This window comes from Streptococcus sp. E17BB (assembly GCF_041807725.1).
In the GTDB taxonomy this organism is placed as follows: domain Bacteria; phylum Bacillota; class Bacilli; order Lactobacillales; family Streptococcaceae; genus Streptococcus; species Streptococcus entericus.
Map to the genome: position 1 here is coordinate 1 of NZ_JBGTZC010000003.1, position 56,646 is coordinate 56,646.

Here is a 56,646-nt window from a genome sequence, read left to right on the forward strand (position 1 = left end):
GTCCACTGGTGGAACCATCATCGCATTCACGGTAGTCTCGATTACCAAACACCTATGGTTAAGCGAGTTATCGCTTAACAAAAACACTTTATAAAAATTGTACAGAAAAGGGGTGCCTTTTCATTTCCCATTAAAAAGCTGATGAGATACCCAATCACTAAATAGACCAGACCATAAAAACCAAGGTAACAAATAGGATGCAACTAAGCGTGCGATAACAGCATACCGAGCAAAACGACAGGGTGCTGTCACCTCCACGATCACTCTTCAAAGCTAGCGATTCCCATTAGCAGAATCGCGAGCAAATGAAACGGGAACAGGCGTGTGAGGATAAACCAGATAAAATTCAACTTCTTTCAGCTCCTCCTCAAAAAAGAGTGCCATGCACTCTCTATTATACTATAATACTGAAGATTTGTCTTTCTCAACTTGACGCAAGACGCCATCAAGCATCTCATAAACCTTATCGCAATAGGTCGTCATGCGATGATCGTGGGTTACCATGATAACCGCTTTTTGACGTTCCTTGCACTCTTTAGCCAGTAGTTCAACAACCTCAACGGCTCGGTCAGTATCGAGGCTGGCTGTCGGTTCGTCTGCTAATAGCAGAGCTGGGTCATTGTAGAGCGCGCGTGCAATGGCAACTCGCTGCCGCTGGCCGCCTGAGAGCTCTTTGGGAAACTTTTTAACCAAGTGCTCAATCCCTAGCTCCTCAAGTAACTCAAGCTGTCTCTTTTTGTCAGCTCTGCCATTTATCCGATCAACCAAATCCAACTGCTTCTCCACTGATAGAAAAGGAATGAGGTTGGACGATTGAAGGACAAAGCCGATATCTTGAAAACGTAAGCGAGCCCGCTCCTTTTCAGGAAGCTGGGAGTAATCTGTTCCGTTGATTAAGATTTGACCAGCTGTTGGTGTTTGCAACCCTCCAGCTAAGGTTAATAGAGTACTTTTGCCAGAGCCAGACGGACCAATAATAGCGATAAACTCTCCTGCAGCTATGTCAAAGTCTGTTGGTTTTAGTGCCTCAATGGTGCTATCACCATCCTGAAAACCTTTACTAACGGCTGTTAATCTTAAAATAGTCATGTCAACCTCCTACCCAATATGCTCCAGCGGATCCACCTTAACGATAGCACCGACCGAGAAGAGTGCCCCTAGCAGAGCAAAGAGAATCAAGCCCCCTGAAATGCCGCTGTAAAAGAGCCAGTTATGCTCAAAAGGAACCGCTGAGGGTAAAACTAAGGAAGACAGAAGAGTTAATCCAAGTCCAATACCTGTTCCTAAACCAGCCAAGATCAAGGTTTGCCCTAGTACAGAGCTTGCGATATAAGGCGTTGACAAGCCTTGAATCTTCATCAGTCCAAAAATCGCTGCCTTTTGCGTTGTCAAGACAAAGATAAAAATGCCGATAACGACTGCTGCAATAACCACCAAAAACCCAATCATAAAGGCAAAGGTCAAGTTCTGTGCCGTGTATCCTGGGAGCTTATCAATAAACGCTGGTATGTCAAGCTGTTCAAGACTATCCTCAGGATAGCTGGTCACTTCTCCCCTGACCACAATCGCACTGGCTAGGTTCATCGGTTGCCCCTTCTGGTAAATATTTTTAAACGTTTCTTGAGAGAGATAGAGCACAGGCGCCACACTGTAGGTAGCGCGATTTGTCGTTCCCACGACGGTCAACTCTTTTTCGCTCTCGCCCAAGGCTAACTGATCACCAATCGACAAGCCCAGCTCCTCTAGCAATTCCAGGGCAACGACTGCCTCATTTTCCTTTTCAAATCCCCGCCCCTCAATAATAGAAGGCATCAAAAAAGTTGATGCATCGACACCAAAAACGGCTACCCGCTCCTTATCTTCATTGCTGACTTGATTGTTTTCTGCCCAGGCAACACCCGACCGGAAAAAGAGTGAGGCCTTCTCTTCGGCTTTAACTTGGTCCACTAATGCCTCATCAATTATTGATGGTGCCAGTAATTTATTCGCCTCTGTTGACAGAAAAATCGTGTCCGCCTGCCATTTGTCAACGGCTGCTCGGTTCTGCTGCATCAGACCGTAAGCCAATCCTGTCAGGAAAAAGACCAGATAGGCTACCAAAACCAAGAGCCCCAATATCAAGCCATAGCGTAGCTTATTTTGCTTCATTTCTTCGATTGCTAAAAACATCTTTCCTCCATCCGTTTCTATTCCTTGATATCTTATCTGAAAAAGCAAATTATTTTACCATTATACCACAAAAAGAGAGTGGGACAAAAATCCTAACCTTTCAAGTGATTTTTAATTTTCAAGCAAGGCGCAGTGATTGAGTGGGCTCTAATTCGCTTATTTCATCAGCTTTTTCAGACCTACTCAACTGTGCGGAGGTGGGCTAACAAACTCATCGAATTCTGACGAATTACCGATTTTTGTCCCACTCTCACTATTTCCCGCCACGCCTTGAAGCACTCAAAAGCAAATGGAGAGGCAAGGACTTTTGTACCCACCTCTCTTCCTTTACTTATAATAAGTGCCCTTCACGATTGTAAAACATCTCTTTGGCTAGTCGTACCAATTCTTCAATCAAATCTGGGTACTTTAGCCCCATGTTGTCCCACAAGAGCGGGAACATGGAGAATTGGGTAAAGCCTGGCATGGTGTTGAGCTCATTGAGGTAGATGGCGCCATCTTCTGTCAGGAAGAAATCACAACGTGATAGCCCACAACCGCCGATGGCACGAAAAGCTTGGGCAGCGTAGTCGCGCATGGTCGCCATGACATCTGCTGGAATGTCCGCTGGAATCGCCATGGTAATTCTGTTGTCAATGTACTTGGCCTCGTAATCGTAGAAGGCCACATCCTTCACCACTTCACCTGCTTCGGTTGTTTTCACATCCGCATTACCCAAGAGACCGACCTCAATTTCCCGTGCCACAACGCCTTGCTCAACCAGCACACGGCTGTCGTACTGGAAAGCCAGTTCCAAAGCTTTACGCAGACCAGCTTGGTCATCTGCCTTTGAAATCCCGACGGATGAGCCCATATTGGCAGGCTTAACAAAGACAGGATAGGTCAGGTTCGCCTCAATTTCAGCAATCTTGGCCTCCAGCTCCTGCCCCTCAATGACCGCCACAAAGGCCACCTGTGGAATACCTGCTGTGGCCAGCACATGCTTGGTCGTGATCTTGTCCATAGCGACACTAGACGACAAGATATTGGTTCCCACATAAGGCAGGCGCAAAACTTCAAGGAAGCCTTGAATAGAACCGTCCTCACCCATCGGGCCGTGCAGAGCAGGAAAGACCACCGCCCCCTCCTCGTAGATACTGCTTGGAGCAATAGCAGAGCTGTCGCCCATGGTCGCATTGGTCATCAGCTTCTCTTCAGCAGATGGCGTCGTCGTAAACTCCTGCGTCTTGATAAAATCACCTGCTTGACTGATAAAATACGTCTTCACCACAAATTTGTCATAGTTGACCGCCCGCATGATACTCTCTGCCGACAGGACAGACACCTCACGCTCCGCTGACCGCCCACCGTACAGTAAAATTAGCACTTGTTTTGACATATGATTTCCTCATTTCTTTTTTTTCGGTATAGCTATTGGAAGACAGCTCCTTACACTTCTGTCCGATTTTCAATGGCTTTGAGCAAAGTCAGCTCGTCGGCGTACTCAATGTCACTACCAACAGCAAGTCCTCTTGCCAGACGAGTGACTTTGAGACCTGCTGGTTTCAAGATACGGGACAAGTACATGGCTGTCGCTTCGCCATCTGCCGTCGCATTGGTCGCAATAATGATTTCTTCTACCTGACTGTCCATCAGGCGACTGATAAGGGACTTGAGATTGATGTCATCAGGACCAATCCCATTCATGGGGGAAATTAACCCATGCAGGACATGGTAAAGTCCACGGTATTCTTGGATTTTTTCCATAGCAGACACATCCTTACTCTCCTCAACAACGAGGATAAGCGATGAATCTCTAGTCTCGTCCTGACAGATGGCACAGGGGTCGTCATCTGTCAGATTGCCACAAACAGAGCAATAAGCCAGTTCCCGTTTAGCAGATAGGAGATTTTTAGCAAATTCGTTGACATCCTCATCCGACATGGACAAGGTGTAAAAAGCTAAACGGGTCGCTGTTTTGATGCCAATCCCCGGCAACTTTGAAAAACTGTCAATCAACTTGGCTATTGGCGTAGGATATAACACAGGTACTCCTTTACTTCATGCTTTCATAGAGATTGATAATCTCTTTTGCAGCCCTTAGGCTGACTAGAGAATTTGTCTCTGTACTGTGGGGGTAGACAACTGCCACAGCAAACTCTGGCTCACTGCTTGGGGTGTAGGCAATGACATTAAAATTATAGGTGTTAATCGTCTGACCGTTTTTGGTGACAAAGGTTTCAGCTGTACCAGTCTTAGCCGCAATATCTGCTGATGTCCCGCGACTTAGTTCACCACCTGTTGTAAAAGCGGCATTGCCGTGAACCACTTGATAGAAGCCCGACTGGATAATGCCTAGTTCCTCATCGCTAATCGCAATGGTATTTAAGACCTGAGGTTCAATAGCTTGTACTAAGTCACCTAACTGTGTAGGGTCTTGACTGCTATATAAGCCTTCAACGAGGTGAGGTGCGATGCGGCGCCCACCGTTGGCAACCGTCGAGACATACTGAGCTAGCTGCAAAGGGGTGTAGTTATCAAACTGCCCAAAACTTTCTGTCAATACATTAGCAGGGTCATAATCTTCTGGGACATAGCCTGTTGATTCACCAACCAAATCAACACCTGTCGCTGTCCCCATGCCAAATTGCGCAAAAGTCTCACGAAGTTTAGCCATAGCGACCTCGTAGGTTTGGGGCAATAGCATAGCTGGCACATAATCTTGACCCATCAATTTGAGTGCGATCTGTACCATATAGGTGTTTGACGAGTATTCTAGAGCCTGAATCGCAGAAAGAGGCATACTGCCGACACTGCTCGTAAACCAAGAGGTAATTGGTTTTGATGCAGCTAGCTGAATAGGCTGGTCTGTCAGAACTTGATTACCTGCAATCACGCCATTTTGCCAGCCCGCAGCAAGCACCGATCCTTTGACAACCGAACCTGGTGTAAAGACTTTCGTAATGGTGCCTAGGGCATCTTTTGTGACCTGACCTGTTTCGGTATCGTGTTCAATACCGGCCATAGCAAGAATAGCACCCGTTTGCGGGTTCAGTGCAACAGCATACATCCCTTCTGAATGGATTGCCGTCCCTGATGTGAGTTGCGCTTGAAAGGATTGCTCAAGGATTTTTTCAACCCCTTCTTGAAAGGCTAAGTCAACCGTTAGCTTGAGGTTTTTTCCTGGCTCCCCAACTTGAGTGAGTTCATCTGATACAATAGTGTTGTCTTTGTCCAGCTTAATTGTTCTGTTGGTTTTGGTTCCCTGAAGTTCAGGCTCATAGTATTTTTCCAAATAGCTGGTGCCGACACGATCATTGAGTGAGTAGCCTTTTTCCAGATAGCTTTTGGCTTCTTCCGCAGGCAAACCAGTCTGTCGACTAGAGACCTGCCCCAATAGTGGAGTCAAACTATTTGAAGTGGGTTGCCTATCCCAGTCAGCTCGAATAGACAATCCATCCAACGACTTGTCAGCTGAAATCTGCGCAATCTGCTCCGCAGACAGGTCGCCTGTTCGGAGAGAAACCGTGTCAAAGGCAGGTGTCGCATTCATTTGGCTGAAAAGCGATACGATAGTTAATTCGTCTGCTGAAAAATCAATCTGCTCATCTGTCACTGCGTCAACAGCATACTGGTAGACGGTCGCTTCTTTTAAGCGATTGCCGTACTTGTCATAGCGCTGGTCTTCTGGTAAACCTTCTACCACCTGACGGTAGTTGTCCTGGGTCGCAAAATAATAATCAACTTTGTCCCTGCGCGTTACAGTTGTGTCTGTCACCGTCACCAACTGTGCGAGTTGCGTTGCTAACGCCTTAAGTTCAGCTGCCGTTTGACTATTAGTACGGGTAAAGGCAACAACTTCTTTGATATTATTTTGCACCAGAGGACGGCCTTTAGCATCAAAAATCTGACCGCGTGGATGAGATGTTTTTACCGTATAAACCTGGGTTCGGTCTAACTTTTCAAGGTAAAAAGCTTTGTTGATTAACTGCATATCCACCAGTCTGGCCAAGAGCACTGTCATCAAGAAAACCACCAAAAAAAAGAGGCTGTTCAAGCGGTTGGCAATAATCAGCCCAAGGGGTTTCGTTTTGCGATGGTGTCTCTGTTTGTTCATATCATCCTCTTCTTTTTACACTATCACTATTCTACCATAAATCAAGATGGTTTGGCATAGAAAACTGTGATTTTCTGAAAGTTATTTTCGTTTATCAACTGACAGAACAAGAGGTTGGAAAAACATGCCAACCTCTTGTTCATTTATTAAATATTTCATCAAAACATGAGTGTTAATCAGGTTAAGAGAAGCCATTACTCAAAAGAATTCAGTAAGTCATCGACATGTTACACCTTAGCTCATCAGACCAGTTGTCAAAGTAGCACTTTTTTAGGTTTATAGATGCCATGCCGTCGTTCAAGTATGGCCAGAACCTGGTTATCGTGAAAGGCCGCTAATAGGTCTTCTGTCCGTTCTAACTGGACAAAACGACCGTGGGAGAGTTCTGCCGCCTCTTCGTCAGTGACGTCATGACGTGGTAAATCTAAAACCCCGTACTCGATTGGTAACAAAAATGACCAATCTCCTCGCTCAACCAGCTCTGCTATTTCTCCAAGAGACTGAGCGGACGATAGGTCAAGACCTGCAGAAGCTGTGCGGCAAAGGGCGGACATGTGGCTCGCCAAACCTAGTTTTGCGCCTAGGTCAACTGCTAGTGTGCGGACATAGGTTCCCTTGCTACAGGCGACACGAAAATTAAACCTTAGGCAGTCACCGTCACTGAGCAAGGGGCTAGTTCGCTTAAAGTCAGTAATGGTCACCTGGCGCTTGGGACGCTCAACAGCTTCACCTGCCCTAGCGTACTCATAGAGCTTGCGTCCATTGACCTTGACTGCCGAATACATAGGTGGTATCTGGGTGATTTGTCCGATGAAACTCGCCATGGCTTGGTCGATGACGACTTCAGTCACATCTATTGGAACAGGGGTTCGTTCAAGGATGCTACCACTCGCATCCTCTGTCGTGGTTGAGTAGCCCAGAGTAATCTCACCCTCGTAAACCTTACCAGAATCCGTCATGTACTCGATAACACGGGTCGCCTTACCAACTGCGATTGGAAGCACTCCGACCACATCTGGGTCAAGCGTTCCACCGTGACCGATTTTCTTTTCATGCAGAATCTTGCGGAGCTTAAAGACCGCGTCATGGCTGGTCATCCCAGCCTCTTTTTTTAAGTTAATAATTCCTGACAGCATAGGTTTAGTATAGCACAAGTTGACTGAAAAACCAAGATGAGGCACATCAGCCTATCAACTGAGCAAAAAACTGCCTCTAACCATCACAGTTGCAAGCAGTTTTTTATCACTATTTGTTTTTAATCTCGGAAATTTACATAAATTAAATTATGTATAAAATTATTTCCAAAATCTTAGGATTTACTAATTGTCACAACGGTTCCCTCGCCGACTTGGCTGGTAATCGTCAGCTCAAGCTCCAGCTGGGTCAGGATGGTCTTGGTCATGTAAAGTCCGAAGCCTGTCGCCTTTTGGTACTCATGACCATTGTAGCCTGTGAAGCCCTCCTGCCCTAGGCGTGGTAGGTCTTCTGGCAGAATTCCCAAGCCCGTATCGCTGATAACCAGCCCTTTTTCTGACAGGCTGATAGTAACAGCACCGCCTGGTTTGTTGTACTTGAGGGCGTTGCTGAGGAGCTGTTCAATGGCAAAGCTGAACCATTTTTTATCCGTGTCGAGCTGCCAGTCTCCCTCGATGGCCACGCAAATCTCCTGACTAAGGAACTGAACCCGATAGGCCTTAACCAAATCAACTATCACTTGTCTCACATCGACACGAGCAAAACGAAAATCTAGTTGTTGCTTGCTTAGCTTGAGGTAGTTAAGCAAGTTAGCCAGATAGGTGTCCAAGTGGTGGAGATGAAGTTGGACATCTTGTGGGTTAAGCTGGTCAGTCTGTACCATGAGAGACAGAGCTGACAGGGGGATTTTCATCTGATGGGACCACATCTTGATGATGGCTTGTCGCTGGGTATCCCTTTGGGTCAGCTGACTCTGCTCCTCCTCATAGGTTTGAGCCTGCTCTGCTAAGAGGGTGAGAAAGGCGCGCTCACTAGGCTCTGATAAATCCTGCAAGATCTCTCGATCATAGTGCGCCAGCGCCAGCATTTTCCGCCGAAAAGACAGGAAAAGAAAGGTGCTAAGACCAGCCAAAATGAGCAGCACCAACCAGAGGCTAAAGAGAAAATAGCTCATGGGCAGGCCGTAAAGGGAGAACTGACCGAGAAAGAGAGCAATGGTGAGGCCGACGGTCAGGTAGAGCCAGCGGTATTCACGAAAAAAGTCTCTCAGCATAGGCGGTAGCCCTCCCCACGGATGGTGACGATACGGTCAAAGTCCACGTCACGCAACTTCTTGCGCAAGCGGGTCATGTTGACACTAAGCGTATTCTGGTCGATAAAGTCGCCGCCCTCCCACAGTTTGTCTAGCAGGGCCTCTTTGGTCACGGTTTGGTGGGCTTTTTCAAATAGCAGATCTAGGATCTTGGTCTCGGTCGGACTGAGCTGGATCTGCCCTGTGGGACTGGTGAGGAGCCCGTCGAGGCTGAGCGTGAAGCCCTCAAACTGCCGATGACCGCTGTCAAATTGCTGAACACGGCGCAGGACAGCGGCCAACTTGGCCTCCAAAACCGCTAGCGAAAAGGGCTTGCTGATAAAATCATCCGCCCCAGTCGTCATGGCGGTTACCGCACTGACCTCATCGTCCTTACTGGAGATAAAAATGATCGGTACAGTCATGGTCTGTCGAATCCGCTCCGTCCAGTAGAACCCATTAAAATAAGGCAGACCGATATCCATCAAAATCAAATCAGGCGAAAAAGCTGTCAACTCCGTCAGAACATCTCGGAAATCTTGCACCTCCTGCACCTGATAAGATTGGCTAAAATGCTTTTTTAGCAGACCAACAATGGTCGCATCGTCTTCGATAATGTAAAGTTTAGATTGTGTCATAAGTTTATTATAGCTGAAAAAGTGGCTAGAAGCCACTTTTTACTGTCCTTACTCCTTTTCTCCTTGTAGCCAAGTAATAGCTTTTTCTTGCGCCTGCTCGGTCAGGACATCAGGCTGGATAGGGGTGTTGTCATAGGTTTGCCCTTTGCGGTTGACCAATTTACTGGTCGTGATAACCAGACTGGCCCCATCATAGAGATAGACGGGTAAATTGCCTGTGGTATAGCCAGCTGTGGCTTGACCGAAAAAGCGTGCCCTGTCCAGACCCTGAAAACTCATGGCTGTAATCTCACCAGAACTGCCTGTCCTTTCGTTTATCAGAACTGCAATGGGCACATCAAGCTTCTTGACCTGACCGAAGTCAAAGGCCTGTCCGTTGCTGAGACGATTGCCCGCTAAGTTGATGGACTGACGTTGCCCATCCCGGTCTTCAAAGCTAAAGAGCTGACCATCTGGCAAAACTGGCGACAGCCCCAACAACATAGGGCTCATGTCACCACCACCATTGTCCCGCAAATCAAGAATCAGTCCCTGATAGTCTTGTGCCGCTAAGGCATCACGCACGGTTTTAGCGTACTCTTGAGAACTTATGGGATCAAGGCTGACCCATTCTGGTAATTTGAGATAGAGAATATCCCCTGACAAGACTTGACTGCTGGGCATAACAGAGCTCGACTGACTGACCTTTTCCTATTTCAGAATAAAGCTGTGCTTACCTCCTGCGATAGCAAGGGCAGGCTGGAGCAGAGCTAAACTCTCCTCGTAGGAGGTACTGGTTTTTAGCTGGTCCGCAGTCTCTGCTTTTATCGCCTGCCACTCCTTACCTCTAGCATAAAGCCCTAGGCGATCGATCTGCTCCAAACCTGCTAAACCATAGCTTGTTGGACTCGGTGGTAGTAGATAGATGTTGTAACGAGGTCCGAAGCGAAGTAGGCTAACATGCCCAACCCCACCGTAGCAAGGATAACAAGTGTTCCAAGGATTCCCAAAAAAACTTTTCTCACGATTTACCTCTCAATCATGCCATAGTAGACCCTGCTGGTCAGCTTATAGATGGCAAAGTAAATCACTAGAATCACAAGAATGGCTAGACCGCTAATCTGATAAACGATCACCGTATCGGTTACTCCAAAGAGCAAGAGCATCTGTTTAATCATGGTTAAGGCGACCAAGAAATGGATAATCGCCATCACAATCGGCATGAAAAAGACGGCTAAAACCTGCGAATTGATGGTCTTTTTGACGGCAGCCTTACTCATGCCAACCTCTTGTAGGATTTTATAGGATTTCTTGTCCTCGACACCCTCGCTGTACTGTTTGTAGTAGATGATCAAGGCAGCGCCTGCTAAGAAGGCCGTGCCAAGGAGGAAGCCTGTGAAGACAAAGCCTCCCATTTCAGCCAGCAGCATGGACAAATGCTCCTCTTTACTCTGTAAATCAAGTTCTGAGTTTGCAGCTAGGGTTGCTACTTCTTCCGCATTCAAGTCCAGATGAACAGGGTAGGTTACTAGCCACTCGCCACCACCGACTTGGAAACCACCGCCGCTGTTAAAGGCATTCAGGGCATCCATCATCTCCTCATCACTGCTAAAGACCCAGACAGCAGCACTATAGAGGTTAACCGTCACAGGAACCGTCACGTCTTTGAAATTCTTAACATTGCGGTAGGAACGCCCAAAAAAGTCAATGGTTTCAATCTGGCTTTCTTCCCTCTGAAGCCAAAAGGCGGTTTCTCCACTCTTGAGCTGAGGCAGGTCATTGCCCAGAGCCCGAAAGTCATCCTGGTTCATCAGCACCACAAAGGACAACTGGGCAACGTTAACATTCTTGTTTTGAACGGTTTCGGTATCCACCTGCCAGTGTTTATCTGCCCCTACGTTAACACCGATGAGGCTGGTCATATAAGGGGTAGCGTTTTTGGGGGCATGGCCGAGCTGGTCAACAACCTGCGTCTGATAGGCGGTTTCGACCTCTGCTCTGCTATTTCCCGATAGAGTCACCGTCGCACTGCGTGGAAAGAGGCGGTTAACCTGACCAGTCGCTGACCCGTAGAGAGAACTGGTCGTTGCGATTGCCACAAAGGACATGACCGCTAAAAGGGTAATATTAGCTAGCCCAACCGCATGTTGTTTAATCCGAAAGAGCATCTGGCTAGTGCTGACAAAATGCTCAGGCTGGTAGAAATAAGCCTTGTTAGCACGGCGGCGCTTGAGGAACCAGGCCACAAAGGCCATGTAAAAGAGATAGGTTCCGATGATGACCAAGATCACCGCCACAAAGAAACGAAAGAGAACCGCTAGAGCCGCAACCTTACTAGAGGTCAAAGACAGGGCGTAACCACCTCCCAGAGCGAGAACACTCAAGAGAGCCAGCAGGATATTGCCACGAGGTTCACGCTCCCCAGCCTCGCTGGAGCGAAAGAGCACCAGAGGAGAGGTTTTGCCAACCTTGATCCAAGACAGAATCATCAAGAGTCCAAAAATCCCAAGGAATAAGAGGGCATTGATAACCAGCCCTGCCCAGCCCGGTTGGAACTGCAACTGGTTATAGTGGGTGATGTTGGCAAATAAGAGGTAAAAAAGATTTGAAAACCCAAGGCTGACCAGAGAACCGAGGCCAACCAAGGCAAGGGCGGTAAGAATCAGCTCCAAGCTAGCAATCAGGGCAACTTGCCCCTTTCGCATGCCTAGCATATTGTAGAGCCCGAACTCCCGCGTCCGTTGCTTGATGAGAAAGTTGAAGCTGTAAATGGACATGATGATGGAGAACAGCATCAAGATAGTGATAGCTAGGCTCATTGCCGTTGTCCCATGCTTCATTTGCCTCACTACAGGACTAAACTGGACGAGGAGCGTTGACCCAGTCAGGGTATAGAGCACTAAACTCGCCAGTAAAAAGGGGGCGTAGATAGTGAGAGAATTTTTGATATTGTTGACTGCTAATTTTAAGTAAAACACCTTAATCACCTCCTAAGAGCAAATAAGCATCGACAGTCCCGTAAACGGTCGTGATAAGAAATGGTCATAACAGTTACCTTTCAATCATACGGTAATAGGTTCTACTGGTCAGTTTATAAATGGCAAAGTAGAACACGATAACACCTAAGATAACGAGCCCACTGACGGTATAAATTAACACGGACGAATGAACAGCGAAAAGTGCCAACATCTGTTTCAGCATGGTCAGAGCTAGTAAGAAATGAAGCACAGCAATGACCAAGGGCATAAAGAAGACCGTCAGAACTTGAGAGTTGATGGTGCCTTTGACGTCTTGACGAGACATCCCAACTTCCTGTAAAATCCGATAAGAACGCTTATCTTCGTGCCCTTCGCTATACTGTTTGTAGTAAATAATCAGGGCAGCTCCAAGCAGAAAGGCGATGCCTAAGAGAAAACCGACAAAGAGGAAACCACCCGTAAATCCGATTGCCACCTCGTCAAAATCTTTCCTCGTCAAGACAGTTGCGATGAGTTCGCCATCAGGGGAAAGCAGCTCAGCATTGCTCGTCTTCAGCTCTTGCAACTCTTCTTCTGTCAGGGTCATAAAGACCTGATAACGCGAATCAAAGGGAATTGGTGGATTCTTCAAACTCGTATGGGCTTGATAAAGAGCATCACGTACCTGAGCATTTTCCACTACAAGCAGAACCGATGAGACGGTGTTAAGCAGGTCAGAATAGCGAGCTGTTTTAAGGTTATCCTTAATCGTCAGATAATACCCCAGAAACTCAAAACTATCCAGCTGATTGGCGCCGTTTGGCAGGTAAAAATAGGCTTGACCAGGTGCCAAGTCGGCGACCTCATTACCAAACTTGCGAAAATCTTCTAAGCTAACCACATAGAGATAGGATAAACCCAAGCCATCTCCGTTTGACCTCGCATCCGCTGTCGCCACAAACTGCCGCCCCTGCCCTAGCTGAACAGGAAACATGGTCACTTGATAGTCAATGTAGGGCTTGTGCTCTGGCAGTTTATCCAGCACATACTTTTGAAAATCAGCTCGCCCTTGTCCCTCCTCTTCAGCGACGAAACGTATTTGAGTATTGGTGTCATCGATGTAGAGACGATCCAGATTGCTTATCATGCCTGTGTGGAGGGCTACTGTGGTGGCAATGGTCACAAAGGACATGATGGCCAGCATGGTAATATTGGCTAACCCTGTCGCATGTTGTTTCATGCGGAAAATCATCTGACTAGTCGTGATGAAGTGCTCGGGCTGGTAGAAATAAGTCTTATTAGCTCGGCGATGTTTCAAAAACCAAGCGATAAAAGACATGTAAAAGAGGTAGGTACCGATGATGACTAAGATCACAGCGATAAAAAAGCGACCAAGCAGCAAGAGCCCTTCCGCTTGATGAGAAGTTAAAGACAAGGTATACCCACCACCTAGGGCTAGCAGACTGAGCAAGGCTAAAAAAGCATTGCCCTTGGGCTCACGTTCACCACTTTCTGCTGTCTGAAAAAGCACTAAGGGTGAGGAGGACCTGACCCTACTCCACCCGATCAGCATCAATAGGGCAAAAATCCCTGAAAAAATCATGCTGTTGGCCAGAAAACCCAGCGGTGAAAGGCTGAAATCAAGATGGTTTCCTCTGACCAGGTGGATAAAGATGAGGTAAAACACATGGGCAAAACCACTGCTCAACAGGCTCCCAAGGCCTAGGACAATGAGCAGGATGGCAACCAGCTCCAAACTAGCGACAAGACCAATCTGTCTCTTGTTCATGCCCAACATGTTATAGAGTCCGAACTCACGACTACGTTGCTTGAGGAGAACATTAAAACTATAAATGGCAACAATGACGGAAAAAAAGCTAAGAACAATTGTTGCTAAAGCCAATGTGATGGTGCCTTGACGCATGGTCTTCACTATCGGACTAAATAGCACCAGTAACGTTGACCCATTAAGCAAGTAGAGGACTAGACTAGCTAGGATAAATGGACCAAAGGCTTCTTTAGCATTTTTGATGTTATTGAGCGCTAATTTTAGATAAAACATCTCAGTCACCTCCTAAGAGGGCTGACATGGAGAGGGAGATGTCCTTGGCAAAGTCATCATTGCTGCGTTGCCCTCGGTAAATCTGATGGAAGATCCTGCCGTCCTTGATAAAGAGTACCCGCTTGGCGTGGCTGGCAGCCTTGGCGGAGTGGGTCACCATGAGGATGGTTTGCCCATCACGGTTGATGGCTTCAAAGAGATTGAGCAGGTCTTCCGAATTGCGGTAGTCCAACGCCGCAGTCGGCTCGTCCGCTAAAATCAGCTGTGGACGGGTAATCAAACTTCTTGCAATCGCCACCCGCTGCTTCTGCCCACCGGACAGTTCAAAAGGACGCTTGTCCAGAAGGTCTGCGATGCGGAGCTTAGGAGCAAGGGGAGAGAGTCGACTCTCCATCTCCTTGACCGCTGTCCGACTAAGCACCAGCGGCAGATAAATGTTGTCCCGCACCGACAGGGTGTCCAGGAGGTTAAAATCTTGGAAGACAAAGCCCAGATTGTTCAAGCGAAACTCGGAGAGCTTGCTGTCCTTAATCTGCGTGATGTCTTGACCATTCAGCACCACCTGCCCCTTGCTTGGCTTGTCCAAGGTCGCTAGAATATTGAGCAAGGTCGTCTTCCCAGACCCGCTCTCCCCCATGATGGAGATAAACTCACCCTCCTCAACCGCAAAATCCACATCTTGCAGGGCACGAACTTCCGTTTTTGAAAATCGGGTCTTAAAAACCTTCTCCAAATGATTAACTTGTAGTAGCATAATGACACCCCTTTGTTTCTTGATACTATTATTATACCCCACTCTCTTAGCCCGTGCGCTTACAGGATTGTAAGGTTTATTTTTGGGAAAATGGAAGAGCTTTACACAGGATTTTCAACTCATTGAAACCGCTCTATTTTTTTGCGAAAGCTACTAAAACATGCTATAATAAAACGACAACTAAGCAAAGGAGATGATTATGGCTATAATAAATCCAAAAGTAATTAAAGGAGCTATAAAGGTTGGAAAATTTGCTCTAGGTGCTGCACAGGCTCTTGAATTTGCTCAACCCCATGTCGAAAAAGCCCTCGACCGCCATCATGAACACAATAAAGAACTCATCACCGTTCCTCAGTTTATCGGAACAGACCTCGACCAAGCTAAAAATGCCCTTGAGAAATTAGGCTTTAACGTGGTGATTACCCTAGCCAAACCAGACAAACGTTGGGTAGATAAACGCCCCAATGAAGTTGTTGATATGCAACCAAAAGCCGGTCGTCTTCACCCCAACACTATTATCAACCTCTATTACGTTGACGCTGATATTATTGATCAAAGCGATGGAGAGGTTGACCTCCCTGTCCTTGCTGGTATGATGCTGGATGATGCGCTCGAGTTACTGGAGAAAAAAGGCTTTACCGCTTCCAAAGTCATCGCGGAGCCTCGTAAAGAATGGGCTAATAAAACAGTTGGTCTCGTTGTCGACAACGACCCTAAGCCGAACCTTTTGACCAAGGTGGCACAACAAGGAACTGTGATCCGTGTCTTTTACCTAACTGAGGAGGTTATCGCCCAGAGCCAAGTCCTCCTCGACAAGGACAAAGCTCAACAAGAACAGCTTCAAAAAGCCATCGCAGACGGTCTAGGACAAGCTGGTAAACTGGTCGGTGACAACATCAATCAGTTAGGTAAGGTCGCAGATGATGCTGGTAGAGTGATTGGTGATGTCGGCAAAAACCTCCAAAACTTCTTTAATCAGAAAAAATAGAAATCATAAAATTCCCTCGATGTCTTGCCACTTCGAGGGAATTTGTTTCTTCTTTTAAGATGATGTATTGTGATATGCCGTCAAAATTGCCAGACAATCACCATTTGAACCCAGACAAGCGTGTTAGAGAAGACCAAAACCAGTAGTGGCCTTGTTTCTTGTTGACAAAATTTGATAAATCAACCAATTCTTTAGGGGCAGTTTGTCCCAACTGGTAGTAACGGATTTCAGCAGTTACCAACCTAGCCAACCGCACCGCTGCTAGATCAAGATTGCCACCTTTTTGAATGGTTTTAGCGGTCTCAAGCAGACCTTGCTTTAGATCATCTGTTATCTGGTGATTCAAATGATTGTAGGCAGTAGTGACGAGCTGAAAAAAGCGATCTTTATCAAGTGTTCTCGGCATTATTTACCTCTTCTAATCTTCATAAACTTTGTAAGAGCCGAAGGTCGTTCCGATTGCTTGTTCTAAGAAGCGATGAAACTGCGGGAGAGTTTCTTTTGGAACATGCTTTTTCAAGATGCCCTCGTCCTGACCTTCTTCACTATCTAGGTCAAAATCATAAGCATAAGAAATCATGCTATCATGGTAATGTAGTTGTCCAAAGGGAATGCTTTTCCACGAAAGAAAGTTTATGTTCTCCAAATCCCGACGGAGCTGGTCAATCTTGCGATGACGCAGGAGCAAAAAGTCAGTTTTATCTGTCACACGTTGATTTTTACCGATGAATTGCAAATGATAGTAACGTTGTTCTAAATCAATCACCAAATCCACGCTGCGACCGTCACTATAGTGAGTTAAGAGATGAAATAGAGTGAATCGTAAGTTTTAGCCATAATTTACTTCTTATCAGTTATTTTACACTGGTATTAGGATATTTTACATAAAAACTTAGTCTAAAAGACCTTCAGCGATGAAACAGTTCACCACTCGAGCTTCTCGTTCAAACATCGTCCTATCATAAGGTGTCTCTCCTACCGAAAAATTCTTGTCAAGAACATCCTGAGCTGTCACAAAGACCAGACTATAGCCTTCTTCAGCTTCGTAACAATCCAGTTCTTGTGCTAATATTTGGTCTTCAGCCTCACAGAGGTAATAAAAATTATCCTGCACAAAACAAACAGACGGATCTTGATGACTTTTCAAACGGCGGTGCACATAGCCATAGGGGGTGATACTGTCTGGTTTGATGATAAGTCCTGCTTCTTCCCTAGTCTCTCTCACCAGGGCATCAACTGCCGTTTCGCCAGGCTCAATACCGCCACCAGGAAATTTATAATAATCATAGCGCAGGCTGTGTAGCATGGCTAGTTTTTTATCGCGGATAATAATGCTACGAGCAGAATTTCTGACAAAAGTGCTGGTACAGTCCGCCCAGTCTCCTTTGTCCATGGTAAATAGCAGTCGCATAGTCTTCTCCTAAACGGTCAAAAAATGGTCCAAATCATTCAGTGCTCGCTCCGCAATTTTTTCATAGCGGGCTTTTTTATCACGAATACGCTCCCCCTCAAGCTCCTTGATAATGCCAAAGTTGACATTCATGGGTTGAAAATGTTTGCTGTCGGCATGGGTCACATAGTAAGGCAAACTACCAATAGCCGTCGTCTCTGGGAAGATTACGGCTTCTTCACCCTTGAACAAGCGAGCAGCGTTAATTCCTGCGACCAAGCCTGAAGCAGCTGACTCGACATAGCCCTCAACGCCTGTCATTTGCCCAGCGAAAAAGACATTTGGACGGAGCTTGGAGCGGAAGGTCTGTTCCAAAAGATTTGGCGAATCCATGTAAGAATTGCGGTGCATGACCCCGTAGCGGACAATTTCGGCATTTTCCAGCCCTGGAATCATCTGGAAGACCCGCTTCTGCTCCCCCCACTTGAGATGGGTTTGGAAACCGACGATATTGTATAGGCTGCCAGCTGCATTGTCCTGACGGAGCTGGACAACGGCATAAGGGGTCTTGAAGTCACCATCTCGAGGTCCCTCGTAGTCATCAGGATACTCCAAGCCCACCGGTTTCATCGGTCCATAGAGCATGGTCTTGATGCCCCGCTTGGCCATGACTTCAATCGGCATGCAGCCCTCGAAGTACTTCTCTTTTTCAAAACTGTTCAAAGGTGCCTCTTCAGCATTGACCAAAGCCTCGTGGAAGGCCAGGAACTCCTCTTTGGTCATGGGGCAGTTGAGGTAGGCCGCCTCGCCCTTGTCGTAGCGGGACTTGAGGTAGACCTTGCTCATGTCGATGGAGTTTTTATCGATAATAGGGGCTGCCGCGTCATAGAAGTAAAAGCCAGAGCCACCGTTCAGGGCGTGAATCTTTTCCGCCAGGCTGTCGCTGGTCAATGGACCAGTCGCAATCACCGTGATGGCATCTGTCGGAATCTCCGTAATCTCCTCGCGAATGACCTCAATGAGAGGGTGGTTGGTCACTTCTGCCGTTACAAGAGCTGAAAAGCCCTCGCGGTCAACGGCTAGAGCTCCACCGGCAGGCACACGGGTCGCTTCTGCTACTCGCAGGATAACCGAGTCCAAACGGCGCATTTCTTCCTTGAGGAGACCAACCGCATTGGTCAGGCTGTCCCCCCGCAGAGAGTTGGAGCAGACCAGCTCGGCAAAATTGTCTGTCTTGTGCTGGGGCGTTGCCTTGACCCCACGCATTTCATAGAGCTTGACAGGAATGCCCCGCTTGGCAATCTGGTAGGCCGCTTCAGACCCCGCCAAGCCTGCTCCGATAACGTTGATGTAGGTTGCTGTCATGATAGTTTCCATTTCTAATGTTTGTCTTTATTGTTTAATTTATATAAAACAGCTGACGTTGCAAGGGTTAAAAGGCTACCTACGATAAATTTTCTTGATCTCCTGAATCCTTTTTCGTGTTCACCGCAAAAATAAGCACCTGTTTGATGAACCTCTTTTTCACAGGTCAATTCTAAACACTTCTTAATGATTACTTCACTCATAACTTTCTATCCTCCAATGATAATTGTGTAGCTGTTTCAATAACTTTCTCAATATTTGTCGTCACATCCGAAAATGAGTTTCTAAAATACGAACTATTTCCCTTGCTAAAATTATCCAGTTGCCAAGCTAAACAACGACCGTCATTTGTGTAAGGAGTAAAGAAGATGTCTTTGACGAAGGTTTTATAATTGGTTAAACACGCTATAATAGCATCCATTTCTTCCAAAGCCGTATAAGTGATTACTGTCAACTGAACAAGGGCATTTAAGTAATTAATTGTTTGAGGAATCCGATATTCTAGAATAGTACTATCACGATTAGATAAGTTAGGATTCGTGTAACTGGTCACATCAAGGTGTAGAGCCAACATTAATCTAGACCGTGTTTCATTTGTCTGTTCAATGGCTGAAATGAGCAATTTTTGCTTAACGGCGTCATTTCTAGAAACTAGAGCTTCAATGACAAGTTGACGAGCTGTGAAAAAGCCTGCGTAACGATCGGTATATTGTCCTTGTTCCACACGAGCAAGAACACTCGCAATATCTTCTAACTGTCTAACAATCTGGCTCAACTGAGCTTGAATAGCTGATAAACCTGTCAAAGGTGCCAATTGCTCAATCTCACTCGGAACTAAGTCAACTTGATGAACAATTTTCCCAGTATGAGCATTTTTTAGGACACCATAAAGAGTACCTGTTTCTTTACGCGTGCCAATAACCCACTCTCCTTTGGCCAACTTGTCCTTGGCATAATCAGTCAAACTTGCGACATACTCTACATCACCTTTCTTATCAGAATTTGTTAAACGTTCTAAAAGTCCATTTTCTTGTACCACTTGAAACATTTTTTCCGATAATCTATTTGCTGTAACACGTTGTAGAGGGGCTAGAGACAAATAACGCAAATCATAACGATAGAGACTAAGCTCATTAGGATTCAAGACAAGCTCTTCTTTTGGGGGAAGATATAAATCAAAACTAGTCATTAATTATTCTCCAAATAAAACTCAAACCGATCGCCAACGTACTGACTACGGACATACTCGAAAGGCTGACCATCAGTGAAATAGGACACTTGAGTCAGTGCCAAAATCGCATGTCCTTTGGTCACATCCAGATAGCTAGCTACCCGTTCGCTAGCCGTTTTGGCATAGATAGTCTGCTGGCTCTTGCCAATGGCATAGCCGTTTGCGGTTAAGGTTTGGAAAAAATGTTCCGTGATGTCCTTGCGGTCAACCCCCTTAATCAGCTTTTCAGTAATGCTTGCAACTTCATAAACCAAAGGTAGATTATCCGCATAGCGTACCCGCTCCATACGAATGACTTGCTCACCAGCTGATAAGCCCAACTGCTGACACTCCGTCTCACTAGCAACCTTTCGTTGATAGGAAATTAAGCGACTGGATGGTAAACGCCCTTGTGAGGTCACGATTTCAGTGAAAGAAGTCGTCCCCCTCATCTTCTCCTGTACACGTCGGCTAGCAACATAAGTCCCAGATCCGACACGGCGCTCTAAAACACCTTCATCAACGAGTAGAGTGACCGCCTGACGCAAGGTCATCCGACTCACCCCAAATGCTTCTGCCAAATCACGTTCGCTAGGCAAACGATCACCAACAGACCACTTTCTCTCATCTACCTGTTTTTTCAACTCATCTCTGATGATCATATAAGCTGGTAACATGCTATCTCCTTACTTGCTAATTGGTATAGCTAGACACCTTTCATTATAACATAAATATTCCTAGAACAAACGTTCCAACTGATTTTATATATTTTACTACAAAAAAAGTGCTGTCTATGGTAAAATAGAGAGGATAATTGCTTTTTGATAGAAAGGAAGCCCATGACCACTACTTCTACCCCAGATGTGCAAAAAATTATTGTTCTCGACTACGGTAGCCAGTACAACCAGCTGATCACTCGCCGTATCCGTGAGTTCGGTGTCTTTTCGGAATTGCTTAGCCACAAAATTTCTGCCGATGAGGTGCGTGCTATCAAGCCTATCGGTATCATCCTATCTGGTGGTCCAAACTCCGTTTACGAGGATGGCAGTTTTACCATCGACCCTGAGATTTTCGAGTTAGGCATTCCCATTCTCGGTATCTGCTACGGCATGCAGTTGATTACCCAAACCTTTGGGGGGAAGGTCGTGCCTGCTGGGCAGGCTGGTCACCGTGAGTACGGACAAGCGCCACTCCAGCACGACAAGACGTCCGCTCTCTTTGGCAATACGCCTGAGGAGCAACTGGTACTTATGAGCCACGGTGATGCGGTAACGGAAATCCCAGACGGGTTCGTTCGCACAGCCGTTTCTGCCGACTGTCCCTATGCCGCTATTGAAAATGACGATATCAAGGTTTACGGTATTCAATTCCATCCAGAGGTGCGCCATTCTGTCTACGGAAATGACATCCTGAAAAACTTTGCAGTTACCATCTGTGGAGCCCGTCAGGACTGGTCTATGGACAACTTCATTGACATGGCTATTGAGAACATCCGTGCCACTGTCGGCAACAAAAAAGTCCTACTGGGACTGTCTGGTGGCGTTGACTCCTCTGTCGTTGGGGTCCTCTTGCAACGCGCCATCGGTGACCAACTGACCTGTATATTTGTCGATCATGGTCTGCTCCGAAAAGGTGAAGCTGACCAAGTCATGGACATGCTGGGTGGCAAGTTTGGACTGAAGATTATTAAAGCTGACGCTGCCAAACGCTTCCTCGATAAGTTGGCTGGTATTTCTGACCCAGAACAAAAACGTAAGATTATCGGCAACGAATTTGTCTATGTCTTTGATGATGAAGCTAGCAAGCTCAAGGATGTCAAGTTCCTCGCCCAAGGAACACTCTACACGGACATCATCGAGTCTGGAACTGAAACGGCTCAGACCATCAAGAGCCACCACAACGTTGGCGGTCTACCCGAAGGCATGCAGTTTGAGCTGATTGAACCCCTCAACACCCTCTTCAAAGATGAAGTCCGTGCCTTGGGAACCGCTCTTGGTATGCCTGATGAGATTGTCTGGCGGCAACCATTCCCAGGACCAGGTCTTGCCATCCGTGTCATGGGGGAAATTACCGAGGAAAAACTTGAGACCGTCCGTGAATCCGACGCTATCCTGCGTGAGGAGATTTCCAAGGCAGGACTTGATCGTGACATTTGGCAGTACTTCACTGTCAATACCGGTGTCCGCTCTGTTGGCGTCATGGGAGATGGTCGGACTTATGACTACACCATCGCTATCCGTGCCATCACCTCCATCGACGGCATGACCGCTGACTTTGCTAAAATTCCGTGGGATGTCCTGCAAAAAATCTCTGTCCGCATCGTCAACGAAGTCGACCATGTTAACCGCATCGTCTACGACATCACCAGCAAACCACCTGCAACAGTTGAGTGGGAATAATATAGAAAGTAAAAATAAAAGTTTTACGCTGATTTTATAAGGGTTTTCGAAATTTGAATGGTATAAATTCTATCTTTTTAGATATGGTACCCCGCCAATTTCCCCGCCAAAATATGGCAAATGTATTATAAAAACTCTCTTAGTTTTCCACTAGGAGAGTTTTTATAACTTACCTTATAGTTCAATATTAAATTTTTTAAGTAAAGTAATAAATTCATCAATATATTTCGAATCAAGGATTTTACTATCATTATTTATACTATAATCAATCGCATTTATATCAGGGAGGTTTTCGTATTTATTATCAATATATTCTTGATTTTTTAGTGTAGCAGAAAGAAGGACTTGTTTATTTAATGTTTTAAAATGTTTAATCATTAACTCTTCTTTTCCAGTAGAGATTTCACCTTCTCTGAAAGAATCATTGATAATTGGATATGAATGTTTTAATAAGTTATTTAGAGAAATTAATCTGCAAAAATAATATACTTGACCGTCACTTCCAGAATAAGTAGCATCTTTTTTGGTAAATAAATCATCAAAAATCAATTTCCCACTAGGGTCAATTTTTTTATAAAGAGTATTCATTTTTGTAACGATATCCTCTTTAATTAATTTTATCGCTTCCTTATTGTTTAAACCTCTTTGTTCTAAAATTGATTTATCAAATTGTAAACTGTGTAATTTTTTATTTAGCTCTAACAACTTATCATCATAATCTATATCTGTATTGATAATCTCAGAATACAATAAACTTTTTTTAAAATCCTTTGGAGTATCTTTTAAAAGTGTTTTAAATTCATCTTGAACTTCATTGAGTTCTTCGGTCAACTCAGTAATTTCATTTTTACTCATTAAAATTTGAAAATCAATCGAATTTAAAACTTGTTTTCTTACTTCTACGTTACTTAAATCAAAATTAACATCACGATTTTTAAAGCTGATGTTAGAACTGCCACAATCTGTACAATAGACATTCCCACTTTTTATTTCTCTGTTAAGCGAGTTTAGCTCCTTTAATAGTTGATTTAATTTATCCTGTCTAACTTGTTCTCTATTTCGTTCTCGTTGTATTTCGCTAATTTTGTCATTTAGTTTCTTTGAGCGGCTTTGAAATTTTTCAAATTCTTCATTACTAGTAAATTTATCTAAATATCTAGAAACATTTTTGTCTGTTTTGAGTAATTTTAGATATTCTTTATTGGCTTTGATTTCGTTCTGAACCGCCTTAACTTCTTCTTTTATTTCATCTAATTCTTTGCTATGACTAATATTAGAATATCCTTTCAATGCGATTATCATACTGAAAAAATCACTTTTATTATAATATCCTTTATTAACAATATTTGAAGGATTTCTACTATCTTGTCCAACGAAAAACAACTCATAAAAAAGTTCTAAATCGGCTACTTTTTCCCTACCGTTTTTTTCAATCACTGGAATATCGAAAATATTTTGTTGCTTCAAAAAATACTTCAACTCAGAAAGAGTTTCAAAGATATGAAATTCTTGAAGATATCTAACTAAAAATGTATTTTTCTTTCGTAAGAATTCATAATCGACTCCTGCACAATTAATCATTGAATAAAAATAATAATCATCTTTTTTAAAATTTCCAGGGAAAATAGGTGTATTTCCAATTGAATACATAAATGCTTGAAATAGTAATGTTTTTCCTTTATTATTTTCATCACTATAAATTATATTAACCCCATCTGTTAATCGTTCTTCAATAAAGGCTTCTTCTAAGTTACCAAATGCAATTTTTTTAATCAACATTTTCTTCAATCCCTTCTTTAACCATTGATATTAAGTACAATAAAGTAAAATCTTCATCTATCATTTTAGGAATTCTATTTTGCTTGATTATGTCCAAAATTTCGTAAATATCTTCTTTTTCTTCTACTAAAATTAATATACGCTCAAGAAGCTCCCAAAACAATCGTTTATTACTATTTTTGTTAAAAAGTAATCGAGATAAATTAGTATTACAATTTTGTACTATATCTTTTCTTTCTGATTTTGGTTCGTCCTTTATAACATCAATAAAATCATTGGGAATACGTCGTTTGAACAATTCAACTCCAATTATTCTGTTAACGACTAAAGTTTCTAATTGTTTCCTAGTAAGATGTTTTTTTAGATTCAAAGCGTCTGCAACATTATTAATAGAAATATTATGTATGGAAATATTTTTTAATTCCGTTTGTTTACTTCTAACTTCATCAAAAATAGATTCAAAGAAAGTATCATCTCTGATATTACTTTTAAACTGAATTATGTTTTTAATGTAAATAGCTTTCGAACTATCTCCTGTAACAAAATATATCTGATTTAAAAATTCAGAAATTTGTGAGGAGTATTTTGAATCTAGCGATTCCAAATTTTTCCTACGTTTAAATTCTGCTACTAGCCCTTCTCTTATTTTAACTATATCTTTAAAATTATCAATTTTAAATTCAGTTAACGTAATATCATTTAGATAATTTTCTTTTAACTTCGGGATAAATAAAATATATTCATAAAACTCAAGTGGTGATATAAAATTTTGAAATAATGTTATCAAATGTCTCCCAATAGTTCTTGGTGTCAGTGAGGCAACATTTTTGGATTGAACATCCCAAAGTTTTAATAAATCATTACTGACTCCAGTGATATCATTAAAACAATCGACAAAGAATGAATCTATATCAGTACTATCAGATTTAAAACTCATTAAATATAGTAATGACTTTGTTTCAAAATCGTTCGCCTTAGCATTATTCTGTTCAGTTGTTTCAAAAATATACATCTATTCTGCTCACTTACTTTTATTACAAATATTATACCATTATTTCTGAAGACAAATTAAATACCCTATTATATTTTTATAAACTAAAATAAAAAAACTCTTAATTTGAAGTAAAGAGTTTTTTTATCTAAAATTTTTACAAGAGACTAGAAAAATATTTAGCCTTTTCCTTGGATATACCGAAATTGAGATTGCGATGACCTTGGAATAAGGTATCAAAAGTAATGAATGAGAGAAAGTTATTTACTAGGTAACTAACTGGGCTTTCTCCGACCGCTGTCAGCTCAACCTTTCGTTTGTTATCTAAATCTGATATAGTGACTAAGACTTGCCAACATGTATATCTACTTAAACCTGGATGTTTAATATAGTCTAAAAAATTTCCTTGACCAGAATATGAGATTTCTTCAGAATTTTGCCTCTCAATACTACCATTCAGCCTTTTGGTGGAATTATATAGTATTTCTTCTATCTCAAACTTACTTAATTCACTATAAACTTGAATTGTTTGGAAATTAAATTTTGCCATTATAGTTTTCTCCTTTTTATTAATATCTATCCGACTCTCTTCTCTCTTTTTCTAATTCAAGCTCCGTAACTCTATCTTGTAAAATTTTATTTGAATGATGTAAATTATAAATCTGTTCTTCCATCATTTTTGTATTGTACTCATTTGAATAATAATGAATTGCTTGTGGCAAATTTGCAGCAATGTCAGATTCTAAAAAGTTTCGAATTCTAGATATATCATGATAATTTCTGAATTTTTCAGGTATTAAATAGTATTCTTTTTGTAAGTTTGTAAGGAGTTCATTCATCTTGGAACGGTATTCTCTGTTGATTTCATCTGCTATTTTATTAAATTTTCTTCGCTCTTTATAAATTCTAATTTTGTCAATAATGTATAAAACTAAAGTTACTATTAAACATAAAAATAATATTGCAGAGAATAAAACATTACGAGAAAATACTATACAAAATATGAAAATAACAATGATTATTAGACCATGAATTTTCTTGCTAGTCGAGACTTGCTGATGAATTTGATTTTTAAGAGAAACTTCGTCGTATTCTCTTTCCAGATTATCAATTCTCTCTATTTCTCCCTCTACGATTTCCAAAGTTTTTAATGCCTCATCATACGGGTTCAAGTGTATATTTAGAGGTTCCTCTAGTGTATCTAAAGAACTAGTATTATCAATATCGTACAAGTTTCTTAAGTATTGAACAATAAACATTCCCCTTTTATAAATGATTTTGTTGCTTATTCTTACATATTCTTCAAAACTATCAATTTCAGATAATCGAATTAAATATCCTTCCTCATCAAAAAATGCAGAAAGAAAGTTTTCAGAAATAAATGTCTCAAAATCTTCAAATTGGTCAAAATATTCTTTCTCATCTAAAACTGCTTTTTTAAAATCATCATCCGGAGTTAATGTACCATCATATAAATCCCAGATGACTGATAGAGCAAGGTCAAAAAAATCATTATAGGGAGAATTGGCTCTTGCAGGATTGATTTTTCCTTTAGGAAATATCCCAAAATTTCCTATCTGATAATTATTACAAATTTGGTTTACTAAATTTCCATTAACTTCCAACTCAAATTCAAAAGGGAAATTTTTGTTGTGATTCGTGTGTGATTGGATAACTTCGAGAATTTCTTCTTGTGTTTCTCTTGGAAGATATTTATAAGATTTTCCATAATATTTCCTAAAAATTGCGGTACGATATGTTATAAGCGTGTCCCCACTATGCTCTTTATCGTTATACCATTCAAAAATTTCCTTATATATTAATTTTGTTAATTCAGAACGGTCAGGTTCATCTCCTTGAAATAAAAAGTTAAATTTAACTGCTGTTTCTTTGTCAGAAATATATTCCTGAATACTTTTGAAGGGAAAAATTTGAAAATCTTCTAGCTTCATGGTAAACTCCTTTTTTTATTTTCGCTTTCATTATGTAAATTATACTTAACTTATTGAGTATAGTCAATAGATTGACAACGGTAGAATGAAATTATCTATAAAGAAAAGAGATGGGAATGATGATTTCATATAAACCTTTTTACGAAACTTTATTTAAACAAGGTAAGACTGAATATGAGTTAATTTTTCACCACGGCTTATCAAGCAATACGCTACATAGAATGAAAAAAGGAAAACCAATAACTACAGCTACATTAGATACTTTGTGTTTTATTTTAGACTGTAACGTATCTGATGTAATTACTTATGTTCCAGACGATTCAGAGGAGCGTTAAATATATGCCAAAGAAGCAATTCAATAATTTATGCAAAGAAAGTTTTCCTAACTCGTGTCATTTTATTTTTGAAAAATGTTCACAGAGAATTCAAAAGAAATACAAAGATTTAAAATTTAAAAGACGTATTGATTTACATTCAGATGAAAAACTTATTGGGAAAATATTAAATTACTCCAATTTATCTGATTTAAGCAGGAACAATCCTTATTTAATCACTCCTGATATATTAAAATACTTGGTTAATGAAGTACGTTGTTTTAATGATGAAAATGAATTACTTTGGGGCGATAATATAGATGATTATCTAGAAGATTTCTTTATCGCAATGATACTTGATATTCAAGAAATACCTGAATACGCCAAGCATCTATTGAATTTATCTTTAATAGATACGAATTCTATCAAAGAATATTTTCAAGTAAATTTTTCTTTTGGTAGTTCCAATTATGATGAACTGAAAGATAAATTTATTGATTTTACATATAACCAATTCGATAATATAGAAATTTTAGAGGAAGATTCAATATTTTCATTTATAGAAAATTATGAAATTACACTTTACCCTAAAAATGACAATGCTTATCTGAGTTTCCAAAAACTTCCGAAAAAATTAGATTTGTTAGCAAAGTATGTTTTATTACCATTAATAGATAGAATAACACTTGAAAATTTGATAAACAAAAATGATTAAACCTTCATTATAACATTTTTCCCCTCACGAAGTGAGGGGATTTTTTTATTGTCATTAAAAAATTATCCCCACACGAAGTGGGGGAAAAAATGTAAAAATAAGATTGTCAAGGAGGTCATGAACTTCTTGATAAATTTATCAAGTGTGCACACAATAAATACAACTGAGGTATATGTATGTCAATAAATATTGAAAATGTGAGTTTCAGCTCACCTAGCTTAAAAAATCTACTTATTGGAACTTCCAATGTCGAACATATTCCTACTACTGCTTTTGTTATTGAATGCAGAGATATCCCTAAGCGTAATGAAAAAAATGAAGTCATCGATGGAACAATAAGTAAAAAAGTTTTATCTGCTCTCCAGCCAGAAATTGTAAAAGCTATTCAAGAAGTCGGGGGAGATTTAAGCACTATAAAGCCCTTTACGATTGAACTACAAAATGATGAAACAGCTTTGAAGAAACTCAATAACGAAGCTATCATAGCAAAAACTATCGACTTAGATGAAGCACTATTAGCACTGAAATGGGTATCTGATGGTCGGAATGGAGGTGCTTACAGAGAATTCAAGCTCATAATTTCAGAACTAAAGTTATTGGGGACTACTAAATCATGATATTAACTAAAATAAAACGAAATTTGAGTAGATATGATTTTCGTGAGGATACCCCTACTTACTTATCTGTATCAGAAACTATAGAAACTCGTAAAGAAAAACAATCTACTTTTCTCAAGAAACTATTTAAGGTTCTCCTACTAACTCTTCCTATTACCTTTCTTTCATCATTGTTGCCTATATTAAGCGTTGTCCACAAGATAAGTATTATTGTATCTTCTACTCTTGTCGCTCTTTTTATTGTTCATACTAGTATGAGGTTCTTATTTTCAATTTATTCTCCTATCTGGAAGTACAGACTTTTAAGCATTCTTGAACTTGCAACAGAACGGCTAGACTTAATCCAACTACCTGCAAATAAGATTCAAATAAAAACAGTTGAGTGGAAATTTTACAAATCAGATAATAGGACTGTGATTGAACTCAATCCCTCGGGGACTATTCCTAGTATTCAGCAAGTAAAAGAAATAACTAGGCGGTTGACCGAATTTCTTATTCAGGCTACCCATAAAGAATGGAATCTTTTAGAATCTACTATCGAGAAGAGTAATATTATTCTTAAATACGGAGAAAATCCAATAAGATATTCTGTAAGCGAATTATTTGAGGTAACTGATGATGATTACCATATCAATCATGCCCCTATAAGTCTATACGGAGATATATGTTTTGATATAGCTAGCGAATCCTGCCACCAACTACTTATAGCTCCTAGCGGTGCAGGAAAGTCTATCTATCTTGCAACATTGGCTAGTTTGCTAATCAAACAGGGGCACTCTGTTAGTTTAGTTGATGCTAAATGTACTTCTCTAGGAGCGACCTTTGAAAATTTAGGAGTCACAGTTGCCCGTACTGCCGAAGAAATTATTCTTCTTTTGGAACAGCTAGTTTTTGAAATGGAGGATACGTATAAACGCTACTTCTCATTCGATTCTGTTGATTTTGAAACTAGCTACAAAGATTACTCAATGCCAGCCCACTATCTTATTTTCGATGAAGTTCTAGCAGCATTAGAATCCGGTACACCAGCACAGCAAAAAGAAATGGTAAGATTACTAAAAATTTTAGCATTAAAATCCAGAGCTTCTGGAAAGGGATTGCTTGTGTTAGCAAGTCAAAAATTATTGGCCTCTGATTTACCTCGTGCAGTAACCGAACAATGCCAGACAAGAATTATTTTAGGAAGTAATTCAAGCGTATCCGAAGAAACTTTTTACAGTGTCATGGGTAAAGAGAAAAAAGACCTCTTGGCTGAGTACAGGGGAGGAGTTGGAAAAGGATATATTTTAACTCCGAAAACAAACGGAATAAAATATTTTGAGACCCCATATTTTGATTTGAACTCAAGAGATTTCAAAGATAAAATAAAAGACTTTCAAACTATTCCAAGAAAGCAGATAGAATGAATTAACTATCTAGTGAGCTGGCTTGCCCATAAGCAAGCCAGAGCTCGCTAGATGTGTGTATCAGCCTGCTACTTGACATGCAGGCATGATAAGCGGAGGATAAATGATAAGAGAAGTATATAACACCAAAATAGTTCAATATAGCTCGAATACTTTTGAGATAATTCATTATAGAAATCCTAAGATTAGACGATTAGGAGAAAATGGTATTAAAGAAACTACTCCTTCTTGCAAAAAGCCAAGCTATGATGAGTTATATCAACAATCTCATCGAATCAAAAGACGAATCCGTCACTATCTATTATGTAATGATTTCGATTTATTTTGGACATTAACTTTTGACGACGCGAAAATCAATTCTCATGATTATTTAATAGTAAAAAAGAAAATACGCACTTGGCTCAAAGCTCAGCGTGAAAAATATGGAAAATTTCGTTACATTTTCATACCAGAATTACACAAGAATGGACGGCTTCATTTTCATGGAGTAACAGGCGGTTTTAGTCCAAAATTAACAAAAGCAAGAAATACTAAAACTGGTCGATTGATAAAAAAGAATGGCAAGCAAGTCTATAATGTTGATTCATATCAATTAGGATTTAGTACCGTTACAAAAATCGATTCTTCTGAAAAAGTTGCTAACTACATTACAAAATATATCACAAAAGATTTATTATCTATTCCAAGTGGATATAAACAGCCAAAATATTTTTCATCTCGTGGCTTAATAAAGCCGATAGTGAGTTATGAAAATCTAGAAAGAAACTATTTTGAGGGATTAACCCCTAGTGTTTCCTTAGGTCATTTAGATAATCTTGAATATAAAGAAGATATTGCTATTTACAACCTATCAATAGATGAGAATGGAGATATTACCGCAAATTCAACTGGCACAAAAATAAGAATAAGAAAGGAACTGTGAGCGTATGAAACCATTGATTAGCAAAGACGACTTAATAAAACTAGGTTATAAAAAACATACTGCGATTAGTATTATTCAGGCGGTAAAGCAAGATTTGGTGTATAATAAAGGCATACCATTCTACAATAACCGTAGGCTCGGATTAGTGCCACGTAAAAATGTAGAGAACCTTATCGGTGTAGAACTGGATGAGGACTGACAAATGACAAGAACACGTTATAGTGGTGTGTTTATAGATACGAAAGGAAAATATTTCTATGAAACAGAACTAGGAATTGACAAAATCAGCGGTAAGCGAATTCGTAAGAAAAGCAGAAAAGATAGCAATGGAAAACCTTTTACTACTGCCAGAGAAGCTTATTTAGAGCTTACTAGAATAAAACGAGAATATCATAAGGCTCACGCCTACGCTAATTACAATATGAACGTAAAACAATTTATTTTAGATTGTTATATTCCATATTATAAATCGTATGTAGAAGAAAGTACTTATACTGTTAGAATCAAAAACCTTGAAAAAATTGCTGAACGCTTTGAAAATAGGACATTACGTAATTTAACTATTGAAGATATTCAGAATTATAGAATATGGTTACTATCAAGAAAGGACGAAAACGGCTCTGGTTATTCTCAATCCTATGCTAGTCTTATCTTTGGTATGTTTAGAAAATCCCTAGATTATGCTGTAGAAATGGGGTATTTGGAAAATAATATTTCTAAAAAGGCTAAAGCTATTCCAAAAGGAAAAGCTATCGTTCCCTACTGGACTAAAACCGAATTTGAGTGTGTCATTGCTCAAATCTGCATTGATGATTTTTACGAACATCTAAATTTCGTTATGCTCTGGACTTATTTTACAACAGGCATACGCATTAACGAAGGCATGGGGCTGTTCTGGAACGATATTGACTTCGCTAAGAAACGGATGCGTGTACATCATATGCTTATTCTAAAATCAAGGAAAAACTGGCAAAGGAACGCCTACACTAAAACAAGTGATGGCAAACGAATTATTTCCCTAGATGATGATACTATTGCTATTCTAAAGTGTTGGAAGGAAAGACAAAAAGAAATCGGCTTAGGTAATGAAACTGATTTTGTCTTTACCTATGATAGCTTTCCGATGATAAAATCTACACTAGCTAGAATTATTAAACGATACTCTGAACTTGCTGGCGTAAAGCGAATACAAGGTAAAGGGCTTCGCCATAGTAACGCTTCTTATTTGATAAACGAATTTAATGTATCTGTCTTGATTTTATCGAAAAGGTTAGGTCATTCTAGCCCAGAAATTACTTTGAAACATTACTCACATCTTTGGAGTGGAGCTGATGAATCTATTGCCGAAATCATGAGCGGAAACATATCTATTCAGACTGCATCCAAGACAAAAATTAAATTTAACGGGAATCAAAATCTAAAAAGATAACCCCGCCAGAAATCCCACCAAATAGATTTAACAGTTGCAAAAAACATTATTAAATCAAGGATTTCTGGCACTCAACCCATGAAACTTATTATTGAGTGGGAGTAAACTAGTCCTGTGGACTAGTTTAGCCTCTAATCCTAAAAAGCTGATACTAAGAGCTTAAGCTTAACTCATTTGAACTAACAGCATTTTAACAACTGTATAAAATATTAAAACGAGATAAAATGGTTTGAACTGTCTCCAAATTGTCTCCAAAAAGAAGTCCTCTAGGGCTTCTTTTTTTAATACTGATAAATTGTAAAATATAGTGCAACAAAAAAACTCATAGCGTTTCTGTCGTGTAAACTGTACGTAACCACACTACCAGAACACGAGGAAACCTATGAGCTACTCCCATGAACCATAAAAGAGCGAATAAAGATAGAGACTTATTTAGAATTAGGGTTGAAACCTCATCAAATTGCTAGTAAACTTGGCGTCCATAAGTCTACCATCTCAAGAGAGTTAGAACGGTGTCCGGCTGCTTATTCCGCAGACCTAGCCCAGAAACATGTTGACCAAAAGGCTAAGCAAAAAGGACGACAGTCTCGTTTGACCCCTGAGTTAAAAGCGGAGATTGAACAAGGTTTGAGAACCTCTTGGTCTCCCGAACAGATTTGCGGTCACTATCGGCTGGAAGACAAGCCAATGGTCGCTTTTAAGACCATCTATAACTGGCTCTATGCTGGCTTGATTAACCTAGATTTAAGCGTCTTACGTCGCAAAGGAAAAAGCCGACAACCCAGAGAAACTCGTGGGAAATTTAGGATTGGAACACCGATTTCCAAACGCCCTAAAAAGTTAGGAATCGTCAGACTTTCGGTCACTGGGAGCTAGATACGGAGGTAGCCTCCCGAGGCAAAAGTAAGGGCTGTTTAGCGACCTTTGTGGAGAGGAAAACACGCTTTTACCTGGCTTTCAAGATGCCAGNAAAAGAAGCCTTTAAAACCTTTACTTCAGATAGGGGGAAGGAATTTGCCTGTTATCCCTTGGTGGAAAACTTAGACATTCCTTTTTACTTTGCGGATCCCTATTCGTCTTGGCAAAGAGGGTGCAATGAGAACGCCAATGGTTTACTGAGGGAATATTTCTCCAAGAAAACCGATTTGGCTGCTATTTCTGATGGACAATTGGCTAAAGTCTTATTTGACATCAATAACCGACCACGAAAATGTTTGGCTTACAGAACAGCTTTTGAAGCACTATTGAAGGAATTGTGATAAGTGTTGCACTTATTCTTGCAATTTATCTAATACTAAAAATAAACATAAAAAACTAAAGTGAGCTTCGTTGAATTGAAACTCACTTTAGTTTATTTATTTTTTATCAATTAGAACTCAATATCGCCAAACAAGTCAGCCATAGAGAAACCAGTTTGTGTTTCTGGTAATTCAAAGTCACGTTTTTGCTCACGGCGTGGACGACGTGAACGTGACTGACGTTTTTCACCATCTTCACCAGAACGCTCTTCAAGAGCCTTGATAGACAATGATACGCGCTCTGCTTCAGCATTAACTTCAAGAACTTTTACAGTTACTTCTTGACCAACTGAAAGAACTTCTTTTGGTTTTTCGATGCGTTTGTGTGAGATTTGTGATACGTGAACCAATCCGTCAATACCTGGTAACACTTCAACAAAAGCACCGAAGTCTGTCAAACGTTTCACTTGACCTTCAATCACATCACCAGTAGCAAGTTTTTGCTCAACGCCATCCCAAGGTCCAGGGGTTGTTGCTTTAAGTGACAATGACACACGACCAGCTTCTTCATCAATCGCCAAAACTTTAACATAAACTTCTTCACCAACAGTTACAACTGATTTTGGAGAAACGTTGCGCTCGTGTGACAATTCAGTCACGTGAATCAAACCGTCAACTCCTCCGAGTTCAACGAAGGCACCAAAGCTTGTTAAACGAGCAACCTTACCAGTAACAACTGAACCAACTTCCAGTTTAGAGAAGGCTTCTTGACGAGCTACTGACGTTGTTTCTTCAACAACATCACGACGTGACAAGATGAAACGGTTATCTGCAGCTGAAACTTCTTTAATTTTTGCGTCAAATTCTTGACCAACAAATTTTTCAGTGTTACGGATAAAGCGGCTGTCAATCATAGACGCTGGAATAAATCCACGAAGTCCTTCAAACTCAACTGAAAGACCACCCTTAACGGCGCGTGTCACTTTAACATTAACCACTTCACCTTCACGACCAATCAATTTGTCCCAAGCCTTACGAGCTTCCAAACGTTTTTTAGAGACGAGGAAAGTCACTGTATCAGTATCTTTACCTACAACTTGACGAAGAACAAGCACTTCGAGTGTTTCGCCAGCTTTAACAAGGTCGTTGATGTCTGCATTACGGTCATTTGTCAATTCACGGAGTGTCAAAACACCTTCAACACCTGTACCGCTAATGATAAGGTTAGCTTGACCATTATCAACAGTCAATACTTCAGCAGTGACAACATCACCTGGGTTCACTTCGCTAACACTGTTTAGCAAATCTTCAAATTCATTCATTCTAAAAAATCCTCCAACAAAAGCTAGCTCGCACTAACCTTTGACAACAAAAATATTTCTCTAGGTCGCTGAAAATCAGCTGGGCGAACCGTGACCAAGACTGGGGTAGCTGGATTCGAACCAACGAGTGACGGAGTCAAAGTCCGTTGCCTTACCGCTTGGCTATACCCCAAAAAATGGGAAGAGAGGGATTCGAACCCCCGAACCCGAAGGAGCGGATTTACAGTCCGCCGCGTTTAGCCTCTTCGCTATCTTCCCATACAACAAGAATCAGTTTACCACAATTTCTTGTTGATTGCAAGCCTTTTAAGCTATTTTTTAGTGATTTAAGTTGTATTCTTCAACAATGTGTGTGATCGCCAAATCCAACGTTTTGAAAAAACTATCAACCTTATCATTTTTTAAGGTAACAAATTTATTATCCAGCTCTGCAATGCGCCCAATGACACGTTTGCCAATAACGAGCTCAAACCCTTCAACTTGCTGCCCTTCCACAGTTACTTGAGCATCTGTAACCTGAACGTCAATTTTTTTATCCTTTTTACTCATGGTTTCACTTCCTTTCTATGGTTATTTTACAGGAAAATAGCTGAGCTTACAAGCTTGATTAGTCCCTTCAACAGCCTATCTGCTCTGCTATTTCTCTACGGCTTAATCAGTTGCCCACCAATGGCCTCGACATGTACCAGACCGCCCATGTCATAGATGGTTATAAAACCAGCGTCACGCAAGATTTTCGTTGCCTGTGCTGAGCGAATGCCTTTGAGGCAGTGGACATAAATCGGCGTGTCCTTAGGCAGGTCTGGCAGTTTTCCGGCTTCCATATCGGTGATTGGAAAGCTCTCGGTGATACCAAAATTACCTGAGTCATACTCTGCTTTCGAGCGGACATCGTAGAAAACGGCACCATCTGCAACAGCCTGCTCGACATCGGCAAAGCTAATCTGATGTTTCTGAGCATCAGGACCAGCCTTGCTCCAATCGATACTAGTTGTTGCCCGCTCTGTCTGTGCGGGTGCTGGCTGACTAGTCTGCTGATTAGCGCAAGCCGCCAGGCTTAGCCCTACCAAGGCTAGGAGAGATAATTTTTTCATAAAATACTCCGTTCATATTTCAGTAAAAATCTTGCCTCTTACGGAAGATGGAAGTAATCAGTTAGCTTAAAGGTCGCACCATCACAATCTCTTCATCATCTCCTTCAGAGGTTGCTTGGAAACCAAGTGAGTTAGAAAATCGCCTAGTGGCTGGATTGTCAGCTGTGTAGCATAGCCGAACCTGCTGGTAACGACCGTCTGCTAGCATGACATCAAAAACCTGTAACATGGCTTGACGCCCATAACCTCGTCCCTGGTATCTTTCGTAGATGAAAAATTGGCTAAGCTCATAGGTCTGACCTTTGGGGTAATCATAGTAGAGTACCATCCCGATAGGGACATCATCATGAAAAATGATAAACACACGGCTATGCTCTGCGCGATAGGCATAGGCTCTGGCTAAAATCCTTTCACGAGGAGCAACGAAAGATAACTGATTAGCCGAAACGGCTAGGTCTACTCGCCAATTCTCAGGGGTAATCGTCTCTAAGCGAATCATGTTTGACCTCATTTTAGCATACTAGCTCTTGCCACACCAATCTCTGAAATCGTGTCCGAGATGAAGCTGCCGTTGCTGGTGCGTTCGGACTGACCGAGCTCTGCTAGGTTGATGGTATAAGTCGCGCCTGCTTGGTCCACTACTTGCAAGACTTCTGTCTGCTGACTGGTTTCTGTGCTAAACAAATCTAGCTCTGTAGCTTCTGACTGGACACTGCCTGCCGCAAAGACACGGTGAGGTTTGGTCTTGAGCTCACGGAGGACTTGAAGGCCTCGACCTGCCCGCTTGGCGGTTGGGATGTCTGCGACAGCCATCCGCTTGAGACTACCTCTCTGGGTCAAGAGGTACATGCTGCTACTGGTCACGACAAAGCTTGTGGCTACTTGGTCACCGTCCTTGAGGTTGATGGCCTTAACCCCTGCGGCCTTACTGCCGATCACTGGGACTTCTTCGACGTTAAATCGCAGAGCGTAGCCATTGGTTGTCACGACCATGATGTCATCCAAGGCAACTGGCGAGAGGGACACCACACGGTCGGTGTCATCCTTGAGCTTGGCAAACTTGACTGACTTAGACTTGTAGGTCCGCCAAGGGGTAAATTCTTTTCGCTCTACCCGCTTGATTTGCCCTGACTGCGTGGTGGCAACGTAGGTCGTCGTGTCAAATTGGTCAACAATCTCAGCATAGAGCACCTGCTCCTGCTGGTCAAAATTGGTCACTGTTTGGCTCAAGTGCTCTCCAATGTCCTTCCACTTGGTATCTGTCAACTCATGGACAGGACGGTAGATGACATTGCCGAGGTCTGTGAAGACCAGCAGGTGCTGGGTCGTCTTGGCCTGTGCCAAGAAGATCAGCTCATCATCTTCACGCTTGCCGATTTCCTCTACCGTAGAGGCAGAGAAGGAGCGTGGGCTAGTGCGCTTGAGGTAGCCTGCTCGGGTCACGCTGACATAGGTCTCCTCCTCGGCGATGAGGCTAGCTGTGTCAATCTCGATAGACTGAGCTTCTGCCTGCAGCTCTGACAGACGTGGACTGGCAAACTTTTTCTTAACGTCACGGAGCTCTCGCTTCATCAGGTGGTACATGGTCTTCTCGTCACCGATGATGGCGGATAAAGTCGCAATCTGCTCACGCAAGCTCTTGTCCTCTTCTTCTAGGGTGACAATGTCGGTATTGGTCAGGCGATAGAGCTGGAGGGTCACGATAGCTTCTGCCTGCTCCTCGGTAAAGTCGTAGGAGACCTTGAGGTTTTCCTTGGCGTCAGCCTTGTTATCACTAGCACGGATGAGGGCGATGACCTCATCCAGAATGGACAGTACTCGAATCAACCCCTCAACAATGTGAAGTCGCCGCTCTGCTTTTTCCTTATCAAACCGAGATCGCGCAACGATGACCTCCCGCCTGTGGGAAATGTAACTGGTCAATATCTTGGCTAAGCCGACCTGACGAGGGGTGAAGTTGTCAATGGCGACCATGTTAAAGTTATAGTTGATTTGCAGGTCGGTGTACTTGAGAAGGTAGTTGAGAATGGTCTGGCTATCGGCATCTTTCTTGAGCTCAATGGCAATCCGTAGGCCGTCTCGGTCACTCTCATCACGCACCTCGGCAATTCCTGGCACCTTAGCATTGACCCGCACATCATCAATCTTTTTAACGAGGACAGCCTTATTGACCTCATAAGGAATCTCGGTAATGACAATTTGCTCCTTGCCGCCCTTAAGGCTCTCGATAGCGGTTTTTGACCGCACCACGACCCGCCCTTTTCCAGTCTCGTAGGCCTTTTTAATCTCGTCCGCCCCTTGGATAATCCCCCCTGTCGGGAAGTCAGGCCCCGGCAGGAACTCCATGAGCTTGTCAACCGTGGCATTGGAGTGGTCAATCAGGTAGACCACTGCGTCAATGACCTCAGCCAAATTGTGCGGTGGGATGTCGGTGGCATAACCAGCCGAAATCCCTGTCGCTCCATTGACCAGCAAGTTTGGAAAGGCTGCTGGCAGGACAGTCGGCTCTTTTTCGGTGTCGTCAAAGTTCCAAGCAAAGGGAACCGTTTTCTTGTCAATGTCATTGAGCAAGAAGCTGGACACCTCGGACAAACGTGCCTCCGTGTACCGCATGGCCGCCGGCGGATCCCCGTCCATAGAACCGTTGTTCCCGTGCATCTCAACTAGAATCTCACGGTTTTTCCAATCCTGCGACATGCGGACCATGGCCTCATAGATGGAACTGTCCCCGTGAGGGTGGAAATTCCCCATGATGTTCCCGACAGATTTGGCCGACTTGCGATAGCCCTTATCGTGGGTGTTGCCGTCCTTGTTCATGGAGTAGAGAATCCGCCGCTGCACGGGCTTTAGCCCGTCACGAATATCAGGCAAGGCTCGCTCTTGAATAATGTATTTGGAGTAGCGCCCAAAACGCTCTCCCATGATGTCCTCTAAGGACATGTGTTGAATGTTTGACATAGTAATTCCTGTTTGTTTTTTATGATAATCGCCGTCTAAAAAATTCTTATCCTCAGCAATAAAAACTACGTTTCTAAAAATTTACTGATAAGAAGAGCAATCTCTTGCTCGTATTTTTTCAATGATTTTTTTACCATAATTTCAGAAAACTTTTCCATGTATTCCCAATCTGGTTTTTTATCTAAAAAAGGTAATTTTATAGTAATATCATAAACATCTGAAGCATAAAAGTTTTGATCATAATCAAATTTTCCCAAAATTGATTGCTTAATAATTGGAGCTATAAACAACAACGCCATTCTAGACAAAGAATTATCTTCCTTGTACATAATAGCTACGTGGTCGTCTGCCCCATATTCAAAATTCCGATAAAAAACCTTCCCGAACATATCAATCGTTAAACTATTAGCTGGAAATATTTCAACATCAGAATTTGAAATATAACTAGAAATTCCTTGATTGTTTACTCCAGCAGTAATAAAGGGTAATTTTCCTGCTATACGGTGCGCCTCAATCAACCTCTTTCCTCTTGAAATTTTATCAAAAATATCCGATACTTTTATCGATTCCCACTTTTTTGAGGGATAGTGCGAAAGAATTTCCCTATCTTCACTTGTCAACTCAAGATTTTCAATCTCTAAAAGCTTAATTATGCCGGATTGCTTATCGTGGATTTTATGAATTTGTTCTTGCCCTTGTCTTTCTAACTCTTCCAAATACTTAGGAGTGACAGATTGAATCATTTTCTCCATAGCCTTCCAATTAGGCTCGTAAGAATCATAATCACTTACAGGAAGTTCTATTTCAGTAGCTTCTATATGCTCTGTAAACTTTGTCCCGTAATCATATTTTCCTCGAATAGCTTTCTTAAAAGCAGAGATTACATACAAAGCATGATATTTATTAAAATTCTCATACTTTGGCACTAATTTATTGACATGACTAAATCCAATAAAATTTTTTTCTTGATAAAATAATGTTTCATCTGAGTTAACAGTATCACTCAAAGTAATGACATTGCTTAATTCCTTCGCAATAAGAGCAAGCGGATAACCTTCTGACTTGTTTGTTTTAGGGTTTATCAATTCTTTAGTTATCTTCTTATCACTTTTGATAAACCTAAAACTATTTAACAGCTGGTCTTTTTTATCCGAGCTAAATTTATCCTCTGGCAAAGCATCCTTTATCTGTGTGTACAGATGTTCACCACCACTACTTTTTGAAAAATACTTTATAACATTCTCATCTTCATTAATGCCTAATAATAATCCTGATACTAGTAATAAACGCTTGAAAGGATCTAATTTCAATTTTTTATCGATTGTATTTGATAATTTTCCTGCGACAGTTCGAATATGAGCTAAATTTATTTCGTTATCAGGAGAGTTTAAGCCTAAAATTTCTTCGTTAATATATTTATTAAATTTATTCTTTTCTAACTGATCCCAGTCATTCCATTTTTCAATAAAAATATAGGAAATTTCATCATCATATTTGTAAATTTTTTGTTTACTGTATTTATCAATAATAGATGAATGCTTATAAACAAATATAGCAGTTGTCTCTAATTCATCTCCAGCTACAGCTAACACAAAAACTGACTTGACTTTTTCTGTTTTAGAAAGTATATCATGAGCATAGAAAAAACCATCTGTTACAGCTAATTTATACAGAGATACTTCCTTGCCAATATCCTCAACTTTACCCAATTTTGTGATAGTGTCTTTATTTTCAATTAGAATCAAGCGTTCTGTTCTATTTTTTCCTTTTCCTGCAAAAACAAGATATTCAAACTCTGCCCGTGTCGTCTTACCTGACTTAGAATGATAAAGTTTTCCATCATCAGGTATAAAATCTTTATTACCACTTGAAGGTAAAAGATAGCCATAATTAATATCCTTATCTTTATAGCCTTGCTCTTTTAATTTTGTAGACACTTTCATATCTATTGATTTTTCACTCATACTTTTCCTTTACTAAATTACAGTATATCTCGAAGTTTCTTCCACTCCCTATACTGAACAATAGTTATAAATGAGAATCCACTAAAGCTATGTTTGGTATAATTTGTCTTTAGATTTAGATAGCATTAGACTTTTATTTTACTAATAAGCCTATTAGCATTATACCAAAATATATCAAAAATAGACCTCAAAACTTTAAAAACAGTTTGAACTAATCGCAATTATACAGGATGAAGATTACTAAAATAGTAAAAACTGATTCGTTCTTTACAGAAAAAATAAAAAATGGCAACGTTTTTTATCGCCATTTCAAAAGTTATCCCATTTGTTTCAAAAAAATCCCCTTTTCTTATTGACAAAGAAAGGGAGACGTCTCTATCCAGCCTAAGGGAATCGAACCCCTATCTCAAGAACCGGAATCTTGCGTGATATCCATTACACTAAAGCTGGCTACTTTCAAGTATATCATATTTCAGTAAATTTGAAAATAGTTAGATGATGATTTTTTAAGCACCGGTTACTAAATCTATATATCATCAGGGCTTAATCAATAACTAATTCATCAACAACCTCATCCGACAAATCAAGGCGCAGACTAACTGGCAAATACTTGCTTAAAAAATCTAGTCACAGGCTGCAAGCCTTCTCTAATTGCCCAATACTTATCCACCAAGGTCACGATATAACTCTCTTTGTAACGAGGAAAAGCGATTGTTGCTCCCCACATGTGCTTCAAGATAATGTCTTCTTCCACCTTATTCGTATTGATTAGCTTTTTAGCATTGCGCAAAGCAATACGCGGATGTACCCAAGCATGGCTTTTATTAAACTTTTGGTGACGCCAGTCATAATAGAATAAATCGTGCAACAAACCTGCCCTAGCTGTACTCGCTGCATCCCATCCCAGTTTCTTGGCAATTTTATAACTGGTGTAAGACACATTTATCGAATGCTCCAAACGGGTCGAGTGATAATGGTGAACAATACTTTCTAGTCGTTGTACCTTTGGGTGGCGGATCAAATGACCGACCAGAGCCATGTATTCCTTGTCATCTTTGTAAGTCATCTTATTTTCCTCTCTAGTAGCCATAGCAAAGCATGTCGCTATCATCAGAGATTGACCAGCCTGAACATCATAATCCCTGCAGCTACCGCAACGTTGAGACTTTCAGCCCGACCAGGCATAGGAATATGCACCAGCTCATCGGCCTGCTCAGCCATTGCTGCTGAAATCCCAGAACCCTCATTTCCCATCACTAAAGCAAAATGGTCGTAGCCAGTTAATGTCCGATAATCAACCGAATGCTCAGACAAAGTAGTCGCTAAAACAGGCACCTCAATAGCCTTCAGCTGGCTAATGATCTCTTCAATAGGCAAGCGGTAAATCGGCAAATGGAAGTGACTTCCTTGCATAGAACGTAAGGTTTTTTGATTATAAATATCTGCTGTGCGATGATTGATCAACACCCCATCGAACCCTGCGGCATCAGCTGTCCGAATCATCGTCCCAACATTTCCAGGATCCTGAACATCTTCCAAGACCAGATAGCGACCTTTTTCAAGTTTAGTTACATCTGGATGAGAAATGGCAACCTCCGCAACAATCCCTTGCGGTGATGGCGAACCTGATAACTCACGTAACACTTCCGGACTAACAAAGACAGCCTGTGGCAAATCAGACACTCGGTAAGCCTCTTCTGCTAAAACAAACACACGCAGCATCTCTGATCCAGACAATCGCGCTTCTTCAACAAGATGCCAGCCTTCAATCAAGTAAGAGGTGGTCCGATACTTCTTTTGCTGTAATTTTTTAGCCTGCTTAATCAAGCTATTTGCTTTAGAGGTAATGATAGTCATGGTAAATATTATAGCATAATCACTTAAAAAATACTGAAAGAAAAGATGTGTTTGTTATATAAAAATCAGTTCTGTGTTATTCTAAAACGCTTTCTATCACTATTTTCACAATTTTTGGCTGACAAAGAGCAGACTTAGTGATACAATAAACATGTAAATCATTTTCAAAGGAGTTTTCACATGATCGCAACAAAGCAACACAAAAAAGTTATCCTCGTTGGTGATGGCGCTGTTGGTTCTTCCTATGCCTTTGCCTTGGTGACTCAAGGCATTGCTCAGGAACTCGGTATCATTGATATTGCTAAAGACAGAACTCAAGGAGATGCTGAGGACTTGAGCCATGCTCTGCCATTCACTTCACCAAAGAAAATCTACTCAGCAGATTATAGCGATTGCCATGATGCAGATATCGTTGTTTTGACAGCTGGAGCTCCTCAAAAACCAGGTGAGACTCGTCTTGATTTGGTTGAAAAAAACTTGCGCATCAACAAAAGCATCGTTGAAGCAGTTGTTGCATCAGGCTTTGATGGTATTTTCCTTGTTGCAGCTAACCCTGTTGACATTTTGACTTACTCTACTTGGAAATTCTCTGGTTTCCCTAAAGAGCGCGTTATCGGTTCTGGAACATCACTTGATTCTGCGCGCTTCCGTTACTCCTTAGCAGATAAAATCGGTATCGATGCTCGTTCCGTCCATGCTTACATCATGGGTGAGCACGGTGACTCTGAATTTGCCGTTTGGTCTCACGCCAACGTTGCAGGTGTGAAACTGGAACAATGGTTGCAAGATAACCGTGATGTTGATGAGCAAGGTCTCGTAGACCTCTTTGTTTCTGTTCGTGACGCTGCTTACTCAATCATCAATAAAAAAGGCGCAACCTATTACGGTATCGCTGTTGCCTTAGCCCGTATTACCAAGGCTATCCTTGATGATGAAAATGCTGTATTGCCACTTTCTGTTTATCAAGATGGTCAATACGACGGTGTTGAGGGCATCTTTATCGGTCAACCAGCTATTATCGGTGCACACGGTATTGTTAGAAATGTCAAAGTTCCTCTTAACGATGCCGAACTTCAAAAAATGCAAGCATCTGCTAACCAACTCAAAACTATCATTGATGAAGCTTTTGCCAAAGAAGAATTTGCTTCAGCTTGTAAAAATTAACAAAAAATCTGTTGAGAAGACTCAACAGATTTTTTCATACCCTTTAATAAGAAAACAGGACTTTCTATACTATTCATGATGCCTTGTCTCAAGCATGGGATAAGCAATTATTACAAGGAGTTTTTTCTGCCCTAATAATCCCTTATGAAGCGCAAAGTATGGGAGTTGACATTTAGGCATTATTTGTCCTGTCTTTTTAAGCTGAAGTGGTCTGGCACTGGATCCTCACCACCAGCAGCAAATGGATGGCAGCGACAAATGCGAGCAGTGCCCATCAAGACACCTTTTGCTCCATGCTTTTCAATCGCTTCTATCATATAGGAAGAGCAGGTGGGCTGGTAGCGACAACTTGGGGGCAAAAGTGGGGATAAGACAGTTTGATAGAGCTTAACAGGGGCAATTAGTAATTGTTTCATTTGATATTGTTAAGGGCTGCGTTGTGCAACTGACTAATTTCTTTTTTATTGAGACGACGGTATTCACCCGGACGAAGCCCTGTCACGTCAAGGGTCCCAAATCGTGTTCGTGATAGCTTGTCGACTAAAAGACCGACACTTTCGAACATTTTTTTAACCTGGTGGTTCCGTCCTTCATGGATAGTTAATTCAACCACTGATCGGTCTTTTTCCTTATCTACTTTAAGAATGGTATAACGTGCAGGCTTTGTCTTTTTGCCATCAATGACAACACCTTTTGTTAAGGGACGCAGGTTATCCTTGGTTGCAATGCCCTTGACACGCGCCACATAGACCTTATCAATCTCATTACGAGGATGAATCATTTTATCGGTAAAATCACCGTCATTGGTCAAAATCAAGAGGCCAGTAGTATCCCAGTCCAGACGCCCGACAGGATAAATTCTCTCTTTAACCGTCGGCAAAAGGTCAATGACTGTTTTTCTGCCTTTGTCATCTGAAACACTGGAGATAACCCCTCTGGGTTTGTTGAGGAGGTAGTAGACTTTTTCTTCGTTATAAATTGGTGTTCCCTCTACTTCAACCAAATCACCTGACTTGATGGTGGTCGCTAGTTCCGTGACAATCTGGCCGTTGACAGTCACTAGACCTTGCTTAATGAGCTCTTCCGCCTTACGGCGACTGGCTACGCCAGCGTGGGCAATAAATTTATTAATTCTCATCTTCTCTTCTCTCTTCTAGTAGCTCTGCTATGTCACCTGAGGCAAACAGATTACTCTCTTCTTCCTCAATCACAATGCTTGAGACATCTGGTAACTCCGTCAGGTCATTGATCCCCATAAAATCAAGGAAATAGGGGGTCGTCGCGTAAAGGTTGGGTCGCCCAATCACCTCTTTTTTACCAACTTCTGCAATCAAATCAAAGGCCAGTAATTTAGCAATGGCGCCACTTGAGTTGACCCCTCTAATGTCATCCACTTCAAGCCGCGTAATGGGTTGCTTGTAGGCAATAATCGACAAGGTTTCAAGACTAGCTCGTGACAAACTCTGGTTAGTTGGTGTTTTAGCGTAGATCTGCAGCAGCGCTGCATAGTCTTCTTTTGTCACCAAACGGTAGGCCTTCCCAGTTTCTAAAAGGCAAAGGCTCGTCTCGCTATCTGAAAGGTATTTGGTCGCCAATTTGTCAAGTTGTTGGGTCAATGCTGACGCTGACAGGTTGAGCATATCTGCCAACTGACGTAGAGTTAGTCCTTCTTCTCCTGCTACAAAAAGCAGGGCTTCTATCCTAGCTAGGTGTGACATCCGTCGCTCCTTTCTCTCCTATCCACTTGAGGTAAACCTCACCAAAATTCTCTGTCTGCGTGACTTCAATCGCCTTGATTTTAATCAGCTCCAAAACCGCTAAAAAGAGGGTAATCAGCTCACTCAGAGACGACCGATGCTCAAAAATAGCTACCAAAGTGAGCTGATGAGTTTGTCTAAAACGGTCTCTAATCTCGTCCATCATGTCCTCGATTTTGTAATCATCTTTATCGATGGTCGTGTGACTGGTTCTGACTTGTTCCTGTTTCGCTGCCATCACCTTTGAAAAGGATAAAAAGAGGTCGATAACCGACTTATCTGCTGTCAAGGTCATTCCTTCAGCTACAATTTCCTCTTTCGGTTTAGAAAAATGCAGGGCTCTCTGCTGGTGCTGTTCTGCTAAATCCTGGCTAACCTGTTTGTACAGTTTATACTCTTCTAACTGCTGGAGCAAGGTCATCTCTAAATCGTCGTCTTCAGGAGGTGCTTCGACCAACTTAGGCAAGAGCCTGCGGCTCTTAATGAGCATCAGCTGGCTTGCCATGACCATATAATCACCAGCCACCTCCAAACGCAGAACAGTCAGAGTAGATACGTAAGCAAGGTACTGCTCGATGACGTCAATCAAAGGCACCTCATAGATGTCCATCTTATACTGAGATACCAGATGAAGGAGGAGGTCGAGCGGTCCTTCAAAATCTTTTAATTTAATGTCCATGTGTCTCGTAGGTCATGAGCGTCTGAGTCGTTTTCAATCCCAGCTGCTTTGCCAAACTTGCTTGACTAACGCCACGACTTAATTCTGTGATGATGTACTGCTGTCGCAGTTTTTGAGCGGTCAAATCACCTAATTCCAAACTTGTGAGGTAGTGAGACAGGCGATTAAATAGCCATTGTCTTGAGTAGGATTTGCCGTTCTTATCAAAGAGATAAGTGCCTGCTTGCACTCTTTCAAGATAGGGAACTAGGTTCTCTGGCAGGGGAAGCACCCTAATCAATTCTCCTTTTTTGATGGTCAACATCCGAAAATCGAGATTGATATCAGCTTGCTTAATGCTTTGAATCTCGCTGGGGGTCAACCCTAACTGCCAAATCAAAAGGGCAATCAGTTGACCTGCTGTCTGGTCAGTCTCAGAAAATAAGACAGACAAGTCTCGAATCGGCAGTTGAGTGGTCGTCTGTTTCACCTTATCAAGCGGTTTCAAACGATGATAAGTCCCTACCTCTCCTTGCTCATACAGATATAGGAGAAATTGATTAATGGTAGACAATTTTCGTCTCCTAGCAGCAGGTTTCAGCGTAGAAATAGTAGTCTCGTAGACCTGCAACTTACTGCTTGTCATCTCATCTCCCACCACTTCTAAAAACTGCTGTAGATCATAAGTATAGGCAGCTCTGCTATTTTCTGAGAGCTCCTTACTTGCTAAAAATCTTTCTAAGTTATTGGCCATCACTGACTTCTTTCTTAGGAATAAGGTGATAATGTCCTGCAAAATTATGAAGGAGGCTATTGATAGCCTTGAGTATGGCTTTTCGCGTGATAATCCCCTTAAAATAGCCGTCGGCAGTCACTACTGGTAGAAAAGAAGCATCGACCAGTTTATGCATGATTTCGGTGAGGTCAGCTGTTGGCAAAATCGCCTCAAGGCGTGTGTTAACCATATGCGAAATGTCTAAATCAGCCAGCTCCTCTAAAGCCAGTTCGTGTTCAAATTGGTAGTTGACAATGTCAGATACGCTGATTGTTCCCAGATAGTGTCTATCTTTTGTGATGACTGGAACGCGTGAAAAACCGTTTCTTGACAAGAGTAACATGACATGATCGGTGTTATGCGTATCAACAAAAATGGCTAAGTCTTCTGCCGGTGTCAAATAGGTTGTCCAATGAGACAATAAAAATTCTTCAAATTCTTTGGCAATCATCGACTAAATTCCTTTGATAAACGAGGGTAAAGCTGGTGATTGAGGTCGTAAAAATCCACACGAATGCTCTTGTCATCTGCCTCAATTACCGCATAGAGTTTCTCCTGCACCTCGCCACGTGGCTGGCTGACAGAACCTGGGTTGACAAAGACAGTCTTGCCCTCTTGCCAAGCTGCTGCACGGTGCAAGTGCCCATAGAGACAGATGTCCGCTTGGGCTTCTTGTGCAAAATAAATCAGCTTGTCCCACATAAAATTGATGGCGTAGAGATGACCATGAGTCTGGGCGATTGTGAGATGTGGCAGGCTCGTCACCAGATGCTGGGAGTAACCCTCGTCGTAATCACAGTTGCCTTGTACGACCTGAATCCCTGACCAAATCTTATCCGTACTAGAGAGTTCCGAGTCCCCATTATGAAATATGGCATCCACCTTGCCCTGATACTGCTCTTTGATGGCCTCAACCACCGCACGATCACCATGCGAGTCGCTCATGACCACTAATTTAAGGCTTGCCATTCTGGAAATACCTCCATCAGTTTTTTAAGGGCAATCGCCCGATGAGAATGAGCATTTTTGTAGTCCGTACCAAGCTCTGCTGATGTTTTTCCTGTCTCTCCGACTAAGAATAATGGATCATACCCAAAACCACCATCACCTTTTGGTGCAAAATCGATGTATCCTGCCCACTCACCTTCTACCACCAAGCTCTCACGATTAGGGGCCGCTAATACTAAGGTACAATGGAACTGGGCAGAGCGGTCTTTGGGCTCAAAGACCATGGCCAACTCATGCAGGAGTTTGGCGTTATTTTTCTCATCAGTCGCACCTGGTCCAGAAAAGCGGGCAGACCAGACCCCAGGCAGACCACCAAGGATATCGACTTTTAGCCCTGAATCATCTGCTAACACCATCTGACCCGTCAGTTTGGAAATGGTCTCCGCCTTGAGGCGGGCATTTTCTTCAAAGGTCGTCCCAGTCTCTTCCACATCAGGTAAATCTGGGTAGTCATTGAGGTTTTCCACCGCCATACCCAGTTGCTTAAAGAATTTCCGAAACTCCTTGGTCTTACCTTCGTTTTTAGTGGCAATGAGAATCTTATCTCCCAGCCCAGCCTGCTGACCGAAGAAATCAGAAGCCTTGATACCACCTGTTGGAACATACACATCAATGAGCCGGTCCCCTTCTTTGATCACAATACCCCCAGCCTGTTGTGTCATGGTCAATTGACGACCTGCTGCATCGTTGATAATGTCAATCACAAAGCGAATCAAGGAGACATCAGAGGCTTTTTTGATGACCTCAACCTGATAGCCTTGCATGCCTTTGTCATCGTCATAGTAAGGCGGGAATAACCCTTGCAACCTAAAGGCAAGAGCCTGAATCTCCTCCTGCTCCTCCGGCAACAGGGCAGATAGAAAACTATGCCCGCCCCACTTACCGATAAACCAGTTCTTGTCGTCCTTATATTCGTAGATCTTAGTTGTCATGTCTTATCCTCTATTTTTGTGAATTGCTCAAGGGGAAGGCCACCTTGAGGAAGAATGAGTTGTACGACTTGCTGACCTTCTGTGATAAAAATTGCGCCATTTCTGTCCTCAGCAACAAGCTGGCGCTCGGTCTCCTGATTAATAATGGAAAGAACAAAATCAATTAGGCTCAATTGTGAGGACAGTCGTATCACCAGAACGTCATACCCTTGTTGAGCTAACCAAGACTCCTCAGATAAGGGAGCTTGGTCAAGGATAGTGGCTAATAGCTGATTGAGCAGATAGAGCTTGTTTGACATGGGTTCGGCAAATTGAGATAAAAGATTGTGTCCGCCCCACTTACCGATAAACCAGTTGTGATCGTCTTTGTATTCGTAAATCTTATCTGTCATACAGTTACCTCATCTAGGCCAGCTGCTAAATCAATATGGTTGACCGTGAAGGGAACATCTGGTAACCAATCGCCTGCGATATGAGCAAAGCTGTCAGCTCCTCCGGTTGTGTAAAAACGGTGACCTTTCGCCGGCTGGCGAGGGTCTCGGTTGATGCCGAAGTAGTTGAGCAAAACGGAGATGTCTCGCACACTCTCAGCTCCGCTATCAACCAAAGCCACCTCCTGCCCCATAACGTTTTGAATGATAGGGCGCAAGAGCGGGTAATGGGTACAGCCTAAAATGAGGGTATCCACCTGACCAACCAAAGGCGCCAAGGTCTCATAAACAGCCTTCTTGGCCAAGGGTGAGGTCATCTGGTTGGACTCAACGATAGGAACAAAGGCTGGACAAGCCAAGCTCTCCACCTGACTTTGAGGGGCTAAACTGGTGATTTTCTCGCGGTAGATGTCCGACTGCACCGTCATAGGCGTGCCGATGATACCGATTTTCCCAGTTCTTGTTGCCTTAATCGCAGCGCTGGCTCCTGGCATAATGACCCCGATAACGGGAATATCCAGTTGGCTCTTGATGTCTTCCCACACCACTGCTGTTGCGGTATTACAAGCCAGTACAATCATCTTGACGTCCTGTTTGCGCAGAAAATTGACCAGCTCCCAAGTGTAGGTCTTAATTTGCTCGGCAGGTCTAGGGCCATAAGGGGCTCTAGCCGAGTCACCGATATAAACAACTTGCTCGTGGGGCAACTGGCGCATCAGCTCACGTACCACCGTCAGGCCACCAACGCCTGAGTCCAAAAATCCAATAGGTCTATTATCCATCGTCTTCTTTCTGTGAGATTTATAAAAATAGCAGAGCTGTCAGCGCTAATCGTCGACGACACCTACTTTTACAATTGATGACGAGATCATCCAACCAAAATCAAAAATCACGCCATTGGACGTGATTTGACAAGTTGGCAATCACTGCCCACTTCTTATTTTTTCTTGGCTTTAGCTCTTGCTTCCTTCTGTTGCTTTTGCATCTGACGAACAACAGCTTGAACCTTGGCTTCACTTGGTTTTTGACCCATCTGGCTCATCATGGTGCGGATAATATCCGCATTAAATGGTGGATTTTCTTCCAAGTATTTTTCCATCTGTTTACGAGCGATGAAAGCACCGCCGACTAAACCGCCGAGACCTGCCAAAGTAATCAAGAGCATGGCTACCCAAATATTCATATCAATCGATACTCCGTTTCATTTTCTTATCTTAACCATTATAGCAAAAAATAAGCAAATTGACAAAGGGAAAATAACGACTAGTCACCAAAATCAAAGCCCATCACGGTTGCTAGATAGTCCTCTGGGGTTTCTGCCCGACGAATGAGACGCGGTGTGCCATCAGTCTGCCAGAGAATTTCCGCAGAGCGGAGCTTGGCATTGTACTGATAGCCCATAGAAAACCCATGCGCCCCCGTGTCGTGAATAACCAAGGTATCGCCAATCTCCGTCATTGGCAATTCACGTTCCCGCGCCAGCTTGTCATTATTTTCACACAGCCCACCGACCACATCGACCACAGCCGTCTCTGTGCTTTCAAGACGATCCATGTTGGTCACATGGTGATATGAGCCATACATGGCAGGACGTAGCAGGTTGACACTAGAGGCATCTACCCCCAGATAGGAGCGGTAGGTGTGTTTTTTATGGGTAACAGTCGTCACCAACAGCCCGTGTGGTGCCAGCATGAACCGCCCCAACTCCGTAAATATCTTGACCTCACCTAGACCAGCAGGGGTGAGTACCTCTTCATAAGCCTGACGGACACCCTCGCCGATAGCCATAATATCATTTGGCTGCTGGTCAGGATGATAATTAACCCCAATACCACCTGATAGGTTGATAAACTCAAGGCTCACACCTGTTTCAGCCTGAATTTCAACTGCTAGCTCAAACAGCTGCCGTGCCAACTGGGGGTAGTAAGCGTTGGTCACTGTATTTGAAGCTAGGAAGGCATGAAGTCCAAAACTCTTAACCCCACGGTCTTTCAGGTAACGGTAGCCGTCCATCAGTTGTGCCCTAGTCATGCCAAATTTTGACTCCTCAGGGTGATCCATGATGTCTGTTCCCAGAGCAAAAACGCCACCCGGATTATACCGCAACGAGATGGTCTCAGGTAGACCGACCTCACGCTCCAAATAAGCGATGTCCTCATAGGCATCTAGGTTAATCACTGCCCCAATTTTCTGGGCATAGGCGTATTCTCTTGACGGCGTGTTGTTGGAGGAGAACATGATGTCGGTAAAGCCAAGTTTGTGACTCATCAGCAGTTCTACCTCCGTCGCACAGTCCACCCCACAGCTCTCTTCTTGCAAGATTTTTAAAATTGCAGGGGTCGGCGTCGCCTTGACAGCAAAATACTCCTTAAAGCCCTTGTTCCAAGCGAATGCAGCATTAACCGCTCTAGCTTTCTCGCGAATGCCCTGCTCATCATACAAATGAAAAGGGGTCGGAAACTGCTCTGTTACTGTTCTCAGTTCTTCAGGACTGATAAATGGTACTTTCATCTATTTCTCCTCTGAAATAATCTTATCCCATTATAACACAAGTCCTCAAAAAACTAGACCATCAGCTCTGCTATTACTGTTTGCCACAGAAGTTCGTCTTATAAAAAGCCAGTCCTAACTGACCAGCTTTTTCCTGTTACTAGATACTATCCCCATTCCAGATGGAGTTTTTGACCACCACATAGTCCACATGGCGCAGGACATCCACATCGCGACCACCCGCATAAGAAATAGACGATTGCAAGTCCTCCGTCATTTCCTTGAGGGTATCGGCTAGATGACCCTTGGCCGGGAGGAGAATTTTTTTGCCTTCAACGTTTTTGTGTTCACCCTTTTGGAATTGAGAAGCAGATCCAAAATACTCCTTGAAGAGTTGACCATCTTCTTCAATCAACTGACCTGGACTTTCGATATGCCCTGCAAAGAGCGACCCAATCATGACCATGCTCGCCCCAAAGCGGATGGATTTGGCAATATCACCGTGAGTACGGATGCCCCCATCAGCAATAATCGGTTTTCTGGCTGCCTTGGCACAGAGCTTCAAGGCAGACAGCTGCCAACCACCAGTGCCAAAGCCAGTCTTGACCTTGGTGATGCAGACTTTACCAGGACCGATACCAACCTTAGTCGCATCAGCACCCGCATTTTCCAGCTCACGCACTGCCTCTGGTGTGCCGACATTCCCCGCAATCACAAAGGTCTCAGGCAACTCTTTTTTGATGTGCTTAATCATATCAATCACACTGTCCGCATGACCATGAGCGATGTCAATAGTGATAAACTCAGGCGCATCAGCTTTTAGTGACGTCACAAAATCATACTCATAGTCCTTCACCCCCACCGAAATGGACGCAATCAGCCCTTGATCGTGCATTTTTTTGATAAATGCAGGGCGAGCTGCTTCATCAAAACGGTGCATGATGTAGAAATACCCATCGCGAGCCAACTGCTCAGCTACCGCCTCATCAATGATGGTTTGCATATTGGCAGGAACCACTGGTAGTTTGAAGCGATGACCGCCGAACTCAACTGTCGTGTCTACTTCAGACCGACTACGGACGATACACTTATTAGGGATGAGTTGAATATCTTCGTAGTCGAAAATTGGAAAATTATGGTACATCAGGTAACTCCTTGACTAAATAATTGACCTTCCTATGCTATCGCATCGCTAGGCAAAAACTTGCCTTTCCTTAATTATTTTACCACAACTGTCGCTTATTTCAAATTTTGTATAAATAAAAACAAAAATAGTTCGTTAAAAACGAACTATTTTCATGACCTGTTAATGTGATAGCTCACCATAACGTTTTAAAATAGCTTGGCGACGGGCTTTCAACCGTTCTTCTTCAGCTTGTAGGCGTGCTAAATTAGCTGATAAGCTCTCCAACTCGGTGGTCAAGTCCTCGATTTCTGAGTTAACATCCGTCAATTCCTCACCCACATCGGCCAAATCCTCTTCGACATCAATTAGCTCTTCGGCTAATTCACTGCTGTCCGTCGGCAGAGGTTGCTCATTAACAACAGACGACATCGCCTCTGGTTGCCAGCCCACTAGCGTTTTTTGGCTATCCATGTGCAAATATTTACCTAATCCCTTGCCATTCTTGGCCATCAGATACTTGATAAATTTCTTAATGAGACCTTCAAAGCCTGTATCCTTGAGGTCTTTGTCCAACTCAGCGTAGACCTGATCCTTGACTTGGGCTTTTTCCTCATCAGTCAGAGGGCGACCAGCCTGGTCATACCAAATCCCGTCCTTAATCATAACGGGCATATCTTCCTTCTCCTCCGTTACTGTTTTTTGTTCTGAAGTTTTTTGCTCTAGGTTAAAATCACCAGTAAGCTTGTCTATCATCTGCTGAATGAGACCTTCGTTAAGTTTATACTTGGTCGTTTGGTTATCATGGTCAACCAAAAGCAATTTGGAATTGATGAGCTTTTGGGTATGAAAGGAGACCGCCGCTCCTGTAATGCCTAGTTTTTCTGCAATGACCTTATTCTTAGCATGGGGTTGAATCAACTCAGTCAGCACCTGATAACGGCTGATATCACTCATGGTCTTGAGAATAGTTGAGAAGCTATCCATATCTAAGACATCTCGCTGGTTCAACAGCTGATCCATCCGAGTAGAAGTCACCAGCCAGATAGGAAGGCTAAATTCCTTCGTGAAAAATATAGCCATGACCCTGATGTGAATAGGACTGAGCAAGATCAACTCATAGGTCGTCTGGTACTGCTCAGCCATGTTCGACATCCCTGCCATCGGAACATAGGCGAAAAAGGACTCTAGACCGAAGGCCTCCAAGTAAGACTGCCGCTCTGACGCAAACTGCTCATAGTAAGGCGCATAGATGGTCTCCACTTGACGCAAGACCTTAATCAAACCCTCTACCGTTTCTTTAGGGCTGTTGATGGCTTGATACCAGTACCACTTATTCTCGGCAGACATCTCGACCTTGTCCAGATAGGTCAAGAGAGGCACAGCCTCAATCTCCTCTTCAATATAGGAGCGTGCCAGAGTCATCTGATAGGCTTTGATAATATCCTCCTCAGACAAGGTTTCAAAGAGATCAAGAGCCTCAGACAGGGTCTTGGGGTCATCCCCCTTGTCCAGTAGAATAATGTAAAGAATGTGGGAAATGGCATAAGCTTCACTCCAGAGGTTATAACGTTTGAGGTCTTCGTCTAAGGGTGATAGTTTATCTTTTATCTCTTCTTTAATATGCCAGACATCGCTCAAAATATCTTTTTCTTTTTGATTTATATCCCATTCTAAGTCTCCTTCTTTTTCAAGCATAAAGAGGGGAACGTAGAGATAGTCGACAATCTGGCTGTGATGAGCATGGTAGGTATAGGTCATGGCAACTCCTTTAATCGCAATCTGTTATATCTATTATACCCCTTATCAATTCAACCGTCTAGGCTGATGCGTCAAAGCCAGACGATACAAGGTCTAACAACGAGTGTTGCTGGCTTTAAGCTCTGCTATTTCCAAAAAATGTCCAAATAACAAGAGCAATAGAAGCGATAAGGAACAATGAGGCTAATGGTGTAGGTGCAAGGACTAATACCAGCCCTGATAGGAGCAGGCGCACCAAGAGGATACCCGCGGTAAAGTAGGTGCTAATGCCTGATGAAATTGTTGCTAAGCGTTCTTCTGGCAGTTCATTCATTATAAGGGCATTCATTTTCGGATTGACAATGCCGACATTGACCATGGTGACAAAGAGGACAGCAATCATCAGGTAGGTGTTGCCCAGCAAGAGTCCTAAGAAGAGAGGAGCTGGAGCTAGGGCTGACAGGCGCACGAGCTTTGTCACTTCCCAGTTTTTGGCAACTGACATGGTCAGCATACCGCCGATAATCCGACCAGACATGGCTGCCGCACTGATGAGGGTCAGGGTAAAGGGCAGATTCACGATAATCATGTTGGTATTCTGACTAGCAGCAAATAGAAAGAGCACATCCAATCCACTAAAAACAGCGTTCATTAGAGGAATAACTGTCATAACCGTCCGCAAAGCAGGGATTTGTTTAATTTCCCGAATAACCAGCTTGGAACTCTCCCACATCTGAACCAAAAAGTTTTGGCGTTCAATCGGGGCTTCAACATCTTTAATCGGGTCGGCAGTTAAGAGAGCAGTGAGTTTAGGCTTAATCACCAGCATAATAAGCGCCGCTACTGCAAAAGTTGCCGCATTGAAAAAGGCTAAGTGCTGGTAACTCATAACAGCAATCAACAGAGCTCCGCTAAACTTAAACACAATACTGAGCAAAGAGAAACTGGATTGGCGAAAGGCCATGGCTTGTTCTCTCTCCTCTGCTTTAATCACCCGCAGGGAAATCGGGCTGTAGAGCCCATTTTCATACTGACCAGCCAAATCTGAGATAAAGTTAATCGCACTGGCAGCCAACACCACCCACAAACTAGGCTCAAAGCCCATAAAGAAACCAATCAAGCTGTAGAGACCGACACGCAAGACCAGTGTTCCCATAATCATCTCCAGCTTCTTCTTGGTCTGATCGGCTTTGATCCCCATAGCAAAGCTAAAGAGCATGGGCAGGGTTTCCGACAAGGTCACTGCTGAAATAGCGAGTTGACTGTTGGGTAAAAGGAGGACATAATTCATCAGAGCCAGATAATACAAGGTGTCTCCGAAGTTAGAAATCGCATCTGCGACAAAAGTGGTCAAAAAGAGCTTATTTTTCAAAACTGTTTTCATGGTGTAAACCTCACGACTATTTTTTTGATAAACGTTTATTTAATTTTATTTTAACAGATATTTTTGTAAAGTCAATAGTTTTTTAAAATTAAATAATTATTTAATTTTAAATATAAAAAGAAACTGAGATGGTCACCATCTCAATTTCTACTACTTTATATTTAGGCTTAGAGTTCAAAGCAAGTTAACCTTAGCAACAGCTGCTAGTTTACTTTTGATTTTCTACTTAATCAAGCAAATCCGTGTCGTAAATCGTAAAGTCTGCACGATAGATAATCAAACGCTTGCCATCGATAAGCAGGTAGGTCGTATTGGGGATGCCATTTGGCGCAGAGGTCGATACCTTGTTTCCA

The 56,646-nt window shown here is 42.4% G+C and carries 59 protein-coding genes, 3 tRNA genes and 1 pseudogene (1 of these 63 only partly in view); 11 read left to right on the forward strand and 52 right to left on the reverse strand.

Annotation, left to right across the window (positions count from 1 at the left end):
- Window positions 1–399 precede the first annotated feature (399 nt).
- The 14 genes from ACERC7_RS00945 to ACERC7_RS01010 form a co-directional block, all read right to left on the reverse strand.
- Window positions 400–1,089, reverse strand: a complete 690-nt coding sequence (locus ACERC7_RS00945; RefSeq protein WP_373665872.1) for an ABC transporter ATP-binding protein — start codon at window positions 1,087–1,089, stop codon at window positions 400–402.
- A 9-nt stretch (window positions 1,090–1,098) separates the two neighbouring features.
- Window positions 1,099–2,169 (reverse strand): FtsX-like permease family protein, encoded by a 1,071-nt coding sequence (locus ACERC7_RS00950; RefSeq protein WP_373665873.1) that lies wholly within the window; start codon window positions 2,167–2,169, stop codon window positions 1,099–1,101.
- 331 nt (window positions 2,170–2,500) lie between these two features.
- Window positions 2,501–3,547 (reverse strand): D-alanine--D-alanine ligase, encoded by a 1,047-nt coding sequence (locus ACERC7_RS00955; RefSeq protein WP_373665874.1) that lies wholly within the window; start codon window positions 3,545–3,547, stop codon window positions 2,501–2,503.
- 50 nt (window positions 3,548–3,597) lie between these two features.
- The gene (gene recR, locus ACERC7_RS00960; RefSeq protein WP_373659367.1) at window positions 3,598–4,194 is read right to left on the reverse strand and encodes a recombination mediator RecR; all 597 of its coding nucleotides are present in this window, start codon (window positions 4,192–4,194) and stop codon (window positions 3,598–3,600) included.
- A gap of 10 nt (window positions 4,195–4,204) precedes the next feature.
- On the reverse strand, window positions 4,205–6,265 hold the full coding sequence (pbp2b, locus tag ACERC7_RS00965) for a penicillin-binding protein PBP2B (RefSeq protein WP_373665875.1): 2,061 nt from the start codon (window positions 6,263–6,265) through the stop codon (window positions 4,205–4,207).
- A gap of 254 nt (window positions 6,266–6,519) precedes the next feature.
- Window positions 6,520–7,401, reverse strand: a complete 882-nt coding sequence (gene truB, locus ACERC7_RS00970) for a tRNA pseudouridine(55) synthase TruB (RefSeq protein WP_373659365.1) — start codon at window positions 7,399–7,401, stop codon at window positions 6,520–6,522.
- 173 nt (window positions 7,402–7,574) lie between these two features.
- Entirely contained in the window at window positions 7,575–8,513 is a 939-nt protein-coding gene (locus ACERC7_RS00975) for a sensor histidine kinase (RefSeq protein ID WP_373665876.1), read from the reverse strand.
- Complete coding sequence (locus tag ACERC7_RS00980; protein WP_373665877.1) at window positions 8,507–9,169, reverse strand: response regulator transcription factor; 663 nt, start codon at window positions 9,167–9,169, stop codon at window positions 8,507–8,509. The genes ACERC7_RS00975 and ACERC7_RS00980 overlap by 7 nt, the downstream gene beginning before the upstream one ends.
- A 48-nt stretch (window positions 9,170–9,217) precedes the next feature.
- Window positions 9,218–9,832 carry a S41 family peptidase gene (locus ACERC7_RS00985; protein WP_373665878.1) on the reverse strand — a complete coding sequence of 205 codons (615 nt, stop codon included), beginning with the start codon at window positions 9,830–9,832 and terminating at the stop codon, window positions 9,218–9,220.
- A gap of 27 nt (window positions 9,833–9,859) precedes the next feature.
- Window positions 9,860–10,030, reverse strand: a complete 171-nt coding sequence (locus ACERC7_RS00990) for a hypothetical protein (protein ID WP_373665879.1) — start codon at window positions 10,028–10,030, stop codon at window positions 9,860–9,862.
- A 5-nt stretch (window positions 10,031–10,035) separates the two neighbouring features.
- Entirely contained in the window at window positions 10,036–10,173 is a 138-nt protein-coding gene (locus ACERC7_RS00995) for a hypothetical protein (RefSeq protein WP_373665880.1), read from the reverse strand.
- A 3-nt stretch (window positions 10,174–10,176) separates the two neighbouring features.
- Entirely contained in the window at window positions 10,177–12,126 is a 1,950-nt protein-coding gene (locus tag ACERC7_RS01000) for an FtsX-like permease family protein (RefSeq protein ID WP_373665881.1), read from the reverse strand.
- A gap of 73 nt (window positions 12,127–12,199) precedes the next feature.
- Complete coding sequence (locus tag ACERC7_RS01005; protein WP_373665882.1) at window positions 12,200–14,167, reverse strand: ABC transporter permease; 1,968 nt, start codon at window positions 14,165–14,167, stop codon at window positions 12,200–12,202.
- Between the two features lies 1 nt (window position 14,168).
- Window positions 14,169–14,921, reverse strand: coding sequence for an ABC transporter ATP-binding protein (locus ACERC7_RS01010; protein ID WP_373659360.1), 753 nt, complete (start codon window positions 14,919–14,921; stop codon window positions 14,169–14,171).
- Window positions 14,922–15,120: 199 nt separating this feature from the next.
- On the opposite strand from ACERC7_RS01010, the gene ACERC7_RS01015 reads away from it, so the two are divergent.
- A complete protein-coding gene (locus ACERC7_RS01015; RefSeq protein ID WP_373665883.1) occupies window positions 15,121–15,909 on the forward strand; it encodes a PASTA domain-containing protein in 789 nt (262 codons plus the stop codon).
- A gap of 97 nt (window positions 15,910–16,006) precedes the next feature.
- On the opposite strand, the gene ACERC7_RS01020 is transcribed toward ACERC7_RS01015, so the two are convergent.
- The 7 genes from ACERC7_RS01020 to ACERC7_RS01050 form a co-directional block, all read right to left on the reverse strand.
- Complete coding sequence (locus ACERC7_RS01020; RefSeq protein WP_373665884.1) at window positions 16,007–16,315, reverse strand: hypothetical protein; 309 nt, start codon at window positions 16,313–16,315, stop codon at window positions 16,007–16,009.
- A gap of 12 nt (window positions 16,316–16,327) precedes the next feature.
- Window positions 16,328–16,675 (reverse strand): hypothetical protein, encoded by a 348-nt coding sequence (locus tag ACERC7_RS01025; protein WP_373665885.1) that lies wholly within the window; start codon window positions 16,673–16,675, stop codon window positions 16,328–16,330.
- Window positions 16,676–16,801: 126 nt separating this feature from the next.
- The gene (locus tag ACERC7_RS01030; RefSeq protein WP_373665886.1) at window positions 16,802–17,320 is read right to left on the reverse strand and encodes an NUDIX domain-containing protein; all 519 of its coding nucleotides are present in this window, start codon (window positions 17,318–17,320) and stop codon (window positions 16,802–16,804) included.
- Between the two features lie 9 nt (window positions 17,321–17,329).
- Window positions 17,330–18,664, reverse strand: a complete 1,335-nt coding sequence (gene trmFO, locus ACERC7_RS01035) for a methylenetetrahydrofolate--tRNA-(uracil(54)-C(5))-methyltransferase (FADH(2)-oxidizing) TrmFO (protein ID WP_373665887.1) — start codon at window positions 18,662–18,664, stop codon at window positions 17,330–17,332.
- Between the two features lie 14 nt (window positions 18,665–18,678).
- Complete coding sequence (locus tag ACERC7_RS01040) at window positions 18,679–18,867, reverse strand: hypothetical protein (protein WP_373665888.1); 189 nt, start codon at window positions 18,865–18,867, stop codon at window positions 18,679–18,681.
- Window positions 18,864–19,853: a hypothetical protein gene (locus ACERC7_RS01045; protein ID WP_373665889.1), complete on the reverse strand. Its 990-nt coding sequence runs from the start codon at window positions 19,851–19,853 to the stop codon at window positions 18,864–18,866. Before ACERC7_RS01045 ends, ACERC7_RS01040 begins: the two co-directional genes overlap by 4 nt.
- Window positions 19,853–20,551: a GntR family transcriptional regulator gene (locus tag ACERC7_RS01050; protein ID WP_373659356.1), complete on the reverse strand. Its 699-nt coding sequence runs from the start codon at window positions 20,549–20,551 to the stop codon at window positions 19,853–19,855. The genes ACERC7_RS01045 and ACERC7_RS01050 overlap by 1 nt, the downstream gene beginning before the upstream one ends.
- A 162-nt stretch (window positions 20,552–20,713) precedes the next feature.
- Here ACERC7_RS01050 and guaA point away from each other — a divergent pair, with 162 nt between their 5' ends.
- Window positions 20,714–22,273, forward strand: a complete 1,560-nt coding sequence (gene guaA / locus ACERC7_RS01055) for a glutamine-hydrolyzing GMP synthase (protein ID WP_373665890.1) — start codon at window positions 20,714–20,716, stop codon at window positions 22,271–22,273.
- Between the two features lie 174 nt (window positions 22,274–22,447).
- On the opposite strand, the gene ACERC7_RS01060 is transcribed toward guaA, so the two are convergent.
- The 4 genes from ACERC7_RS01060 to ACERC7_RS01075 all read right to left on the reverse strand — a co-directional run bounded on the left by ACERC7_RS01060 (window position 22,448) and on the right by ACERC7_RS01075 (window position 26,995).
- Window positions 22,448–24,052 (reverse strand): hypothetical protein, encoded by a 1,605-nt coding sequence (locus tag ACERC7_RS01060; protein ID WP_373665891.1) that lies wholly within the window; start codon window positions 24,050–24,052, stop codon window positions 22,448–22,450.
- Complete coding sequence (locus ACERC7_RS01065; RefSeq protein ID WP_000275197.1) at window positions 24,042–25,064, reverse strand: hypothetical protein; 1,023 nt, start codon at window positions 25,062–25,064, stop codon at window positions 24,042–24,044. The genes ACERC7_RS01060 and ACERC7_RS01065 overlap by 11 nt, the downstream gene beginning before the upstream one ends.
- A 136-nt stretch (window positions 25,065–25,200) precedes the next feature.
- A complete protein-coding gene (locus ACERC7_RS01070; RefSeq protein WP_373665892.1) occupies window positions 25,201–25,593 on the reverse strand; it encodes a hypothetical protein in 393 nt (130 codons plus the stop codon).
- 19 nt (window positions 25,594–25,612) lie between these two features.
- Window positions 25,613–26,995 (reverse strand): hypothetical protein, encoded by a 1,383-nt coding sequence (locus tag ACERC7_RS01075; protein WP_373665893.1) that lies wholly within the window; start codon window positions 26,993–26,995, stop codon window positions 25,613–25,615.
- A 119-nt stretch (window positions 26,996–27,114) separates the two neighbouring features.
- On the opposite strand from ACERC7_RS01075, the gene ACERC7_RS01080 reads away from it, so the two are divergent.
- From ACERC7_RS01080 to ACERC7_RS01115, 8 genes and pseudogenes are all read left to right on the forward strand, one after another.
- The gene (locus ACERC7_RS01080; RefSeq protein ID WP_373665936.1) at window positions 27,115–27,330 is read left to right on the forward strand and encodes a helix-turn-helix domain-containing protein; all 216 of its coding nucleotides are present in this window, start codon (window positions 27,115–27,117) and stop codon (window positions 27,328–27,330) included.
- 4 nt (window positions 27,331–27,334) lie between these two features.
- Window positions 27,335–28,024, forward strand: coding sequence for a hypothetical protein (locus ACERC7_RS01085; protein WP_373665894.1), 690 nt, complete (start codon window positions 27,335–27,337; stop codon window positions 28,022–28,024).
- Between the two features lie 176 nt (window positions 28,025–28,200).
- Complete coding sequence (locus ACERC7_RS01090) at window positions 28,201–28,641, forward strand: hypothetical protein (RefSeq protein ID WP_373665895.1); 441 nt, start codon at window positions 28,201–28,203, stop codon at window positions 28,639–28,641.
- A complete protein-coding gene (locus ACERC7_RS01095) occupies window positions 28,638–30,047 on the forward strand; it encodes a cell division protein FtsK (RefSeq protein ID WP_373665896.1) in 1,410 nt (469 codons plus the stop codon). Before ACERC7_RS01090 ends, ACERC7_RS01095 begins: the two co-directional genes overlap by 4 nt.
- 103 nt (window positions 30,048–30,150) lie before the next feature.
- Window positions 30,151–30,969 carry a hypothetical protein gene (locus ACERC7_RS01100; protein ID WP_373665897.1) on the forward strand — a complete coding sequence of 273 codons (819 nt, stop codon included), beginning with the start codon at window positions 30,151–30,153 and terminating at the stop codon, window positions 30,967–30,969.
- Window positions 30,970–30,973: 4 nt separating this feature from the next.
- Entirely contained in the window at window positions 30,974–31,168 is a 195-nt protein-coding gene (locus ACERC7_RS01105; protein ID WP_000803257.1) for a DUF3173 family protein, read from the forward strand.
- Window positions 31,169–31,171: 3 nt separating this feature from the next.
- Window positions 31,172–32,398, forward strand: coding sequence for a tyrosine-type recombinase/integrase (locus tag ACERC7_RS01110; RefSeq protein WP_373665898.1), 1,227 nt, complete (start codon window positions 31,172–31,174; stop codon window positions 32,396–32,398).
- A 382-nt stretch (window positions 32,399–32,780) separates the two neighbouring features.
- A pseudogene (locus ACERC7_RS01115) lies at window positions 32,781–33,657 on the forward strand (IS30 family transposase).
- Between the two features lie 110 nt (window positions 33,658–33,767).
- Here the strand turns inward: ACERC7_RS01115 and rpsA are convergent.
- The 11 genes from rpsA to ACERC7_RS01170 form a co-directional block, all read right to left on the reverse strand.
- Window positions 33,768–34,958, reverse strand: a complete 1,191-nt coding sequence (rpsA, locus tag ACERC7_RS01120; protein WP_373665899.1) for a 30S ribosomal protein S1 — start codon at window positions 34,956–34,958, stop codon at window positions 33,768–33,770.
- Window positions 34,959–35,058: 100 nt separating this feature from the next.
- Window positions 35,059–35,130, reverse strand: a tRNA-Gln gene (locus tag ACERC7_RS01125).
- Window positions 35,131–35,135: 5 nt separating this feature from the next.
- A tRNA-Tyr gene (locus ACERC7_RS01130) sits at window positions 35,136–35,216 on the reverse strand.
- A gap of 60 nt (window positions 35,217–35,276) precedes the next feature.
- Window positions 35,277–35,507, reverse strand: coding sequence for a DUF2969 domain-containing protein (locus ACERC7_RS01135; RefSeq protein WP_373658320.1), 231 nt, complete (start codon window positions 35,505–35,507; stop codon window positions 35,277–35,279).
- 95 nt (window positions 35,508–35,602) lie between these two features.
- A complete protein-coding gene (locus ACERC7_RS01140; RefSeq protein WP_373658319.1) occupies window positions 35,603–36,052 on the reverse strand; it encodes a rhodanese-like domain-containing protein in 450 nt (149 codons plus the stop codon).
- A gap of 61 nt (window positions 36,053–36,113) precedes the next feature.
- Window positions 36,114–36,551: a GNAT family N-acetyltransferase gene (locus ACERC7_RS01145; protein WP_373665900.1), complete on the reverse strand. Its 438-nt coding sequence runs from the start codon at window positions 36,549–36,551 to the stop codon at window positions 36,114–36,116.
- A gap of 8 nt (window positions 36,552–36,559) precedes the next feature.
- Entirely contained in the window at window positions 36,560–39,010 is a 2,451-nt protein-coding gene (parC, locus tag ACERC7_RS01150; protein ID WP_373658317.1) for a DNA topoisomerase IV subunit A, read from the reverse strand.
- A 65-nt stretch (window positions 39,011–39,075) separates the two neighbouring features.
- Window positions 39,076–40,974, reverse strand: coding sequence for a restriction endonuclease subunit S (locus tag ACERC7_RS01155; protein ID WP_373658315.1), 1,899 nt, complete (start codon window positions 40,972–40,974; stop codon window positions 39,076–39,078).
- 378 nt (window positions 40,975–41,352) lie between these two features.
- Window positions 41,353–41,424, reverse strand: a tRNA-Arg gene (locus ACERC7_RS01160).
- A 145-nt stretch (window positions 41,425–41,569) separates the two neighbouring features.
- On the reverse strand, window positions 41,570–42,040 hold the full coding sequence (locus ACERC7_RS01165; RefSeq protein ID WP_373658314.1) for an HD domain-containing protein: 471 nt from the start codon (window positions 42,038–42,040) through the stop codon (window positions 41,570–41,572).
- A gap of 44 nt (window positions 42,041–42,084) precedes the next feature.
- Entirely contained in the window at window positions 42,085–42,831 is a 747-nt protein-coding gene (locus tag ACERC7_RS01170; protein WP_373665901.1) for a TrmH family RNA methyltransferase, read from the reverse strand.
- Window positions 42,832–43,011: 180 nt separating this feature from the next.
- Between ACERC7_RS01170 and ACERC7_RS01175 the strand changes: the two genes are divergently transcribed.
- On the forward strand, window positions 43,012–43,995 hold the full coding sequence (locus ACERC7_RS01175; protein ID WP_373665902.1) for an L-lactate dehydrogenase: 984 nt from the start codon (window positions 43,012–43,014) through the stop codon (window positions 43,993–43,995).
- A 179-nt stretch (window positions 43,996–44,174) separates the two neighbouring features.
- On the opposite strand, the gene yidD is transcribed toward ACERC7_RS01175, so the two are convergent.
- The 16 genes from yidD to ACERC7_RS01255 all read right to left on the reverse strand — a co-directional run.
- A complete protein-coding gene (gene yidD / locus ACERC7_RS01180) occupies window positions 44,175–44,411 on the reverse strand; it encodes a membrane protein insertion efficiency factor YidD (protein WP_373658310.1) in 237 nt (78 codons plus the stop codon).
- On the reverse strand, window positions 44,408–45,133 hold the full coding sequence (locus ACERC7_RS01185) for a pseudouridine synthase (RefSeq protein ID WP_373658307.1): 726 nt from the start codon (window positions 45,131–45,133) through the stop codon (window positions 44,408–44,410). The genes yidD and ACERC7_RS01185 overlap by 4 nt, the downstream gene beginning before the upstream one ends.
- A complete protein-coding gene (gene scpB, locus ACERC7_RS01190) occupies window positions 45,123–45,713 on the reverse strand; it encodes an SMC-Scp complex subunit ScpB (RefSeq protein WP_373665903.1) in 591 nt (196 codons plus the stop codon). The genes ACERC7_RS01185 and scpB overlap by 11 nt, the downstream gene beginning before the upstream one ends.
- Entirely contained in the window at window positions 45,697–46,431 is a 735-nt protein-coding gene (locus tag ACERC7_RS01195) for a segregation/condensation protein A (RefSeq protein WP_373665904.1), read from the reverse strand. Before ACERC7_RS01195 ends, scpB begins: the two co-directional genes overlap by 17 nt.
- Entirely contained in the window at window positions 46,421–47,164 is a 744-nt protein-coding gene (xerD, locus tag ACERC7_RS01200; RefSeq protein WP_373665905.1) for a site-specific tyrosine recombinase XerD, read from the reverse strand. The genes ACERC7_RS01195 and xerD overlap by 11 nt, the downstream gene beginning before the upstream one ends.
- Complete coding sequence (gene cbpB / locus ACERC7_RS01205) at window positions 47,154–47,636, reverse strand: cyclic-di-AMP-binding protein CbpB (protein WP_373665906.1); 483 nt, start codon at window positions 47,634–47,636, stop codon at window positions 47,154–47,156. Before cbpB ends, xerD begins: the two co-directional genes overlap by 11 nt.
- Window positions 47,633–48,154, reverse strand: a complete 522-nt coding sequence (locus ACERC7_RS01210) for a metallophosphoesterase (RefSeq protein WP_373665907.1) — start codon at window positions 48,152–48,154, stop codon at window positions 47,633–47,635. Before ACERC7_RS01210 ends, cbpB begins: the two co-directional genes overlap by 4 nt.
- Window positions 48,136–49,125, reverse strand: coding sequence for a nucleoside-triphosphate diphosphatase (locus ACERC7_RS01215; RefSeq protein WP_373665908.1), 990 nt, complete (start codon window positions 49,123–49,125; stop codon window positions 48,136–48,138). Before ACERC7_RS01215 ends, ACERC7_RS01210 begins: the two co-directional genes overlap by 19 nt.
- Complete coding sequence (locus ACERC7_RS01220) at window positions 49,122–49,517, reverse strand: hypothetical protein (RefSeq protein WP_373658300.1); 396 nt, start codon at window positions 49,515–49,517, stop codon at window positions 49,122–49,124. The genes ACERC7_RS01215 and ACERC7_RS01220 overlap by 4 nt, the downstream gene beginning before the upstream one ends.
- On the reverse strand, window positions 49,514–50,338 hold the full coding sequence (gene racE / locus ACERC7_RS01225) for a glutamate racemase (protein WP_373658299.1): 825 nt from the start codon (window positions 50,336–50,338) through the stop codon (window positions 49,514–49,516). Before racE ends, ACERC7_RS01220 begins: the two co-directional genes overlap by 4 nt.
- A 155-nt stretch (window positions 50,339–50,493) precedes the next feature.
- The gene (locus ACERC7_RS01230; RefSeq protein WP_018368317.1) at window positions 50,494–50,739 is read right to left on the reverse strand and encodes a YneF family protein; all 246 of its coding nucleotides are present in this window, start codon (window positions 50,737–50,739) and stop codon (window positions 50,494–50,496) included.
- A gap of 80 nt (window positions 50,740–50,819) precedes the next feature.
- Window positions 50,820–52,067 carry a diaminopimelate decarboxylase gene (locus tag ACERC7_RS01235; protein WP_373658298.1) on the reverse strand — a complete coding sequence of 416 codons (1,248 nt, stop codon included), beginning with the start codon at window positions 52,065–52,067 and terminating at the stop codon, window positions 50,820–50,822.
- A 139-nt stretch (window positions 52,068–52,206) separates the two neighbouring features.
- On the reverse strand, window positions 52,207–53,190 hold the full coding sequence (guaC, locus tag ACERC7_RS01240) for a GMP reductase (RefSeq protein ID WP_373665909.1): 984 nt from the start codon (window positions 53,188–53,190) through the stop codon (window positions 52,207–52,209).
- Between the two features lie 162 nt (window positions 53,191–53,352).
- Window positions 53,353–54,930 carry a hypothetical protein gene (locus ACERC7_RS01245; protein WP_373665910.1) on the reverse strand — a complete coding sequence of 526 codons (1,578 nt, stop codon included), beginning with the start codon at window positions 54,928–54,930 and terminating at the stop codon, window positions 53,353–53,355.
- A 115-nt stretch (window positions 54,931–55,045) separates the two neighbouring features.
- A complete protein-coding gene (locus tag ACERC7_RS01250) occupies window positions 55,046–56,293 on the reverse strand; it encodes an MFS transporter (RefSeq protein WP_373665911.1) in 1,248 nt (415 codons plus the stop codon).
- 226 nt (window positions 56,294–56,519) lie between these two features.
- Window positions 56,520–56,646 carry the end of a DUF5052 family protein gene (locus ACERC7_RS01255; protein ID WP_373658292.1) on the reverse strand. Its footprint extends 485 nt past the window's final position, so the window shows 127 of its 612 coding nt (coding positions 486–612); its start codon lies beyond the right edge, outside the window — the gene reads right to left on this strand; it ends in the stop codon at window positions 56,520–56,522.

Excerpts from the sequence above, each read along its gene's own strand:
- ACERC7_RS00945 (WP_373665872.1), bottom strand. The coding sequence starts at position 1,089 with ATGACTATTTTAAGATTAACAGCCGTTAGTAAAGGTTTTCAGGATGGT.
- ACERC7_RS00950 (WP_373665873.1), bottom strand. The coding sequence starts at position 2,169 with ATGTTTTTAGCAATCGAAGAAATGAAGCAAAATAAGCTACGCTATGGC.
- ACERC7_RS00955 (WP_373665874.1), bottom strand. The coding sequence starts at position 3,547 with ATGTCAAAACAAGTGCTAATTTTACTGTACGGTGGGCGGTCAGCGGAG.
- pbp2b (WP_373665875.1), bottom strand. The coding sequence starts at position 6,265 with ATGAACAAACAGAGACACCATCGCAAAACGAAACCCCTTGGGCTGATT.
- truB (WP_373659365.1), bottom strand. The coding sequence starts at position 7,401 with ATGCTGTCAGGAATTATTAACTTAAAAAAAGAGGCTGGGATGACCAGC.
- ACERC7_RS00975 (WP_373665876.1), bottom strand. The coding sequence starts at position 8,513 with ATGCTGAGAGACTTTTTTCGTGAATACCGCTGGCTCTACCTGACCGTC.
- ACERC7_RS00980 (WP_373665877.1), bottom strand. The coding sequence starts at position 9,169 with ATGACACAATCTAAACTTTACATTATCGAAGACGATGCGACCATTGTT.
- ACERC7_RS00985 (WP_373665878.1), bottom strand. The coding sequence starts at position 9,832 with ATGCCCAGCAGTCAAGTCTTGTCAGGGGATATTCTCTATCTCAAATTA.
- ACERC7_RS01005 (WP_373665882.1), bottom strand. The coding sequence starts at position 14,167 with ATGTTTTATCTAAAATTAGCGCTCAATAACATCAAAAATGCTAAAGAA.
- ACERC7_RS01010 (WP_373659360.1), bottom strand. The coding sequence starts at position 14,921 with ATGCTACTACAAGTTAATCATTTGGAGAAGGTTTTTAAGACCCGATTT.
- ACERC7_RS01015 (WP_373665883.1), top strand. The coding sequence starts at position 15,121 with ATGGCTATAATAAATCCAAAAGTAATTAAAGGAGCTATAAAGGTTGGA.
- ACERC7_RS01020 (WP_373665884.1), bottom strand. The coding sequence starts at position 16,315 with ATGCCGAGAACACTTGATAAAGATCGCTTTTTTCAGCTCGTCACTACT.
- ACERC7_RS01030 (WP_373665886.1), bottom strand. The coding sequence starts at position 17,320 with ATGCGACTGCTATTTACCATGGACAAAGGAGACTGGGCGGACTGTACC.
- trmFO (WP_373665887.1), bottom strand. The coding sequence starts at position 18,664 with ATGACAGCAACCTACATCAACGTTATCGGAGCAGGCTTGGCGGGGTCT.
- ACERC7_RS01040 (WP_373665888.1), bottom strand. The coding sequence starts at position 18,867 with ATGAGTGAAGTAATCATTAAGAAGTGTTTAGAATTGACCTGTGAAAAA.
- ACERC7_RS01045 (WP_373665889.1), bottom strand. The coding sequence starts at position 19,853 with ATGACTAGTTTTGATTTATATCTTCCCCCAAAAGAAGAGCTTGTCTTG.
- ACERC7_RS01050 (WP_373659356.1), bottom strand. The coding sequence starts at position 20,551 with ATGTTACCAGCTTATATGATCATCAGAGATGAGTTGAAAAAACAGGTA.
- guaA (WP_373665890.1), top strand. The coding sequence starts at position 20,714 with ATGACCACTACTTCTACCCCAGATGTGCAAAAAATTATTGTTCTCGAC.
- ACERC7_RS01060 (WP_373665891.1), bottom strand. The coding sequence starts at position 24,052 with ATGTTGATTAAAAAAATTGCATTTGGTAACTTAGAAGAAGCCTTTATT.
- ACERC7_RS01065 (WP_000275197.1), bottom strand. The coding sequence starts at position 25,064 with ATGTATATTTTTGAAACAACTGAACAGAATAATGCTAAGGCGAACGAT.
- ACERC7_RS01070 (WP_373665892.1), bottom strand. The coding sequence starts at position 25,593 with ATGGCAAAATTTAATTTCCAAACAATTCAAGTTTATAGTGAATTAAGT.
- ACERC7_RS01075 (WP_373665893.1), bottom strand. The coding sequence starts at position 26,995 with ATGAAGCTAGAAGATTTTCAAATTTTTCCCTTCAAAAGTATTCAGGAA.
- ACERC7_RS01080 (WP_373665936.1), top strand. The coding sequence starts at position 27,115 with ATGATTTCATATAAACCTTTTTACGAAACTTTATTTAAACAAGGTAAG.
- ACERC7_RS01085 (WP_373665894.1), top strand. The coding sequence starts at position 27,335 with ATGCCAAAGAAGCAATTCAATAATTTATGCAAAGAAAGTTTTCCTAAC.
- ACERC7_RS01090 (WP_373665895.1), top strand. The coding sequence starts at position 28,201 with ATGTCAATAAATATTGAAAATGTGAGTTTCAGCTCACCTAGCTTAAAA.
- ACERC7_RS01095 (WP_373665896.1), top strand. The coding sequence starts at position 28,638 with ATGATATTAACTAAAATAAAACGAAATTTGAGTAGATATGATTTTCGT.
- ACERC7_RS01100 (WP_373665897.1), top strand. The coding sequence starts at position 30,151 with ATGATAAGAGAAGTATATAACACCAAAATAGTTCAATATAGCTCGAAT.
- ACERC7_RS01105 (WP_000803257.1), top strand. The coding sequence starts at position 30,974 with ATGAAACCATTGATTAGCAAAGACGACTTAATAAAACTAGGTTATAAA.
- ACERC7_RS01110 (WP_373665898.1), top strand. The coding sequence starts at position 31,172 with ATGACAAGAACACGTTATAGTGGTGTGTTTATAGATACGAAAGGAAAA.
- rpsA (WP_373665899.1), bottom strand. The coding sequence starts at position 34,958 with ATGAATGAATTTGAAGATTTGCTAAACAGTGTTAGCGAAGTGAACCCA.
- ACERC7_RS01135 (WP_373658320.1), bottom strand. The coding sequence starts at position 35,507 with ATGAGTAAAAAGGATAAAAAAATTGACGTTCAGGTTACAGATGCTCAA.
- ACERC7_RS01140 (WP_373658319.1), bottom strand. The coding sequence starts at position 36,052 with ATGAAAAAATTATCTCTCCTAGCCTTGGTAGGGCTAAGCCTGGCGGCT.
- ACERC7_RS01145 (WP_373665900.1), bottom strand. The coding sequence starts at position 36,551 with ATGATTCGCTTAGAGACGATTACCCCTGAGAATTGGCGAGTAGACCTA.
- parC (WP_373658317.1), bottom strand. The coding sequence starts at position 39,010 with ATGTCAAACATTCAACACATGTCCTTAGAGGACATCATGGGAGAGCGT.
- ACERC7_RS01155 (WP_373658315.1), bottom strand. The coding sequence starts at position 40,974 with ATGAGTGAAAAATCAATAGATATGAAAGTGTCTACAAAATTAAAAGAG.
- ACERC7_RS01165 (WP_373658314.1), bottom strand. The coding sequence starts at position 42,040 with ATGACTTACAAAGATGACAAGGAATACATGGCTCTGGTCGGTCATTTG.
- ACERC7_RS01170 (WP_373665901.1), bottom strand. The coding sequence starts at position 42,831 with ATGACTATCATTACCTCTAAAGCAAATAGCTTGATTAAGCAGGCTAAA.
- ACERC7_RS01175 (WP_373665902.1), top strand. The coding sequence starts at position 43,012 with ATGATCGCAACAAAGCAACACAAAAAAGTTATCCTCGTTGGTGATGGC.
- yidD (WP_373658310.1), bottom strand. The coding sequence starts at position 44,411 with ATGAAACAATTACTAATTGCCCCTGTTAAGCTCTATCAAACTGTCTTA.
- ACERC7_RS01185 (WP_373658307.1), bottom strand. The coding sequence starts at position 45,133 with ATGAGAATTAATAAATTTATTGCCCACGCTGGCGTAGCCAGTCGCCGT.
- scpB (WP_373665903.1), bottom strand. The coding sequence starts at position 45,713 with ATGTCACACCTAGCTAGGATAGAAGCCCTGCTTTTTGTAGCAGGAGAA.
- ACERC7_RS01195 (WP_373665904.1), bottom strand. The coding sequence starts at position 46,431 with ATGGACATTAAATTAAAAGATTTTGAAGGACCGCTCGACCTCCTCCTT.
- xerD (WP_373665905.1), bottom strand. The coding sequence starts at position 47,164 with ATGGCCAATAACTTAGAAAGATTTTTAGCAAGTAAGGAGCTCTCAGAA.
- cbpB (WP_373665906.1), bottom strand. The coding sequence starts at position 47,636 with ATGATTGCCAAAGAATTTGAAGAATTTTTATTGTCTCATTGGACAACC.
- ACERC7_RS01210 (WP_373665907.1), bottom strand. The coding sequence starts at position 48,154 with ATGGCAAGCCTTAAATTAGTGGTCATGAGCGACTCGCATGGTGATCGT.
- ACERC7_RS01215 (WP_373665908.1), bottom strand. The coding sequence starts at position 49,125 with ATGACAACTAAGATCTACGAATATAAGGACGACAAGAACTGGTTTATC.
- ACERC7_RS01220 (WP_373658300.1), bottom strand. The coding sequence starts at position 49,517 with ATGACAGATAAGATTTACGAATACAAAGACGATCACAACTGGTTTATC.
- racE (WP_373658299.1), bottom strand. The coding sequence starts at position 50,338 with ATGGATAATAGACCTATTGGATTTTTGGACTCAGGCGTTGGTGGCCTG.
- ACERC7_RS01230 (WP_018368317.1), bottom strand. The coding sequence starts at position 50,739 with ATGAATATTTGGGTAGCCATGCTCTTGATTACTTTGGCAGGTCTCGGC.
- ACERC7_RS01235 (WP_373658298.1), bottom strand. The coding sequence starts at position 52,067 with ATGAAAGTACCATTTATCAGTCCTGAAGAACTGAGAACAGTAACAGAG.
- guaC (WP_373665909.1), bottom strand. The coding sequence starts at position 53,190 with ATGTACCATAATTTTCCAATTTTCGACTACGAAGATATTCAACTCATC.
- ACERC7_RS01245 (WP_373665910.1), bottom strand. The coding sequence starts at position 54,930 with ATGACCTATACCTACCATGCTCATCACAGCCAGATTGTCGACTATCTC.
- ACERC7_RS01250 (WP_373665911.1), bottom strand. The coding sequence starts at position 56,293 with ATGAAAACAGTTTTGAAAAATAAGCTCTTTTTGACCACTTTTGTCGCA.